This window comes from Maribacter corallii (assembly GCF_047345415.1).
Classification (GTDB): Bacteria; Bacteroidota; Bacteroidia; order Flavobacteriales; family Flavobacteriaceae; genus Maribacter_C.
The window spans coordinates 1-55,800 of the sequence record NZ_JBLFEP010000001.1; the positions used below are offsets into that span (position 1 = coordinate 1).

Consider the following 55,800-nt stretch of genomic DNA (forward strand, 5'->3'; position numbering starts at 1 on the left):
AGGAGCTCGGCTGCGAAGTGGTCAAGCTCTTTCCCGGCGATGTATACGGGCCCAAGTTCGTCAAGGGCGTCAGGGGCCCGCAGCCCTGGACCAGTATCATGCCCACCGGAGGGGTGTCCCCGAAAGAGGAAAATCTCAGGGAATGGTTCGACGCTGGGGTCACCTGTGTCGGCATGGGCTCAAAACTGATCAGTAAAACCATCCTGGAAAACCGGGATTTCCAAGGGTTGGAAAAAAAGGTGAAGGCAACACTCACCATTATCAAAAACATAAGAAGTTAATCCATAATGGACCAAACCAAGACAAGACAGTCAATTTTAAAGAAATTAATTGCCTTGGTACTGGCTTTTGGCCCTGGCATTTTCGCTATCGGTTATACCATTGGCACCGGAAGTGTAACCTCAATGATCGTTGCCGGAAGTACCTACGGCATGCAACTGCTATGGGTACTATTGCTAAGTTGTTTCTTTTCCGGCATCCTCATTTATGTATATGGCAACTACACCTTGATTACTGGCGAAACAGCGCTGTTCGCCTTCAAAAAACATTTGAAATGGGGCAGACTAATGGCCATTTTGATTATCATCGGAATTGCCTTTGGGCAATGGAATTCACTGATGGGCATTATGGGTATCTCGGCCAATATCATATATGAGATATTTGCGATTTACGCGCCGCAAATTATCCCTTACAAATATGAAACGGTCATTGGTATTGCCGTTGTGGTAACCGCTATCTTTTATGTTCTCCTTTTAGTAGGCAAGTACACTTTTTTTGAAAAAATCTTGGTCATTTTCGTAACGATAATGGGGCTTTCGTTCCTAATCTCACTTTTCTTGGTATACCCATTGCCTTCGGAAATAGTACAAGGCCTAGTACCGAGTATTCCTAAAGTAGCAGGGGGCAAAATGCTAGTAGCCGCTTTTGTAGGAACAACCATGGCCGCTGCGACTTTTCTCTCCCGCCCCCTATTTGTTAAAGGCAAAGGCTGGACAATAAAAAACCTGCAGGAACAAAAAAAAGATGCCATAGTGGCCGCTACCCTAGTGTTTTTGATTAGTGCGGCAGTGATGGCCGTTGCATGTGGAGCGCTATTTCATCAGGGCAAACCTGTTACCCAGGTTTTGGACATGGTCAACACCTTGGAACCTGTAGCGGGAAAATTTGCTCTGACCTTATTCTTTTTTGGAACTTTAAGTGCCGGACTTTCTTCGATTTTTCCGATTTTATTGATTGCTCCGATATTGATTTCGGATTTTCAATCAGGGGAGCTGGACACCAGCTCTAGACAATTTAAGGTGATAACCGCATTTGCTTGTTTATTCGCTTTGATCGTTCCCGTTTTTGGTTCAAATCCGGTAGAAATGCAGATTGTTTCCCAAATATTCAACGTTTTCGTACTTCCGCTGGTGGTCATCGGCATACTGTTTTTGATTAACAATAAAAACCTCATGAAAGGATACAAAACCAGTATTTGGATCAATATAGCATTGGTGTTGGCATTCCTGTTTTCATGCGTGATTTCCTTTAACGGGGTGGGAGCGCTCCTAGAGTATCTATAGTTCTACCAGCGGTAGTATGGGGCAACCTCATTGTTAAATCAATCTATCTTCTCTTTTCGTGTTGCCCAAAAATGCCCTATTTTTATGAAAATTTTCTAAATGAGCACCAGAGACCAGTTTTTTTCCCACATCGAAAAAGGGTACACCACCAAGGGTGATTTTATTGTCATGGGCGCCGCCATGCTTGAGGGTGAAGCAGTTACCGATGCCTTGGTAAAAGTACCGCTCAAGACGCTCAATCGCCATGGCCTAATTGCGGGAGCTACAGGAACGGGAAAAACCAAAACTTTGCAGGTACTGGCGGAAAATCTTTCCGATAAGGGTATTCCTGTATTGTTAATGGATTTGAAAGGTGATCTTAGCGGTATTGCCGAACCAAGTCCGGGACATCCGAAAATCGATGAGCGCCATGCCAAAATCGGAATTCCTTTCGAAGCTAAAAGTTTCCCGGTCGAAATACTGTCGTTAAGTGAGCAAGACGGAGTTAAATTAAGAGCAACGGTCTCGGAATTCGGACCTACCCTTCTTTCGAGAATTTTGGATTTGAGTACTACCCAAGAGGGAATTGTCGCTGTAGTGTTCAAATATTGCGATGACAACAAACTGCCCTTATTGGATCTCAAGGATTTCAAGAAAGTACTGCAATATGCCACCGGTGCGGGCAAGAAAGAATTCACCGAAGAATACGGACGAATCTCTACCAGTTCAACCGGAACTATTCTCAGAAAGATCATCGAATTAGAGCAACAAGGCGCAGAACTATTTTTTGGGGAAAAATCTTTTGAAGTCGATGATCTCACTCGAATCGACGAAAACGGAAGGGGATATATCAATATCATTCGTCTGACCGATATTCAAGACCGCCCCAAATTGTTCTCTACCTTTATGTTGAGCCTATTGGCAGAGATTTACTCTACTTTTCCAGAACAAGGTGATAGTGATCGGCCCGAACTCATTCTTTTCATTGATGAGGCCCATCTCATATTTAACGAAGCCTCAAAGGCTTTGTTAGATCAAATTGAAAGTATAGTCAAATTGATACGCTCAAAAGGTATAGGTCTATATTTCGTTACCCAAAACCCTACAGATGTGCCGAATGAGGTACTATCACAATTGGGCTTAAAGGTACAGCATGCGCTACGGGCGTTCACTGCAAGGGATCGAAAAGCCATAAAATTGACCGCCGAAAACTATCCGCTATCCGAATATTATGACACCAAGGATGTCTTGACTTCTTTAGGAATCGGGGAGGCATTGATATCCGCCCTAGATGAAAAGGGCAGGCCCACTCCCCTGGCGGCAACATTGCTCAGGGCTCCGATGAGTCGTATGGACGTACTGACCGAAAGTGAATTGAAGTCGGTCATTACAAGCTCACAGCTTGTCAAAAAATACGGGGAGGTTATCGATAGGGAAAGTGCTTATGAAATCCTTAATGAAAAAATTGAAAAAGCCGAGACCCTGGCCGAAAAGGAAAAATCAAAGACAACCAGCCGAAAATCAACGAGCAGACGCAGCACCCGTCAAAACCCAGTAATAAAAGTATTGACCAGTGCCACTTTCATCAGAGGGGTATTGGGTGTTCTAAAAAAAGTTTTGCGTTGACCTTGGTCAACATCACATTCATCAATCAGATTACCATCATCAATGAAAAAGGTTTTAATTTCAACACTAATGCTCTTTTTTGTGTTCGCAGGATGCAAAAAGGAAATTGACACCACCTATCTCATCACCAAAAACAATGTCGGCAAACTCGAGAAAGGTAGTTTGACTCGGGATTTGGAAGTTATTTATGATCAAGATTCGATCGTTAAGGATACCGTAAAACTCTTTCAGGGTTTTGGGGCCACAAAAATCAAAGTGTATGAAAAAGGGGGAAGTCATCTACTTACGCTTACTCCATCTTCGGATAGTATTCCTACCATCGAAAACATCAATATTCGCGATTCGCGCTTTAAGACCGAAAATGGGATAGGAATAAATAGCACCTTCAAAGACATCAAGGAGAAATACACCATTAAAAAAGTACAGACCTCCCTCAATAATGTCGTCGTATTTGTAAAGAATAGTGACGTGTACTTCACCATCGATAAGAAGGAACTGCCGTCAAGTTTACGGTACGCCGCCAGTGTGAACATCGAAGCTGTTCAGATACCTGATGATGCGAAAATTAAATACATGATGATCGGTTGGGAAACCCCGTAAATTCATGTGCCGTTCGCTTTGAACTTCCGGCGATTCTTAATGACGGTGTCACCATGGGAAGTTGCCCATTCGGTCAATTCCAATAGTTTGGTCAGATACGAGTATCCGAAATCGGTCAACTGATACTCCACACGAATCGGCACCTCAGGATACATCGTTCTTGAGAGGTACCCATCAGATTCCAACATTTTCAAACGCTCACTAAGTACTTTGTTCGAAATTCCGTACACATACTTTTTAAGCTTATTGAACCGCAACACCGGAAAATAGCCTAGATATAGTATAATTAGAATGCTCCATTTGTCAGAAGCTAACGCCATGACATCTCGAATCGGACAATATGTGGCCGTTTTTAAATCGATATGGCCGAACATTTTTTTTAATTTTCTGGCCGCCTTAAGTTTTTGATTCTCAGTAATAGTTTCCATAACGATACTTAATTCGAGTTACGAAACCTCTTTCAAATTAAAGAAAGAAGCCCTAATTTTGGTATTATTTAATGACCAAGTTACTTAAAGTAACTTATAATTCAAAATATGAAAAACATCGCACGTATCTACGGCATCTATTTTAACCTACTTGCCCTTTTTTCAAAACGAAAAGCCGCTGAAAAAGCATTCCAACTCTTTTGCACTATTCGTAAGGGAAGAGTCTCGGAACAACAAGAAGATTACTTAGAAGCTGCTAATTATGAAACACTAGAAATTGCCGACCACATCATTCGAACCTATAAGTGGAATGGGGAAAAAGAAACCGTTCTACTCGTGCATGGTTGGGAAAGCAATTCGTTTCGTTGGCGTAATCTGATTACAAAATTAACGGAAGCCAATTTTAATGTAATCGCCTTTGATGCACCGGCACATGGACATTCTTCGGGTGCACACTTGTATGTCCCCCTTTATTCCGAGGTGCTACAACACCTCATCGAGCGCTATAGGCCTCAAATGGTCATAGGGCATTCGGTCGGTGGCATGACGACCCTTTATAACGAATACCGGCATAACAATTTGTTTATAGAAAAAATGGTCACCATTGCCTCACCTTCGGAGTTTTATGAAATTATGGCCGACTATCAAGATATACTCCAATTCAACGATACCGTTTTGAGCGCTCTGGACGCCTATATCCTTGATCGATTCGGATTTCGCATACGCGATTTCTCTACCTCTGAGTATGTAAGGTCCAATACGAAGAAAGGCCTGTTGTTTCATGACCGGTTGGACAAAGTCACACCCTATCACGCCTCTGAGAAAGTACATGCTAGTTGGGAAGGCAGCCAATTGGTCAGCACAGAGGGGTTAGGTCATTCGATGCACCAAGAAGAAGTAAACAACCAAATCATAGATTTTCTGAATTCGGAGGAAAGGGGTAAATTTACCGCAAAGGGGCATTCAGCGGAAACATCGCTAGCCTCTGATTCACCAACGGTAAAAAACAGTTAATCATGCCAAATGTAAGTCCCTTTCACATCGCCATACCCGTTCATAATTTGGATGAGTGTCGTACCTTTTATCGCGAGGTACTTGAATGTGAAGAAGGACGTAGTAGTGACCATTGGGTAGATTTCAATCTTTTCGGTCATCAATTGGTGATTCATTTTAAACCCAAGAAAGAAGCCGCGGAACTGCATCACAATCCGGTGGACGGTCATGATGTACCCGTACCCCATTATGGGGTGGTACTTCCTTGGGAAACTTTTCAAACCTTTGCCAAGCAACTGCGATCCAAGGGAATTGAATTTATCATCGAGCCTTACGTGCGTTTTAAGGGACAACCAGGTGAACAAGCCACCATGTTCTTTAAAGACCCAGCTGGTAATGCACTCGAATTCAAAGCCTTTCAAGACATGGGGCAGTTATTCGCGAAATAAGCCTACTGCGACCATTCCGTCGGTGTACGATCCCAACGGTGCTTTTTGAGTTCTTGATGCAGTTCGGTCGACAACCCTTGCCCATCGCCCGTAGCTACATTGGCCAAAACATTTCTTTCCTTCCGCATTCCCGGAATTATGGTACTAACGGTGGAGTTCATGGTAATGAAACGCAATGCCATTTCGGCCATGGTCATTCCCTCAGGAATTAGGGGGCGAAGTGCATCGGCATGTTCTACACTTGAGTTCAAGTTCTCGGGAACAAAATAAGTACCTCGCCAGTCCCCTTCCGGAAAGACGGTTTCCTTTGTGATATTTCCTGTCAAGGTACCTTCATCAAAGGGTACCCGGGCAATGACCCCGATATTCAGTTCATCACATAAAGGAAAAAGAACATCTTCAGGGTTTTGGTCAAAAATATTGTAAATGACCTGAACGGCATCCAACATTCCCGTTTTCAGGGCCTCGATTCCATTTTCAGGCTCCCATCGATTGACACTGATGCCCATCGCTGCAATTTTTCCTGAGGATTTAAGCTCTTCTATCGCGCGTTGCCATTCTTCGCGCTGGCTCCAACCATCGTCCCATGTATGAAATTGCATCAAATCGATTTGTTCCAGACCAAGATTTTTTAAGGTCTTCTCGGTATACTCCATAATATGCGCAGCCGGATAGGAATCTTCAAAAGCATACTCGGGCTTTGCAGGCCATTGAAAATTCTTCGGTGGAATTTTGCTGGCAGTATACAGTTTTTTCGACGGATGTCTTCTGACCAATTGTCCGAGGAGTTCCTCACTATGACCTTCGCCATACCCCCAAGCGGTATCAAAAAAGGTCACTCCATGCTCCACAGCGAGGTCTAAACTCTTCGCGGACTGTATATCGCTACTTTCGGTCCATCCGGCCATACCCCACATGCCATATCCTATTTCACTGACTTTCCAGCTAGTTTTCCCAAATTTTCTGTATTCCATTCTAATTCCCTTTTTTAATAAATTTTTCTTTAAGCACTAAAAAAACTCCATATACTAGTCCGAAGAGTAATCCTTTCATTACTTTCTCAATCCATATTTCTTGACCATAACTACCTTCCAGTATTACGGAAATAATCACGAACAGTACCGCACCGACTATAGCTTGAACGACTATCTTTTTCAATTCCATTAGCTCAGTATTGATGAAATGCATCGGAAACGAATTCTAAAACCGAAGGCAAGGCTTCTCGCCAGTACGTCCAACTGTGGCGGCCATCACGCACCCGATATTCATGAGGTATCTCCTTTTTCTTCATAGAAATATGAACGAGACTGTTTCCTTCATAGAGAAAATCATCATCTCCACAATCGATATACCAGCGAACGGATTTCACATCGGCCACCGGTACGGTTTCAAGCAACTCCAACACATTGTGCCGTTCAAAATAGGTTTTCAATTCTGCCTTGGAATACGCTTCCTTGTACCATTTCATCCGATCTTCCAACTCTTTCATGGTCAATGGTCCTATATAGGCACTCAGGGGACATGCCGATGAAAACAATTCAGGATGGTGAAGAGCATACATAAACGAACCTCCCCCGCCCATAGAAAGTCCGGCGACGGCCCGATATCTCTTTTCTGATTTGATACGGTATTTCTTTTCAACATGGGGCATGAGCTCTTCGAAGAAAAAGTCCTCGTACTTCCAATCCCCAGCGTTGAAATACCCCATTCGACCCGTATCTGCATCTGGCATAACTATAATCATTGGCGTAGCCGTACCATCTTTTATGGCAGCATCCGTAATGCGTAACACTTCCCCGAATTGCACCCAACCCGTGTGATCATCGGTTGCACCGTGCAGCAGGTAGAGTACCGGATAGCTGCGTTCTGAGGTTTCATAATCTGGAGGTAAATACACTGCATACTTCCGTTCCATTTTCAAAATTTCACTTTTCATAGAAAGGTTATCAAATACTTTTCCATGTTGTGCTTGCAACCCAACGGAGGCGGCGAACATGATGACGAACATCAAAACAAACTTTTTCATTGATCTCTTCTTTACTCAATTATTGACATTAGTTGATCCGTTCTGGATTCGATGGTCTCCGCCATAAATGGCATCAAGCCAAATTGATCCCTTTTCGCTTCACCCAGAAATAAGCAAAAATGATATTTGGGACCCAACATAACCAGGCAACTAGTCGATACGCAGGAATAAACGACCCAAAAGCTATCGTTAGCAATGGCAACCACAACCTTAGGGTAACCGCGGCAAAACAAGCAGCATAACTATAGATCATATAGGCCTGATGCTTATCGACATCTCCTTTCTTGACCGCGCGATAGGCCATCATAGTAAAGTAGAGCCATACCACTCCCAAACACAAAAACCCAATTTGTGCAATAGGTCCTCCCGTGGCGTAAACCGCAATAAAAACCCCGCACAAACCACTTACGGCGACAGCTCCTACATATATTTTACCTATCAGGCGGTGCCGTTTTAAATTGGTATTCCGAAATCGCTTACTGAACTGAGGCCATCCTACAAACAGGGCAAGGCCCCCAAAAACGACATGGCCATAGAAACCTGTATTCCAAACGATACTGCCCAATAATTCCTCATTCTTGGAAAGTCGAAGACCCACTTCAACATCGTCAAAGGCATAATAGATATACATCAGCGGGTAGAGGCTTACCCCGATAGCCAAAAAAGCAAAAACAAACCAAGCGACCTTATTTGTAGTATTCCCCATGACTTATCGATATCTCCAGCTCGTTACATCCGCCCCTTTAGGAGCGCTCTCCGCAATTCGTTTCATAATCTTGGGCACATACATACTATTGTATCGAAGTCGACTAATGGCATTGGGTTGATCTGGATCACCGTTCCAACAGTGTTCCGCTCTATCACCATATACGACCTCCCCTTCATAATATGGATCGGAGGTGCTCTCTAAAAAGTCTTCCATTAAATAGACGGCGTTATTGAGGTAGTAGTTATCCATATCTCCGCAATAGATATGGATCTTTCCTTTGAGCTGCTCGCCGAGTTTATCCCAATCTCGTTCAAGAATATGTTTCAGGTCATAATTCTCTTTCCAATATTCAGCTACCTGGTGGTCGATATCACCGGTCATTTTATCCCACAATCGTACAGGGTATCCATCTTCCCCCTGCGGAGAGTAGGTCGCTTCCCAGATATCCCACTGCTGGCCCGATCGACTTTTATCGCCCAAGACCAATTCCAAATGATTGCCTTGACGCAAGGTAGACTGTATTTGCCCTAAGTAATCGCGATGCGAAGGGACCTCCAGTTTTTTATGGTCACTATCGTAATAATAGGCATTCTTGTCTTCATAGATATTAGTCAGACAATAGGCCCTAAAATCGATCGGGTCGGGGCACGCTGCGAAACAACCATTGTACTCTTTCGGGTACTTCACTTGAACGGCCAAGGCCTCCCAGCCACCAGTGGAGCCCCCGTACAAAAATCGGGACCATCCTTCACCGATACCCCGGAACTCCTTTTCGATATAGGGAATCAGTTCGTGTGTAATTGCATCGCCATAGGGGCCTTGACTTGCTGAATTCACGGCATATGAATCGTCATAATAGGGCGTAGGGTGTTGAATCTCGATAATCAACATTCGCGGGAAATCGGGTTCGTTCCAGCGTTTATAGAAATCATAGGCTTCTTGCTGTTGAATGACATTATACCCTTCCAAATCAAAGCGCGCGGAATACTCGGGTTTTAGGTCGGGGGCTGGAGGAGTAGTTCGAAATCCACTGAAATCGGATGGGAAATGCCCATGAAACACCATTACCGGATATTTTGCTTCAGGGTGTTCTTTAAAGCCTTTTGGCAACAGCACATGTGCTCCGAGATAGATATCCCGTCCCCAGAACTCGGACAGTTTTTCTGATTTGAGTTTGACATGCTTTATCCACTCAGTATCTTCCGGTTCTTCTATTTGCGGAATAACCTGATCGAGCACCACATGTATTTCTTGACTTCCATTGACGAGATTTTCAATCCCGTTTTCGGTGACTCTAATTTTAAACGGCTTGCTGTAAAGGTTCCCCGGCGACCGGTTCCATTGTTGTCCTTCGCCATTGTCCATGGGTAGTTTGACCGTATGTCCCGTAGCCAGGTCGAAGGTCTCATAAACATGCAATAATGCTTGTACTTGATATTCCCCTGGGGGTACTTCAGAAAGACTCGCGTAGGGGTAGCCGAAGATGGTACTATCGAAGGTTTTGACTTCATTGGCCTTCATGCCATCGACATTCATTCCGTAAATCAATTGGCTCTTTAATCCATCATTGATTTGAAATCGAGGTTCAGCTGACTCGTTGTCGGACAGCATCAAGAGCAATCGTCCATCTTTAGTCTCTGGACTTATCGCTTCGGTAAAAGAGACCTTAATTTGGATTGTACTTGCAGGTGTCGATTTTGATTGACAACCAAAGAGCAATAGCGCAGATAAAAGGAACAGCAGTACATGTTTCATAGTGTTGGCGATTTCCCCCAAAAGATACTGCTTTTAAGTAAATCAAAAGACAAGAAAAGGCAGTTTTAAACGTTAAGAACATAAGTTAACCTACAAAAACCGGCTCTATGAAAAAGCTACTTTTTATCGCCGTACTATTCACGGCTATTATCGGAATGAGCAGTTGCGATTACGATGACAGTAACGATATTGATGTACTTAAGCCCAATGACACTACCGAAACAAGTAGTATAAGTCAACATAAAGAGTTATGAAATCAGGACCGGCTTCTATGCCGTTCTCGTGCGAGCAATGTATTTTTCAGTAACATGGCGATAGTCATAGGACCTACCCCCCCAGGGACCGGCGTAATATAAGAGGCCTTTTTACTGACATTCTCAAAATCTACATCACCTGTAATATAATACCCGCGAGGTCGACTTTCATCGGGGACTCTAGTGATCCCCACATCAATGACCACTGCATCGTCTTTGACCATTTCGGCCTTCAGGAAATTAGGGACACCAAGCGCTGATATGAGAATATCGGCCTGTGAAATGATCTGGGTAATATTCTTGGTATGACTATGGGTCAAGGTCACGGTAGAATTACCTGGCCATCCTTTTCTTCCCATCAAAATACTCATTGGTCGGCCCACAATATGACTGCGGCCGATAACTACGGTATGCTTTCCTTTGGTATCTACCTTGTACCGCTCTAACAACTCTAAAATTCCGAACGGCGTGGCCGGTATGAACGTACTCATATCGAGTGCCATCTTACCAAAATTCGTAGGATGAAAACCGTCCACATCTTTATCGGGGTGCACGGCCATTATCACCTTTTGGGTATCTATTTGATCAGGTAAGGGCAATTGCACGATAAAACCGTCAATGTCACTATCTTGATTCAGCTCTTCGATTTTCTTCAACAATTCTTGCTCTGAAGTCGTACTGGGCATTTGCACCAAGGTAGACTCGAAACCAATACGCTCACAAGATCGAACCTTACTGCCAACATAGGTCAAACTTGCTCCGTCATTTCCTACGATTACGGCGGCGAGGTGAGGAACTTTTTCTCCGCGCTCTTTCATTTTCACGACCTCCGCGGCGATTTCTTCCTTTATGTCATTCGACACTTTTTTCCCATCCAGTATTTGCATCTTTTTTTTGGTTTATGGTTTATGGCTTTTGGTTTCAGATTTCAGGTTTCAGATTTCAGGTTTCAAGTTCATGGTCTCAATTCACTTTTCATTGCTAAGAATCACGACTACCGTTAATTGTTCACTGCTAACTGCTAACTGCTAACTGCATCTATTCTTTTACTTCATTCCTTTCATACCACCCATCATTTGCATCATCTTTTTACCCCTACTACCCTGCATCATTTTCATCATCTTGCTCATCTGATCGAATTGTTTGAGCAATTGATTGACCTCTTTGACATCGCGTCCGCTGCCTTTTGCAATGCGCTTTTTTCTATTTGCATCAAGTTTGGCGGGGGTTGCCCGCTCGTCGGGCGTCATCGAATAAATAATCGCTTCAATATGTTTAAAGGCATCGTCGTCAATATCCATACCCTTTAAGGCCTTGCCTGCACCAGGTATCATACCCATCAAATCTTTGATGTTCCCCATCTTCTTGATCTGTTGTATCTGAGAAAGAAAATCATCAAAGCCAAACTTATTTTTGGCTATCTTTTTTTGAATTTTGCGAGCTTCCTCTTCATCAAACTGGTCTTGCGCTCGTTCAACGAGTGAAATCACATCCCCCATTCCGAGAATCCGATCGGCCATACGGGAAGGGTGAAAAACGTCGATAGCTTCCATTTTCTCACCTGTACCAATGAACTTGATCGGTTTATCAACTACTGATTTGATGGAAATTGCCGCACCACCTCGTGTATCACCATCGAGTTTAGTCAGAATCACCCCATCAAAATTTAAGATGTCATTGAAGGCCTTAGCGGTGTTCACAGCATCTTGACCGGTCATGGAATCAACCACAAAAAGGGTTTCCTGAGGTTCTATGGCTTTGTGGATGTTCGAAATTTCATCCATCATTTTCTCATCAACAGCCAGACGTCCGGCAGTATCGATAATAATCACATTACATCCCAGAGACTTTCCATGGGCGATACCTGCCTTGGCAATAGCAACGGGATCTGAATTTTCACGATCGGAATAAACCTCAACCCCAATCTGCTCGCCTACCACATGCAATTGATCAATCGCTGCAGGGCGGTATACATCACAAGCCACCAATAATGGTTTCTTGCTCTTTTTGGTCAATAAAAATTTGGCCAGCTTTCCAGAAAAAGTGGTCTTACCCGAGCCTTGAAGTCCTGACATAAGAATAACGGAAGGGTTGCCCGAAAGGTTAATGCCTTCGGTCTCCCCGCCCATCAATTCCGTCAATTCGTCTTTAACGATTTTGACCATCAATTGACCGGGCTGCAAAGTCGTCAAAACGTTTTGACCCAATGCTTTCTCTTTGACCCTATTCGTAAACTCCTTGGCTATCTTAAAGTTTACATCGGCATCAAGAAGTGCACGACGTACTTCCTTAGTGGTCTCAGCAACATTTATCTCAGTGATCTGTCCATGTCCTTTTAGAACATGTAGGGCTTTATCGAGCTTCTCGCTTAAATTATCGAACATCTTTTTGCTAGATTTTGAAGAAAAGCAAATTTAAGAAATACCGTTGGAAAGACGCTTTTGTATTGAAGAAAATATGTGGCATTTCACTTTTAGCAAGCTTAGGGAATTTTACATGTGGCCAAAAACAAAAGAGCACCTATATTACAATAGATGCTCTTTCAAAAAGTGTGGGGCAAAAAAGGTAGTACTTTCGAGTACTAAGTATTAGTTACCTAAACTATTCACAGATTTTTTCGATCACTAGGTATTCATCTCCGCGCTTGATCTTGAATCGGTTCGGCGCACATTCTATAACCGTCCACTCACCAATATAATTGGCCAATGTCATGCTCAAATCATTGAAAATCAATACCTCACCATCAATACTCCAATTTCCTTCATCTTCAACCTCACCATTCGCATTATACACATGGATGTTTCTATTTGAAAAATCGATATTCAAATCTTCAAGAAAAGTTGCCTCACTACCCACACTGGCTATGGCCCATCTACATGTTGAAATGGTATCTTCGATGAAGGCAGCATCACAAACTTCAGGTTCTTCTCCGCAAGTGGTCTTCAATACTATTTTATCACCATCACCGGCATAGAGCTTGATACGGTCTCCATCAATTTCATAAACAAACCATTCCAAACTGAATTCTACTAAGAACTCAAACTCCAATTTCAACAACACTCTATAGTCAGAAACTCTTGTGTTCCATTCTCCATTCAAGATATTACCTTCTCTATCCTTAACGACTACCGATCCATCTTCATTGAAAGTCATCAAGTAATTCTCATATTGGTCAGAAGTATATTGATTATCTCGTTTCACTTCTTTGACCAACCAAGGGCACTCGGCCAATAGATTATCCAATCGCTCTTTGGTAAAATCGTCATCATTATGGTCATCGTCATCGTCTTCATCGCAAGCTTCCTTAGCACGCTCGATGGTTTGCCTTAACTCCTCAATACTACCAACGGATACTTTCTCACCATTATAGAATTCAAAGGATACCGGAAACTGAAGACTGATGATATCTTCCTCATCCAAGCCGGCGAAAAACCGTCTCATTTCCTTGTCACTTTGAACTTCCACAGTACCTGTTTGTTGAAGTTCAAGGTCAAACGTAAAGAAGGTCACCGGGTAAATGACATCGATACACTCGATATCGTCATCTGAACCGCCTTCGATACATTTCGAGGCATGCTCACGTAACTCAGCCAAATTCTCGACAGTGATTTCTGAATAATCGGCCATCGTAATGGTTATCGGAAATATGATATCCAAAATATCATCATCCTCGTCAAGAGCGTCAAAAATCTCTTCGATCAAATGCAGATCTTCTTTAGAGTTGATGGTGATATCAAGTCCGTTTACCGAAACGGTATATGGAAAACGAATATCAAAGCAGCTGGCCCCGTCAACGATATTATCGTAGGAACCGTCATTTGACACCATATTTGTCATAAGATTGGCCGCTGCGGAATTTGCGGTCATTGTTTCTTCTTCGCTCGTTTCAATGATTGGGGGATCTTCCGTTTGACACGAGGTAAAACTTAGTGCAACCACAAGTAGGCTTGCGAACATTGCAGATTTAAAATACTTTTTCATAACGATTTGGATTTATTTGTTCGTTCGAGTCTAAAACAATCGATTTTAAAATCACCCTACTATCGATTTTTGTTTTTTTTAAAATATCTTTGAGTTTCAAACGTTTTAATTTGGCCCGTAAGTGCTTATTTATCAACGCTTGGCAAACATTAAGCTGGAATATAATTTCTGGTTAAAAAAAATCCTAAACACCTAAAACCAACCTTTTGAATAGCGAAGCCCAAAACAATGTTTGTGAAGAATCGGTCTTTAGCACCATCTTCAAGACTACTTCAAGAACGGTTTTCAACTATATATATTATAAATTCGGTAATGAAGAAAAAGCCCATGATGCTGTACAAGAGGCATTTGTGAAATTGTGGGAGAATTGTGCCAAGGTACCCCCGAAAAAGGCAAAGTCTTTTGTATATACCGTTGCCAACAATCTTTACCTTAACGTTATCAAGGCTGAAAAGGTGCGTTTGAAATACGCAGATAAAACACTCAAAAGCACAAACGAGACCCCTGAATTTTTGATGGAAGAAGATGAATTCAGAGGCAAATTGGAAAACGCCTTGAACGGTTTACCCGAAAATCAACGAACGACTTTCCTACTCAATAGAATAGATGGGAAAAAGTATAAGGAAATCGCCGAAATGGAAGGAGTCAGTGTGAAAGCTATCGAAAAACGTATGCATTTGGCGCTGAAAAGCTTACGGGAACAAATAGATGGAATCTGAAATTTCAAGACCAAGGGAAGTCTTTCAGTGGACCTTACCTACTCTAGTGTTAAAATGTAAATTCCTAAAAGTAGGGTTTTTAGCCCTTAACGTGTTATATAAGTATAAAGTCTAGAAATCATGCAAGAAAATTACTTGGCAAAATGGTTGAACAATGAGCTCTCCGGAGCAGAATTGGAGGAATTCAAGCAATCTGAAGCATATGACTCCTACAGGAGAATCCTCGAGGCTTCCAATAGGCTGGAAGCCCCTGAATTCAATGCTGATGATACCCTTGAAGCCATTAACAACAGACGTACTTTGCAGGAAAACAAGGTGGTGCAACTCCATCCGTTCAAGAAGTTCTTAAAAGTAGCTGCCGTAGCTGCCTTTTTGGTTGTTGGCGTTTCTTTTTATTTGAGCACCCTAGACGAAAGAGTGTCGACACAGTATGCTGAAAATAAAGAGGTCATGCTGCCGGATAATTCGAAGGTCATCTTAAATGCGGATTCCGAATTATCTTTCAGCGAAAAAGACTGGAACGAAAAGCGTAACGTCGAACTTCATGGTGAGGCCTTTTTCAAGGTGGCCAAAGGCAAACGTTTTACCGTCGCCACGGATGCTGGCACAGTGGCGGTCTTAGGCACAGAATTCAATGTGGAGCAACGTGAGGGCTTTTTTGAAGTGAGCTGTTTCGAAGGTCTAGTAAGTGTGACCTTTCAGGGCGCGGAAACCAAGTTACCCGCCGGTAGTTCCTTTATGGTCATTGACGGGCAAGTTATCGCGTCGAAAGCGTCCGATGGAAATGAGCCATCTTGGATAAATGCTGAAAGTACTTTTAAGAGTATCCCCTTAAAGTACGTACTTCAAGAATTTGAAAGGCAACATAACCTTCAAGTCGAAACCGATCAAATAGACGTCAATCAATTATACACGGGTTCTTTTAGCAATACAGATTTAAATTTAGCGTTGAAGAGTATAAGCATGCCTTCGCAAATAAAGTTTAAATTAGAGGGCGATAAAGTGCTCTTCTATGCCAAAAAAGGGGAATAAACTTGTTGTTCTTTGTAGTCTACTCTTTTTATGCGTGCTCACTCATGCAAGGGCTCAGGAAACTACAAAGGTCACATCTTATTTAATCACATACCTCAAAGAGCTTGAAACTACCTTTGACGTCAAATTCTCTTATGTTGACGACGATGTTCGGACGGTTGAGATTACAACCTTTGAGGCCCCCAACCTTCAGGACATCTTAACTTATATCGAGAATAAGACCCAAATCAAGATTCGAAAAATCAGTGACCGCTACTATGCACTTACCAAAAGTACGACGGTTGATATCTGTGCAGTTGTTCTAGATAATTTCAAACAGAATACCGTGACCGGTGCTACCGTACAAGTACTGGGAACGGACATTGCCATAATTACGGACTTAGATGGGGCCTTCACCCTGCAGAACGTCCCTAGAAATGCAAATTTGCAGATCAAGCACGTCGGTTTTAAAACCTTGTTTGTCGATGTAGAGGAGTTGCTTGACTCAAGCCCATGTAAAACCCTACTGCTCGCACAGTTCTATCAACAATTGGAAGAAGTTGTAGTATATGAGTTTTTGACCAAAGGCCTGGTCAAGCAACTCGATGCAAGTATTGAATTAAATACAGACGAATTCGGCATCTTACCCGGATTGAGCGAACCGGATATCTTGCAGACCGTACAAGCCCTGCCCGGGATAAAAAGTGTTGACGAAACCGTTTCGGACATCAATATCAGAGGGGGAAGCAACGATCAAAACCTCATTCTTTGGGACGGCATTAAAATGTATCAATCCGGACACTTTTTCGGCTTGATTTCCGCTTTTAACCCATATTTGACCGGAAAGGTAACCCTTATCAAAAATGGCACCAGCTCCGTGTACGGGGATGGTGTGAGTGGTGTTATCGATATGCGCACCAAAGACAAAATCGAAACCGACTTTTATGGCGGCGCAGGATTCAACCTCATTAGTGGTGACTTTTACGGGCAACTATCCCTTAACGATAAACTAGCCGTTCAATTTTCGGCACGGCGCTCCATGACCGATTTCTTGAACACTCCAACTTTCGATACTTTTTTCAATAGAGCCTTTCAGAGCAATAAAGTGGTAGGGGAAACCACGGAAATCATGAATATCGAACGGGATGACCGTTTCTATTTTTACGATTTAACAGCAAAGGTACTTTACGACCTCAATGAAGACCATAAGTTCAGGATGAGTTTCATCAACATCAACAACCTCTTGGATTATGAGGAACGTCAACCTGAACAGGATATTTGGACCACAAGTTCGTTAGACCAGACCAACCTTTCCTTTGGAGGCACCTTGGACAGTAAATGGACAACTAGAATGTCAACTAACTTGAATGCCTACTACACCCGATATAACCTTAACGCGCTCAACGTATCTTCAAGAGGCCCGCAAGAAATAGAACAGAACAATGAGGTCATTGAAACGTCGGTCAAGTTGGGCCTGAACTATACATTGAATGACCATCTGCAATGGCTTAGTGGATATCAACTCAATCAGACCGGTATCACGAACATTACCTTGGTCAACCAACCCGCTTTTACAAGCGACATTATAGGTATTGTAAACACCAACGCATTGTTTTCTGAATTGGAATTCAAATCACCAAACAACAAACTGTTTGTCAGGGGTGGCTTACGGCTCAACCACTTAGAGAACCCGGGTGATTTCGAAGAATTCATTCTTGAACCCCGCTTCAGTTTAAATTACGCGATTACACCAAAGCTAAAAGCGATCGTTCTCGGAGAGTTCAAAAGTCAAGCGACCAATCAAATCGTAGACTTAGAACAAAACTTTCTGGGCATCGAAAAACGAAGGTGGACCGTTTCCGATGGAGAGAATTTACCCATCACCCGAAGTAAACAGGGTTCATTTGGGTTGAATTACGATACTCGAAATCTCTATATCGGGCTCGAAGGTTTTTATAAGGAGGTCAACGATATCAGTACGGCCACCCAAGGATTTCAGAACCAAAATCAATTCAACGGGGAAATCGGCACATACGATGTGAAGGGGGTGGAGTTTTTGGTGAACGGGAAAACCGATACGTATAGTATTTGGGCCAGTTATACCTACAATATGAACACTTATACATTCGAGACCATCGATCCCCCGAATTTTCCGAACAACCTAGACATACGTCATGCTGCTACCTTGGCCGGTACGGTAACAATGAACTCATTTCGATTTGGATTGGGGTTTAACTATCGATCGGGCAGGCCTTTTACCGAACCTATAGTCAACACTCCTGTCAACAACGGTATATTTCCCGCGGAAATTAGCTACAACAGCCCCAACAGTAGCAGATTACCGGAATACATCCGGGCCGACGCTTCGGTCATCTACGATTTTGACATCGGACAATCGGCCAAAGCTTCTATCGGTGCATCCGTACTTAATGTTACCAACCGGAAAAATGTGTTGAACATTTTCTATCGCCTAGATGAGAACGACCTTTTAGAAACGGTTGAAAGCACTTCGTTGGGTATCACCCCTAATTTCAGCTTTCGACTGAAGTTTTAGGTATTTTTTATTCGATTAATTACCAAAACATGGGGAAAGGTGATTGCCGCTAAAAAGGAAAAGAAAAAAGAAAGCGAGGTCTCGAAATTTGAACGAAACACGAAAAGCAAAAATAAAATACCTATTATAGAAATCACCCAATAAGGGAGCGAGGCCTTCACATAACCTAAAACGGTCTTTTTTGAGAAATCCCCATAGAGATAATAAATCTGGTCTACCAAGGAAGGTATGGAGTGCCATATGACGAAGTATATTGCAAATGACCATAACAACGAGGCGGTGCTAAATAGAATAAAGAAAACCACAATGTGAAAAGTCTCTCGGATGAAACTAGTTCTTAAATCCTTATCACGTACCATTAAAAAAACATAAAGAACGCTCATCGAGATACCGGAACCAAGACTTGCGTAGTAATAATCGCGTTCATCAATCTTGATTTTGGTAATGGTATGGATGATTTCCGTGACCGTTTCTGCATGTAGGTAAAATAGAAGGCAAAGGATGAAAAATCCGTAGGTAAAGAACAAAATATTTCCCCAAAAAGTCGGTTCTTTTATTCGTACGCCAAAGTGTTGTTCACCAAAATGATAGGCACTGAATATCACGAAAGATATCAAGGCTATCGCAGGAACATAGTAAAACAGTAGTGCGCTTCCCAAAACAAAAAGTATGTAGTAGGTCAATGTCCGCACGTAAGATATTTTAGTTGAGCGACTCGAATTCGAATGCTGGATCAACTTAAGATCGTTGGCCCCATGAATTATTCCTAAGGATAAAATCAGAACATAGGCGAATATGTTTTCTATAAATTCTTCGAACTGTACCGCCAACCAGAGCGAAAAAAAGGTAGTAACTACCATAAAATTGCTCATATCGATGATTATCTGACCCTTATTTTTCATTTTGTTTAAAATTTTAACAAAAACATTAAACAATTAATGTTTAACATTTATTAAATTTACTTAAACAAAACTAATTAAATCGTAATTGCTATGACTAATTTATTAAGTACACTTCCTTTAGCCACGAAAATGATGCCTGACGATTATGTCGGTTTTACCTTTTTCGTGGGCTGTATGGCCATGATGGCCGCTTCCGCTTTTTTCTTTTTGTCAATGAACAGTTTTGACAAAAAATGGAGAACCTCCATTCTTGTATCGGGTCTTATCACCTTTATCGCCGCAGTGCACTATTGGTACATGCGTGATTACTGGGCAACGGTCGGAGAATCGCCCACCTTCTTTAGATATGTTGATTGGGTACTCACGGTTCCGCTGATGTGTGTCGAATTCTTCCTTATTTTAAAGGTAGCAGGGGCCAAGAAGTCGCTTATGTGGCGTCTTATCATTCTTTCCGTTATCATGTTGGTGACCGGCTATATCGGCGAAACGCTAAACCGGGACAATGCTGCACTTTGGGGCGCAATCTCTGGAGCGGCCTATTTCGTAATCGTCTACGATATTTGGCTTGGGCAGGCGAAGAAGTTGGCCGTAGAAGCCGGCGGCGCGGTATTATCCGCTCACAAAATGCTCTGCTGGTTTGTTTTAGTTGGTTGGGCAATCTACCCTATCGGTTACATGGCTGGAACACCTGGTTGGTACGAAGGGATATTCGGCGGACTCAATCTAGATGTTGTTTACAATATCGGGGATGCAATCAATAAAATCGGTTTCGGATTGGTTGTCTACAATTTAGCCGTGATAGCGACTAGCAAAAAAGAAATGGCGTAGCAACCGCTATTCGATTAGTTTGCTCACACTAGTTGCTATGGAAAAGACCGTTTAGGCGGTCTTTTCCCTTTTCTAACATTTACACAGCCTCAAAAGGCATCCTAAGGCAATCCTTAAATCAGTCTTTGAAGGAATCTATTGAAAGGCTCCTATTCACTTGACGAAAGCTCCTTAAAGGAACCCCGACTCACATTCCACTTTGCTCATCAAGTTCTAGGGGGATCGAACACACAGGAAATCTCGTAATCAAAATTCAGCATACGCTGAATGATGTCAAAAAGCTCGGGAAAATCCTGATGAAAGATCGAAGGCGTCTCAAAATAATTCTCCACCGCCACGGAGAAGAATTCATCCAGGTTCGTCAAACCATATTGACGAAAATATTGGGTTGACAACAGTTTTTGTCGAAAGGATCGCTTTTCGAAAAGTCCTCTTATCTTTCGCATCCCCACACGAAATCTCCTGGCCTCCCAAGAACGCTTCTTTCGCATTTCGTAACTCAGCGCATGGGCGAATTCATGTACTGCCAAATTTTTGTTATCATCGGGCACGTCGAAACCCTCACGGATTTTATCCGCCGAAAGCACCAAGGTTTTGAACTTTGGATTATATTCTCCCAAATGATAGCGCCTATTCACCCTGGAGTAATAGCTAGATGGATAAACAATGACCCTGAAAAGCGAACGATGCATTTTGTAGTTCCTTAGACCCAATAACATGAAAGCCGCTGTTGCACTTAAAATCAACCGTAGTTCATCGGTGTGATGAATTTTACCATAAAAAACAAAGCTCTTCTTGCTGCGAAACCATACGATTCGTTCATCGCATTTCCTCCGGTACGCTTCTGGCAACCTGCCATACATGACAAAGGTCTTTTTTAGAATGGCCTGCTCCTCGGCATTTAATCCTTTTAGGGGAACCAAGGGATTGTATTGGCTAATGCCAATTTCTATTGCCGTACGGTAAATGACATAACCAATGAGGAGTACCGCAATGGCAATTTCGACATATTCTAAGACGGGCATAGCATATAAACTCTATTCCTTGTATTAAATTGTTGCGAAAGCGGTAATAGAAGACAGTATTGAGACGCCGATTCACATTCGTTCCGGCACTTGAATACCTAAAAGACGAAAACCGGTTTGAATAACCTCACCTACTTTTTTCGACAATTGTATTCGCAATGCCTTTTTTTCTTCATCGGCTTCCCCCAAAATGGAAACCTGTTGATAGAATGAATTAAACTCCTTCACCAAATCATAGATGTAATTGGCAATCAAGGCCGGACTGTAGTTCTGGGCGGCCAATTGAATGGTCTCGGGAAAGAGTAGAATTTGTTTGACCAATTCTCTTTCCTTTGTATGCAACTTGGCTGACGTATGGATATCTGTTGAGGAGTCGATGCCCAAATCGCTCGCCTTACGCAAAATCGATTGTATGCGGGCATAGGTATATTGAATGAACGGACCTGTATTTCCTTGAAAATCAACCGATTCCTCAGGATTGAACAATATTCGCTTCTTGGGATCCACCTTTAGAATGTAATACTTTAACGCCCCTAGACCGATGGTTTTGTATAGTTCTGTTTTTTCTTCCTCTGAATACCCTTCAAGTTTACCTAACTCTTCAGAAATATCCTTGGCAGTTTGCGTCATATCGCTCATCAGGTCGTCCGCATCGACCACGGTACCCTCTCGACTCTTCATTTTTCCACTGGGCAAGTCGACCATACCGTAGCTCAGATGATGCAATTGTTTCGCCCAAGAGAACCCTAATTTCTTCAATATCAGAAACAACACTTTGAAGTGATAGTCTTGTTCATTGCCGACCGTATAGACCATACCATTGATATCGGGATAATCTTTTACACGCTGAATGGCCGTACCGATATCTTGGGTCATATATACCGCAGTACCATCAGAACGAAGTACTATTTTTTCATCAAGGCCTTCATCCGTCAAATCGATCCAAACACTACCGTCTTCCTTCTTGAAAAAGACCCCTTTTTCGAGTCCATCGGCGACCACATCCTTGCCTAACAAGTACGTATCACTTTCGTAGTATAGTTGGTCGAAATCAACACCCAGATTGCCATAGGTTTCGTCAAAACCTTTGTAAACCCAGCCGTTCATTTTTTTCCAAAGGCCCACGATTTCAGAATCGCCGGCCTCCCATTTTTGAAGCATTTGTTGTGCCTCGATTAACGAGGGTGCTTCTTTCTCCGCCTTTTTCTTTTCTACTCCACTCGCAATTAGGTCATTCACTTCGCCCATGTACTGTTCATTGAACTTGACATAGTAATTGCCGACCAACTTATCCCCTTTTAATCCTGTAGACTCAGGGGTTTCCCCTTCCCCGAAGCGCTGCCAAGCCAACATACTCTTACAGATATGGATTCCGCGATCATTGATGATTTGCGTCTTGTACACTTTTTTACCCGAAGCTTTGAGTATTTCAGCAACGGAATACCCTAAGAGGTTATTTCGGATATGACCTAGGTGAAGTGGCTTATTGGTGTTGGGCGAAGAGTACTCGACCATCACCGCATCTTTTGAACCGGGTTGATAACCATAATCGGCTGTAGTTCTTATGCCGTTAAAAAAATCGCGATAAACCGAATCGTGAATACTTATGTTCAAAAACCCTTTAACCACGTTGAAACCAGCGACCGCATCGACATGCTCTTCTAGAAAAGCCCCGATCTTTTCTCCGATCTGAACGGGATTTCCCTTAATCAATCGCAACATGGGAAAAACGACCACAGTGACATCACCTTCAAAATCCTTACGGGTCGGTTGAAACTCAACGTTTGGCAATTCTATGGAAAACAAAGAGGAAACCGCTTCTTTTACTTTGGGTTCCAGTACATCTTGAATATTCATGGGTTCGGGCTATTTCAAGATGCAAAACTAATCAATTTTTAGGGCTTCACATATAATCGGAGCAAGTACTGTTCGTATTCAAGTGCAAAGCGCACCGAGGGCAATGCAGGGTATACTGAGTGATTTCGTTTCCCTGCTTCCTGCACGATTAAATAAATATTCAATCGGGTCATTCCCAATGGAAGTATTGGTTAACTTTAAAGAAAAATGCTAGAAAAGACACCTCATTATGCTCCTTAACGTTTCTTACAACAATAAAGACATCACTCGAAAAGTAGATGCAGAAGTTGGCAAACCGTTTACATTGAAAGAACGATGGGCCATGAACGGCATTGGATCTCCTAAACTTATCATTACAGCCACCAGTATCGAAATTCACAATCTCTTGATCCTGGATAACAATCGCAATACCTGTAATATCGAGATGCGACCTAAGGGCATCATCGTTCGATTTCGATCGCTATTGGAGACTTTCGCCTTAGTCATACCCTACTACAAACTTACCATTTACAAGGGTGATCTGGCCCGCTACTCGATTTACCGCGACAACCATTTCATAAAAGTGGAGGCAGACACCAAAGCGGTTCAAAAATTCTTCAGAAAAGTACTTGATTACAAGGCGGACAACGCACCAACTTCGATTGAAGATCTATGAAAATACTACTTACAGGAGCCAACGGATATATCGGCATGCGGTTAGTACCACATTTGCTCGATCTTGGGCATGAGGTCGTATGTGCCGTTCGCGATGCGGAGCGCTTATCGGTTTCAACCGAAATACGGTCGAAAATAGAAGTGGTCGAAATCGATTTTCTTCATGAGGTCGATCCAGAAAAAATAGCGCGAGATATTGAAGTAGCCTATTTCTTGATTCACTCCATGAGCTCCTCGACCACCGATTTTGATAAACAAGAAGCCATTACCGCAAGAAACTTTAACGCGTACATGGCCGAAACATCAGTGAAACAGGTCATCTACCTCAGCGGCATTGTGAATGAAGATAACCTATCAAAACACTTGTGGTCACGCAAAAATGTCGAGAACATACTTTATGAAGGTCCGTTTGAGTTGACCGTACTCAGGGCCGGTATCATTGTAGGTTCGGGTAGTTCATCCTTCGAGATCATTCGGGACCTTTGTGAAAAATTACCCCTTATGATCACACCAGAATGGGTGTTGACCAAAACCCAACCTATCGCTATACGCGATGTTATTTATTTTTTGACAGGTGTTATTGGCACTATAGAAACCTATGGCCAATCTTTTGATATCGCCGGACCTAATATACTCACATATAAACAGATGTTAAAGGAATACGCCAAGGCCAGGGGCTTTAAAAATTGGATCTTTACCGTTCCGATAATGACGCCGAAACTATCCAGCTACTGGTTATATTTTGTTACCTCTACTTCCTATAAATTGGCCTTGAACCTTGTTGACAGTATGAAGGTCGAAGTAATCGCAAAAGACAATCGATTGGAAAAAATCCTCGGTATCCAAACACATACTTATACGGAAGCCATCGATATGGCATTTCGAAAAATAGCGCAGAACCTTGTGGTAAGCAGTTGGAAGGATAGCATGGTCAGCGGTCGGTTTACCAAAGACCTGCAAAAATACATTCAAGTACCCAAGTATGGCATTTTGAAAGATGAGCAACGGAAAAAGGTAGACGATCCATCGGCCGTGTTGGAGAATATTTGGAAAATCGGCGGGGAGACAGGTTGGTACTACGGTAATTGGCTCTGGAAAATCAGGGGCTTTTTGGACAAGCTTTGGGGTGGAGTGGGTCTTCGACGCGGGAGAACGCATCCGGATAAGCTCTTTCCGGGCGATGCGCTCGATTTTTGGAGAGTGCTCTTGGCCGATAAGGAAGAGAGACGACTGTTGCTCTTCGCGGAAATGAAACTACCGGGAGAGGCTTGGCTTGAGTTTAAAATTGATGAGGCCAACGTACTTCACCAAACAGCAACCTTCAGGCCTCGTGGCCTAAGGGGACGCTTATATTGGTATAGTATTGTGCCATTCCATTACTTTATTTTTGGTGGAATGATCCGGAATATCGCGAAAACCTAGTTTCTTAGTTTGGCTGGGGACTATATTTTTTCCTTTACCAGCTTGGCAAAATTATAAGCCGCATCGACCAAATTTTCATAACTGTTGGCCATCGCCTCCTCCAAGCTCGAAACACCTTTAATAATGGAGGTCATATAGTCTAAACCGAAGGCTTTCTGTTCTTTATGCGAAATAGTCACGGAACCACATAAGGCAGCCACGGGCACGTCATATGTTTTCGCTGATGAGAGCACACCTGCAATAGTTTTGCCTGACAGTGTCTGGAGGTCCAGTTGCCCTTCTCCGGTAATTATCCAATCCGCATCTTGGATCGAAGCGTCAAAATCCGCTATATTCTTTACCAAATCGATACCGGACACCAAGGTTGCGTTCAGAAAAACGCAAGCTCCGGCCCCCATACCTCCCGCAGCCCCTGCTCCTTTTAGCTGCTGAACATCAACCCCAAAAGTCTCTTCTAGCACTTTCGCATAATTCTGGAGTCCCTTGTCCAATAGCTTGATTTCTTCATTCGAGGCGCCTTTTTGACTACCATAAACTTGAGCGGCACCATCTGGCCCATAAAGGGGATTGGTTACATCACAAGCCACTTTGACCTCAACCTTATTGAGTTTGGGGTGAAGTTTGGTACTATCGATTTTTTGAATCCGGGAGAGATTACTCCCAATGGGTTGCAGCTCATGGCCAGAAGCATCCAAAAAACGAAAACCTAATGCTTTCGCCATTCCCATACCACCATCATTAGTGGCACTACCGCCAATACCCAATATCAATTCGTTAGCTCCGCTTTCAATAGCGTCGACAATCAATTCACCAAAACCAAAAGAGGTGGTATGCATGCAATTGCGTTCTTCCTCCTTTAGTAGTTTGAGTCCGGATACTTCTGCCATTTCCAGAAAAGCGACTCCCTTGGGTCTTGAGAAGACATAGCCCGTTTGGAGTAGCTCGAAAAGAGGGCCATGGGCGGTTAATAGAATTTTCTCCCCTTGCGTATAGTGCTTAACAATGTCAATGGTGCCATCACCCCCATCGGCCAGAGGTTTTTTGACGATCTCCGCTTCGGGTATCGCCATCCGCAATCCCTTTTCTACAGCTTCGCAGTACTCGAATCCTGTTAGGGAGCCTTTGAATTTGTCCGGAGCGATGACGATTTTCATACCATGCTGTATTTAAGATTTAGGCAAAAACACTTCGGCCATCATACATCTGGCGCTTCCGCCACCACAGGTCTCTATGGTGTCTAAAGGACTATGGATGATATCACAATGCTTTTGTATGAAGGTTATCTGCTCTTTTCGAAGGCTCTGGTAGGCCGCGGTACTCATTACCATAAAGCGCTTATCGTTCGCTCCAATGACCTGAAGCATATTTCCCGCAAACGAATGCATCTGTTCTTCGGTTATCGGCATTACTTCCTTTCCGTCTTTTTTGAGATGGGTCAAGACGTTTTTTCGTTCCTTTTTATCGTCAATCGTATCGAGACAGATTACGGCGAAGGTCTCTGCCATAGCCATCATCACATTCGTATGGTAGATTGGTTTACGCTCGCCTTCAACCGTTTGGTTTGCCGTAAAAATTACGGGAAAACAATCGAAGTCTTCACAAAACTCAATAAACAGCTCTTCATGGGCACGTTCGGAAAGCGCACAATACGCTTTTTGATGTACCCGATCCTTTAAGATACTTCCGGTACCCTCCAGAAACACTCCTGATTCTTCTGCTGCGGTGTAGTCAATAATGTCATTGATTTTGAAGCCACTTTCCTCAAGAACATCAAAAATATCTTCACGACGTTCCTTTCGGCGGTTTTCGGCAAACATAGGATACACCACTACGGTTCCGCTATCATGAGAGGACACCCAATTGTTAGGAAAAATAGAATCTGGCGTATCCGTTTCCTTTCTATCATCGATTACGATTACATTGACCCCGTGCGTTCGAAGGGTTTCTACAAAATCATCGAATTCTTTTTGCGCCTTTTTGTTGATTTCGGCATTCTTGATTTGAAGATCTTCTTGAAAGTAGTTATTGACCGCTGTCTGTTCGTTTTTTCGAAAAGCGACGGGTCGGATCATTAAAATAGTATTGGTTATTTGCATTTATATAGGTATTACTCTCTTATCAATGGTAAGGTGCTACATCTTAATAGCCCTTCTTGTTTTGAAATCTCGGCATATGGAATTTCCTCTACGATGAATCCTTGCGCTCTAAGCCAGTTGTTCAATCTGGTAAAATTCCGTTCAGATACGACGACCTCTGGAGAAATGGAGAAGACGTTACTGAACATTCGATACATTTCATCAGCTGTAATTTCAAAAATGTTCTCCTTTCCAAAAAAATCGACCAACCATTGGTACTCCTCTTCAACTAAAAATCCGTTTTGATGAAGGATGGCCTTGCCTTTTCCCAAAGGCTGGAAACAACAATCGAGGTGTAGAGCATTTTGCTTTGCATCTGTTGATTTTCTAAGCTCGAACGACTTGATGATCTTATTGGGGAACTGTTGGCCAATGAAGTCGACCGCGGCTTTATTTGTCCGGGCCGTTATCCAATCCGGGTAATCTTCCGCTGTATAGGTTCCTATAAAAATATGGTCGTTCCAAGGCATCACGTCGCCACCCTCTACATGAACCGCTTCAGGTGGTCTAATAACATCCTCGTCCGGAATTCTATCGAGGACATGTAAAATGGCTTCGATTTCTTTCTCGCGATCCGGAAGGATATTGGCTAGGATAAGCTTTTGCCCTATCACAAAAGCGATATCCCTAGAGAAAATTTGATTACAGTCTTCCAAAACTTCAGGTCGAAAGACCTTTACACCATACTTTTCAAACACATTCGCAAACGCTTCCATTTCTTTGACCATATCTTCCTCTTTAGGATAGGTACCTGCCAAAATATGTTCCAACGACTTCGGGTCATAGGCTTCCTCAGGTTTTGGAATGGGACCGCAACTCTTGGCCGTACCCAAAACCACTGCTTTCAGCCTTGAAATTTCATCATTTACATTTAAGTGTAACATAGTTCTTGTTCGCTAAAATTATAATTCAAATTTGACATAAAAAAAGCCCTTTTAAAAAATAAAAGAGCTTTATTGTTTTTATTGAGGTAGCAATCTACCTTAAGGCAAGGTCGACAAAAGGACGGTAGTTCTCACCCGTATATACTTGTCTCGGTCTACCGATAGGTTCATTGTTCAATCGCATTTCACGCCACTGTGCAATCCACCCGGGTAGTCTACCAAGGGCGAACATTACCGTAAACATTTCAGTAGGTATACCCAATGCCCTATAAATTACTCCTGAATAGAAATCAACATTCGGATATAACTTTCGATCCACGAAATAGGGGTCTTCCAAGGCTTCTTTTTCGAGGCCTTTTGCCACGTCTAGTATTGGATCTTCGATACCCAAATCCCCTAAAATCTCATCGGCCGCCTTTTTAATGATCTTTGCCCTAGGGTCAAAGTTTTTATACACACGGTGACCGAAGCCCATTAAACGAAAAGGGTCGCTTTTATCTTTTGCTTTGGCCATATACTTTTTGGTATCGCCACCATCTGCCACTATGGCCTCCAACATCTCAAGAACCGCCTGGTTGGCCCCTCCGTGAAGCGGTCCCCACAAAGCGGAGATTCCCGATGACAAGGAAGCAAACAATCCGGCATGTGATGATCCGACTATTCGCACCGTCGAAGTAGAGCAATTTTGCTCATGATCGGCATGTAGAATAAGTAACTTATCCAAGGCATCGATAACAATCTTGTTTTTCACATATTCCTTGGTGGGCTTTTTGAACATCATTTTATGAATATTCTCTACATAGCCCAATTCATCATCACCATAATCTAATGGTAATCCTTTTTTCTTGCGCATGGTCCATGCCACTAAAACAGGAAATTTGGCCAAGATGCGAACGATGGCTCCGTACATGGCATCTTTAGAGGTGACATTGACGGAAACAGGATTAAAAGCCACCAAAGCACTAGTCAACGAAGAGAGTACGCCCATAGGGTGCGCAGACTTTGGAAAAGCATCCAAAATCTTTTTCATTTCCTCATCAACATGAGACTCGTTCTTAATGTCTAAGTGGAAAGCAGTCAGTTGCTCAGTATTTGGAAGTTCTCCAAAAATCAATAGGTAGGCTACTTCCAAAAAATCGGCTTTTTCCGCTAGTTCTTCAATAGAATATCCGCGGTATCTCAGAATTCCTTTTTCACCGTCCAAAAATGTAATCTCACTTTTACAAGAGCCTGTATTTTTGTACCCCGGATCAATCGTAGTCAAGCCACCTGTCGCCGCACGCAGTGTTTTGATGTCGATTGCCTTTTCATTTTCAGTTCCTGTAATGACAGGAAACTCATACTTTTCACCGTTGTATTCTAATGTGGCTTTGTCTGACATAAGCTTTATTTAAGTGTATTTTTAGTGGATTGCGAATTTACGGAAAAGAACCCATTTTAACAATCATGAAACCCCCTTTAGTTTATTCTTAACAGGGCTTTCCGTAGCATATCGAAAGTTGGAAAAACTAGAGCAAATAGAGCATTTTGTAGTAGTCATCTATTGATTTTTCCCAAGTGAATCGCATTTTCTTTGCGTTTGCCTTGATTTTTTTCCATTTGGCCTTATCGTTCTCCCAGATACTCAAAGCTTCGCTAAAGCTTTTGATCATATTCCTGATTTTCGCGTCGTAGGTCTTTCCGTCGAATGCGAAACCTGTTTTCATGTGCTCTACAGTGTCCTTAAGGCCACCTGTATGATGTACCAAGCAGGGATTTCCGTTGCGCATGGCGAGCATTTGGCTGATGCCACACGGTTCAAATAGACTCGGCATGAAGTATAGGTCGGTTTCCAAGTAAATAGAATCGATAAGATCTTCCGATTGTCCATTGGTAAAAATGAAATTTTTGTGCTTATAACTCATTGACCTGAACAGTTCTTCATAATCGGGGTCTCCAGTGCCCAAAAGCATAAAGATTCCATCGATTTTTTCCAAGCGTTTCAACATTTTATCAAAGGCTTCCGGAGAACGTTTAAAAAAGTAAAACTTTTGCTCGGTCAATCTTGCAACACTTGACACAATGAATTTTGGTCGCTCATCTACATATTGCATGATCTTCTCTCCAGTATGCGCCAAGAAATCGGCTTTGTATTTTTTCGACTCATCTTGCAACCATCTGAACAGTGCCTTAACAGTATTCCTATAAATAAAGCCCTTTTCGGCTTCTCGAATATTGCCGTAGTTGGAAGCGTTTAAAATACCGTATAGCCGTCCTTCGTTATCCGCTTTTTGTAAGTCTTTTTCCAAACTCTCGCCTCCCACGAATTCAGGTCTTCTACTTGGCAACATTACATCTTCCTTGTAAGAAGGCGATACGGTATGAACGGCATCGGCCAAGCGAATACCCACTGCCATCAGATTAATACAATCCGTGTAACGAGAATCGGCAAGGTCTTTGTAATTCAATTCGACCTCCGGAAACCAATTGCTTACCGAGGCGTAGTTATCATGAAACGGACGAATACCTTGAATCGCTAGATTATGAATACTATAGATATAGCGCATCTTTTTCAAGTCTCTATACGCGGGATGATACGTTTTCAAAAACAACAGGGGACTGGTATGCCAGTCATGGGTATGAACGATGTCAAGCTCACCAAAAGCTCCCATTTTAATGGCTTCGGCCACCGCAGTACAGAAAATAAAATATTTTATCGAATCATTAAAAAAAGGCTCTGTCGGGTCATCGTGATATATATGTGCTATGCCTCCTTCTTGTATTTCAGGATGATGAATGACATAATGCCTAATGTTGTCAAATTCTTTTTTGGGGGCAACTTCATATAATTCAGCCTTATAGACCGTACCTCTAAGCCTAAAATCGATATTCGTGATGAAGCGACCATTCTGATGCAGCCTAGAATATGAAGGTACGACTACGTGGACGAAATCGCCTCTTCTGGAAATTTCTCGGGGTACATCCCTAACTACATCTCCCATCCCTCCTGCTTTACAGTCGGGGATCGCGTCGTTTTCTGCTGAAACAAAAAGGAAATTATTCATAGTATTCTATCTGGTAAATGTTTGGTTCAAAAGATAGGTATTCTTTACGATGACTCCAAAAAAAAAGCCCTTCCTGAACGGGAAAGGCTTTTGAACATCTTGAGATTTTTATCGTTTAATTTTGAAGGCTTTTTCTTGCGGATAAAAAGCCGTATCACCAAGCTCTTCTTCGATTCGCAATAACTGGTTGTACTTTGCCATACGGTCTGATCGCGAAGCGGAACCGGTTTTTATTTGACCTGTATTCAACGCTACGGCCAAATCAGCAATCGTATTATCCTCAGTTTCACCTGAACGGTGTGACATTACGGAGGTATACCCTGCATTTTTAGCCATGTTCACGGCAGCAATCGTCTCGCTCAACGTACCTATTTGGTTGACCTTGATCAATATCGAATTGGCGATACCGTTTTCAATACCTTTAGAGAGTCGCTCTACGTTGGTCACGAAAAGGTCATCACCGACCAACTGTACTTTGTCACCTATTTTATCGGTTAGCGATTTCCATCCGTCCCAATCATTCTCGTCCATACCGTCCTCAATTGAAATAATCGGGTACTTTGACGATAGATCAGCTAAATATTGCGCTTGTTCCTCCGAGGTGCGGACCACGCCCTTGTCACCTTCGAATTTCGTGTAATCATATTTGCCGTCTACGTAGAATTCGGCAGAAGCACAATCGAGAGCAATCATCACATCGTCTCCTAAGGTATACCCGGCCTTGTCAACCGCCTTGGCAATGGTATCCAAAGCATCTTCGGTGCCTCCTTCTAAATTAGGAGCAAACCCACCTTCATCACCTACTGCGGTGCTTAAACCTCGATCATGTAGTACTTTCTTCAAATTGTGGAAAATCTCGGTACCCATTTGCATGGAATGTGAAAAGCTCTTCGCTTTCACAGGCATTACCATAAATTCTTGAAAGGCAATTGGGGCATCGGAATGCGAGCCACCATTGATGATGTTCATCATGGGTACAGGAAGGGTATTTGCGCTGACACCACCGACATAGCGGAATAAAGACAAGCCCAATTCTTGAGCAGCCGCTTTGGCAACCGCTAATGAAACCCCTAGAATAGCATTTGCGCCCAACTTTGACTTATTGGGCGTACCATCTAGATCGATCATCGTCTTATCTAAAAGGTTTTGTTCAAAAACCGACATGCCCAATATCTCCTCTGCGATGACCGTATTGACATTATCAACCGCTTTAGTGACACCTTTGCCCATAAATGCATCTCCTCCATCACGTAATTCCACTGCTTCGTGCTCGCCGGTCGAAGCTCCGGAAGGAACCGCGGCCCGCCCGACAACACCGTTTTCGGTAATTACGTCTACTTCTACTGTCGGATTTCCTCTCGAATCCAATATCTGTCTTGCATGTACACCTAGGATGATACTCATTTTCTATTCTGTTTTAAGGTTGATTTTTAAAAATGCAAATATACGAAACAGCACCTTGAATGTGCTGTTTCGAAGTTCGATATTACGTGGAATATAACATTAAGTTAATCTAGACGGCCTGTGCCGAACTCTGTTTGACCAGTTCAAAAAACTGATCGAATAGATACTCTGCATCATGTGGCCCCGGACTTGCCTCTGGATGGTACTGCACGGAAAAAACGTTTTTGCCTTTCATGCGAATTCCGGCAACAGTGTCGTCATTCAAATGTATGTGCGTAATCTCCAAGTCATTGTTCGCCTCCGTTTCTTCACGATTTACGGCAAAACCGTGGTTTTGGGAGGTGATTTCCCCTTTACCGGTAATCAAATTCAAGACGGGATGATTGATACCTCGGTGCCCATTATGCATCTTGTAGGTAGAAACACCGTTCGCCAGTGCTATTACCTGATGGCCTAGGCAGATTCCGAAAAGAGGGGCGTCACTAGCAATAATATCTTTAGCGGTCTGAATGGACTGCGTCAACGGTTCCGGATCACCAGGTCCGTTGGAAATAAAGTAGGCATCAGGATTCCATGCCTTCATCTCCTCAAAAGTAGTATCGTAAGGGAAGACCTTTATATACGCATCCCGTTTGGCCAAGTTTCTAAGGATGTTCTTCTTAATACCTATATCGAGCGCAGCAATTTTATAAGTAGCTTTTTCTTCCCCAAAGTAATAGGGTTCTTTAGTCGATACTTTGGAAGAGAGTTCAAGCCCTTTCATACTCGGGAAATCAGCTAGTTTCTTTTTTAGTTCGGGCAAATTATCCACTTCTGTAGAAATAACCGCATTCATAGCACCATTGTCTCGTATATAGCTGACAAGCGCACGCGTATCGACATCGGAAATGGCCAATAGGTTGTTTCTATCCAAAAAATCCTGAAGACTTGCATCGGCGGCATCCCTTGAGAATTCATAGCTGAAGTTCTTACAGATCAATCCGGCGATCTTGACCGAGTCCGACTCGACCTCGTCAGCATTGGTTCCGTAATTGCCGATGTGGGCATTTGTGGTCACCATCAATTGTCCGAAATAAGAAGGGTCCGTAAAAATCTCTTGATATCCGGTCATACCTGTATTAAAACATACTTCGCCAAAAGCGCTACCTTCTTTATCACCTACCACCTTACCATGGAAGATAGTACCGTCTGCCAATAACAGAAATGCACTCTTTCTAAACTGATATTTCATTTGCAATTATTTTAGGGTTTGACAAAAAAACAAAAAAAAGGGTAAACTTTAAAGTTTACCCTTTCTCTATTATTAAAATATACTAACAATTCTATTCTTCTGAATCATCTGCCTTAACTTCCGTATCTTGAGATTCAGTTTTCGCTTCTGCAACAGCTACTGGTGGAGTATCCGCTTTGACACCTTTACCTCTTCTACTTCTTCGCGTAGTTTTCTTTTTAGGCTTGTCGGCATTGTAAATCTCGTTGAAATCAACCAACTCGATCATCGCCATGTCCGCGTTATCACCCAATCTATTTCCTAGTTTGATGATTCGGGTGTACCCGCCTGGACGGTCACCTACTTTTTCGGAAACCACACTGAACAATTCGGTCACCGCATACTTGTCACGCAAGTTTTTGAAAGCGATTCGTCTGTTATGGGTTCCTTTTTCAGTAGTCACATTATTCTCAGCTTTCGCTTTGGTAATCAACGGCTCTACAAACCGTTTTAACGCTTTGGCCTTTGCAACCGTAGTATTTATTCGTTTGTGTTCAATCAGCGAGCAAGCCATATTGGCCAACATCGCTTTTCTATGCGCTGTCTTTCTTCCTAAGTGGTTAACTTTTTTACCGTGTCTCATTATTTCTGGTTTATCATCTTGCTACCAAATCCGCAATTGCGGAGAGCAAAATATGATGCTTAATCTTTATCTAATTTGTATTTTGAAAGGTCCATTCCAAAGCTCAAACCTTTATTGATGACCAATTCTTCCAATTCGGTCAATGATTTTTTACCAAAGTTTCTGAACTTCATCAAGTCATTCTTGTTGAAAGAGACCAAATCACCTAATGTATCCACTTCCGCTGCTTTTAAACAGTTCAAAGCACGTACGGAAAGATCCATATCGACCAACTTTGTCTTTAACAATTGGCGCATGTGCAATGATTCTTCATCATAGGTCTCGGTCTGTGCGATTTCATCAGCCTCTAGGGTAATGCGCTCATCGGAGAACAACATGAAGTGGTGGATCAGAACTTTTGCTCCTTCGGTCAATGCATCTTTTGGATGTATGGAACCATCAGTGACGATTTCGAACACCAATTTTTCATAATCGGTCTTCTGCTCTACACGAAAGTTCTCAATACTATACTTCACATTCTTAATCGGTGTAAAGATAGAATCGATAGCGATGGTGCCCATTGGCATTCCTGACTTCTTATTCTCTTCAGCAGGAACATAGCCACGACCTTTGTCGATAACCAATTCCATGTTGATGTTGACCTTTGACTCCATGTTACAAATCACCAAGTCAGGATTCAACACTTGATATCCTGAGATGAATTTTTGGAAGTCTCCCGCCGTTAATTGATCTTTTCCACCCAAGGAAATCGAAACGGTTTCTGCTTCCGAATCTTCGATTTGTTTCTTGAAACGTACCTGTTTCAGATTCAATATGATTTCGGTTACATCTTCAACAACACCAGGAATTACAGAAAACTCGTGTTCTACTTTGTCTATACGTACCGAGGTGATTGCATGACCTTCCAAGGAAGAAAGCAATACCCGTCGCAATGCGTTCCCAACAGTTAATCCATAACCAGGTTCCAAAGGGCGGAATTCAAACTTCCCTTCGAAATCTGAGGAATCGATCATTATTACTTTATCGGGTTTCTGAAAATTAAATAATGCCATAATTGGATTGGTGTTGTTTATTTAGAGTATAACTCGACTATTAATTGTTCTTTGATATTCTCTGGAATCTGTGTTCTTTCCGGTATAGTCACATACGTACCTTCCAACTTTTCAGAATTCCAAGTAATCCATTCATATACACTGCTGTTCGCAGAAAGTGCATCTTGAATAGCTTGCAAAGATTTTGATTTTTCACGAACACCGACAACATCACCGGCCTTCAATGAATATGAGGGAATATTTACCAATTCGCCGTTCACTGTAATGTGTCTGTGAGAAACTAATTGTCTCGCGCCGCTTCTTGTGCGGGAAACTCCCATTCGATACACTACGTTATCTAAACGTGATTCACAAAGCTGCAAAAGAACCTCTCCGGTCACCCCTTCTTTTCTCTTTGCCGTTTGGAATAAATTGCGGAACTGCTTTTCCAAAATACCATAGGTATACTTGGCTTTCTGCTTTTCCATCAACTGAACCGAATATTCAGATTTTTTACCACGACGTCTTGCGTTGCCATGTTGTCCCGGAGGATAATTTTTCTTTTCAAAAGACTTGTCGTCTCCGAAAATCGCCTCTCCGAATTTACGGGCGATTTTACTTTTAGGTCCTGTGTATCTTGCCATTTTCTAAGTATTTGAAACTTATCCGTCCCTTAAGCGAACGTGGTTATGAATTAAGGCTTTCTCCTTCGATAACCGTGAATAGGTTTCTGTGAAATATATTAAAGTGAAATTAAACTCGTCTTCTTTTTGGAGGTCTACAACCGTTGTGCGGCATAGGGGTTACATCAATAATCTCGGTAACTTCAATACCGGAATTATGAATCGCACGAATTGCAGACTCCCTACCGTTTCCAGGTCCCTTAACATAAACCTTCACCTTTCTTAGTCCAGCATCGTGAGCTACTTTCGAACAATCTTCAGCAGCAACCTGAGCTGCATAGGGCGTGTTCTTTTTAGAACCTCTGAACCCCATTTTTCCTGCAGAAGACCATGAGATAACGTCTCCTTTTTTGTTCGTCAAGGATATGATAATATTGTTAAAAGATGCGGTTACATGCGCTTCACCTACCGATTCGATGATAACCTTACGCTTTTTAGTTGTTTTTGTACTTGCCTTTGCCATATTCTTTTAGTTTCTAGTTGTTAGTTCTTGGTTATTGGAATCCTAGACTTTTACATTTCAAACAGATTCTTCTAACACCCTGTTTTGACACAGGTTCTAAATACTAATGACTATCTATTTATTATTTAGTCGCTTTTTTCTTGTTCGCAACCGTCTTTCTTTTCCCTTTTCTGGTTCTAGAGTTGTTCTTTGTACGTTGTCCTCTTAATGGGAGACCGGATCTATGGCGAATTCCTCTATAACACCCGATATCCATCAAACGTTTGATATTCAATTGGGTCTCAGAACGTAATTCACCTTCGATAGTATATGAAGCTACGGCCTCACGAATACGTCCGATTTCATCATCGTTCCAATCCGAGACTTTTGTATCCTCGCTAACTTTGGCAGCGGCTAGTATTTCTTTCGATCTACTTCTACCGATTCCGAAAATATAGGTAAGTGCGATAACGCCTCTCTTCTGTTTTGGTATATCTATACCTGCGATTCTTGCCATAATTATCCTTGTCTTTGTTTAAATCTAGGATTCTTTTTGTTGATTACGTACAACCTGCCTTTTCTGCGTACTATCTTGCAGTCGGCACTCCTCTTTTTTACTGATGCTCTTACTTTCATCTTACTACTATCTTAATATCTATAAGTAATTCTCGCTTTGGTAAGGTCATAAGGACTCATTTCGAGCTTTACCTTATCCCCTGGAAGCAATTTAATATAGTGCATACGCATCTTTCCAGAGATATGTGCGGTCACTACATGACCATTTTCCAACTCTACTCGAAACATTGCATTTGACAATGCTTCGATTATCGATCCGTCTTGCTCTATTGCTGCTTGTTTAGCCATACTATGCTACTTTTCTATTTTTACCCGTTTTCATCAGCCCATCGTAATGTCTGTTCAACAAATAAGAATTCACCTGTTGTACCGTATCGATGGCTACACCGACCATAATCAAAAGTGATGTACCTCCATAAAATAAGGCCCAACCTGATTGAACACCCATCAATTTTACCACAAACGCAGGAAAGACCGCCAAAAAGGCCAAAAATATAGAGCCTGGCAATGTTATCAAAGACATGATCTTGTCCAAGAAATCACCCGTTTCCTTACCAGGGCGTATTCCCGGAATAAAACCACCGCTTCTTTTCAAATCGTCGGCCATCTTATTCGTCGGCACCGTTATGGCCGTATAAAAGAAGGTAAATATGATAATCAACAAGGCAAACAAGATATTGTAGGCCCATCCGAAAATATCAGCAAACTGAACTTGTATCCACTGTCCAACGGCCGTGTCATCAAATGCGCTACCGATTAATCCCGGTACGAACATAATGGCTTGGGCAAAGATAATTGGCATTACACCTGAAGCATTCAACTTCAAAGGAATATATTGCCGAGACCCCATTACATTTTTTTCATAACCTCCTGAAGCCGTTCTTCTAGCGTATTGTACCGGTATTTGGCGCGTAGCCATCACCAGTAAGACACAAGCCAAGATGACTAAAAACCAGATGATAATCTCAACAAGAACCAACATTGGCCCTCCTATTCCAGTCCATCTAGAGACTGCCTCTTGAACAAACGCCTGTGGCATAGTTGCGATAATACCGATCATGATCAAAAGTGAAATTCCGTTACCGATACCTTTGTCGGTAATCTTTTCACCCAACCACATTGCGAATACACAACCCGTCACCAAAATAATTACGGCTGGGACCATAAAATCCAATCCTTTACCTAAAAGGAAAGCACTATCACGAACACCGAATGCCTCTAAACCGTACAAATAGGCCGGGGCCTGTACGATACATATACCAATAGTCAACCAACGGGTTATTTGATTTTTGGTCTTTCTTCCGCTCTCCCCTTCTTTATCCAATTTCTGTAGGTAGGGTATAGCGATACTCATCAATTGCACTACAATAGATGCCGAAATATAAGGCATAATACCCAACGCAAATATCGAAGCATTGGCAAAAGCCCCACCCGTGAAAGCATTCAACAAGCTAAAGATACCCTGTTCGGTACCTTCTGTCAACGCTCCTAATTGTGATGTATCGATACCTGGAAGCACAATTTGACAACCAAAACGGTATACCAAAAGAAGACCTAAGGTTATCATGATGCGATTTCTCAGCTCTTCTATTTTCCAAATATTGGATAATGTCTCGACAAATTTCTTCATAGTATCGTATATGCTTATAAACTTATTGCCTCACCTCCGGCAGCTTCTATAGCTGCTTTTGCAGTAGCAGTAAATTTATGTACGGAAACTTTCAAGGAAGCCTTTAGCTCACCGCCTCCTAAAATCTTCACCAAATCATTTTTACGTGCCAAACGATTTTGAACCAATGTTTCAAAGGTAATTGTATCCTTTACAACTTTCTTATCTACCAATTCTTGCAACTTCGATAAGTTGATTCCTTGGTATTCCTTCCGGTTGATATTGGTAAAACCAAATTTAGGCACACGTCTTTGAAGCGGCATCTGTCCACCTTCAAAACCTATTTTCTTCGAATATCCAGATCTAGATTTGGCCCCTTTGTGACCTCTTGCAGCTGTTCCGCCTTTACCTGATCCTTGACCTCGACCCAATCTCTTGCCAGCTCTATTTACTGATCCTTCAGTCGGTTTTAAATTACTTAAGTTCATCGCCTCTATTGTTATGCTTCCGTAGAAACCAAGTGTTTAACTTTGTTTATCATGCCCAAAATATTAGGCGTATCCTCATGCTCTACAACTTGGCCAATTCGTTTCAAACCAAGTGCTTCAAGGGTTCTCTTCTGGTTTTGTGGCTTTTTAATCCCACTCTTCACCATTTTTACTTTAATCTTTGCCATTTTTCTTCAGTAATTAGTAGTCTATAGTTCGTATCGTACCGGTATTTCAGAACTCTGAATCTCCCCTATGTACTTTTACGTTCTACTTTTACTAGTTTTTATCCTTTAAAGACCTTTTCCAAGGAAACTCCTCTTTGTTTTGCAACAGTACTTGCTCCCCGCAACTGCAAAAGTGCGTCGAAGGTAGCCTTAACTACATTGTGCGGATTGGAAGATCCTTGTGATTTTGAAAGTACATCATGTACACCAACCGCTTCCAATACTGCACGAACAGCTCCACCCGCAATCACCCCGGTACCATGGGATGCTGGCTGGATATATACTCGAGCACCTCCATACTTCCCTTTTTGTTCGTGAGGCAAAGTAGCTTTGTTCAATGGTATGCGTATAAGGTTCTTCTTTGCATCTTCAATCGCCTTGGCAATTGCTGTAGCTACTTCCTTTGACTTTCCAAGACCATGACCGACAACACCATTTTCATCACCCACAACCACGATTGCTGAAAACCCAAAGGCTCGTCCACCTTTAGTTACTTTGGTAACCCTTTGAACACCTACTAATCGATCTTTCAAATCTAGACCACCTGGCTTTACAGTTTCTACGTTTTTATATTTTTGGTACATGTGCTTTTATTAGAATGTTAATCCTGCTTCTCTCGCTCCTTCGGCCAAGGCTTTCACCCGTCCGTGATATAAATTACCTCCTCTATCAAAGGCAACCTTATCAATACCGGCTTTTTTGGACTTCTCGGCAATCGCCTTTCCTACCAAGGTTGCGATTTCAGACTTACTTCCTTTAGACTTTGCCAACTCTTTATCTCTTGAAGAGGCAGCAGCCAAGGTTGTACCTGAATTGTCATCGATCACCTGGGCATAAATTTCTTTATTGCTTCTGAAAACGGACAAACGAGGTCTTTCAGCAGTGCCGTTGGATACCTTTCGTATCCTCCTTCTGATTCTATATTTTCTTTGTGTCTTTGATAATTTCATCGTACTATTTTATTAAGCTGATTTACCGGCCTTTCTTCGCAATTGCTCGCCAACAAACTTGATTCCTTTACCTTTATATGGCTCTGGCTTACGGAAACCTCTAATTTTCGCAGCTATCTGACCTACTAGTTGTTTGTCGAAAGAGGTCAATTTGATTATAGGGTTCTTTCCTTTTTCAGAAATCGTTTCAACCTTTATCTCAGGTGCCAGATCAATCACGATATTATGTGAAAATCCAAGGGCCAAGTCAAGCTTCTGTCCTTGGTTGCTGGCTCTGTAACCAACACCTACCAACTCGAGCTCCTTGGTCCATCCTTTTGAAACTCCTTCGACCATATTCAAGATCAAAGATCTATACAGCCCGTGTTTTGACTTGTGTTCTTTAGAATCCGATGGCCGCGCAACCGAAACTTCACCATCTTCGAGTTTGACCTCTACTCCTGAGAACTCTTGAGTCAATTCGCCAAGTTTCCCTTTCACCGTTACTACATTGTCGGTCAAATCGACGGTTACTCCCTCAGGAATCGCTATTGGGTTATTACCTATTCTAGACATTTCTTTCCTTCTTTATTCGATTAATATACGTAGCAAAGTACTTCACCACCTACATTTTCATTTTTCGCCTGCTTACTGGTCATTACACCGTGAGAGGTAGACACAATAGCAATACCAAGACCGTTCAATACCCTAGGCAGGGTATCCGCTCCCGTATATTTTCGAAGACCTGGCTTACTGACGCGCTGTAATTTCTTGATTACCGGGTCTTTGGTCATCTTATCATACTTCAAGGCAATCTTGATGTTACCCTGTACCTTATTCTCTTCGAACTTGTAGCTCAAAATGTATCCTTGATCGAATAAGATCTTTGTAATTTCCTTTTTCACTTTGGACGAAGGAATGTCAACAACCCTATGTCCTGCACGACTTGCATTTCTCAATCGTGTCAAATAATCCGCAATAGTATCTGTAACCATCTTTTTTTATTTTGGTAACGGTTTTTAGCTATATCACTAAACCTGAAACCAGTTAATCAATATTACCAGCTTGCTTTTTTAACACCTGGTATCAATCCTTGATTGGCCATTTCCCTGAATGTTACCCTTGAAATTCCAAAAACCCTCATATATCCTTTTGGTCTTCCCGTCAGTTTGCAACGATTATGCATACGAACCGGAGAGGCATTTTTTGGCAATTTCTGTAGCGCTTCATAGTCTCCTGCTTCTTTCAAAGCTTTTCTCTTTTCCGCATACTTAGCTACAGTTCTTGCCCTTTTTCTTTCACGGGCCTTCATTGATTCTTTAGCCATATTATTTCTTTTTAAAAGGTAATCCTAGTTCTGTTAATAATGATTTTGCTTCCTTATCCGTTTCGGCGGTGGTCACAAAAGTAATATCCATACCGTTGATTCTATTGATCTTGTCAATATTGATCTCTGGAAATATGATCTGTTCGGTAATTCCTAGACTGTAATTACCGCGTCCGTCAAAACCTGTGGCCTTGATTCCTTGGAAATCCCGAACACGTGGAAGCGCACTGGTTACCAAACGATCTAAAAACTCATACATGTTCTCTCCTCGAAGTGTCACCTTCGCCCCAATGGGCATACCCTTTCGGAGTTTAAATGCAGCTACATCCTTCTTGGAAATCGTCGATACTGCTTTCTGACCAGTGATCATTGTCATCTCATCAACAGCATGATCAATAAGCTTTTTATCGGCAACAGCAGCTCCTACACCTCTACTGACGACTATCTTCACCAGTTTAGGAACCTGCATCACATTATTGTAACTGAATTCTTCTTTCAACGCATTTACGATGCGCTCTTGATATTCTTTCTTTAATCTTGAAATGTAAGCCATAACTAAATTACTTCATTTGATTTCTTGGCAAACCTAACTTTCTTACCATCTCTGATCTCGTATCCCACCCTAGTGGTCTCACCGGATTTCGTATCGATCAAAGAAAGGTTTGATATATGGATAGGTGCTTCCTTTTTGACAATTCCTCCCTGCGGGTTTTTTGCACTGGGTTTCTCGTGCTTTGAAACCATATTTGTACCTTCTACGATCGCCCTGTTTTTGACAACATCGACACGAAGCACTTTACCTTCAGTACCTTTGTGGTCTCCTGCGATCACTCGCACCGTATCCCCGGTTTTAATTTTCAACTTTTTCATCTTACATACTTATTATAGCACCTCAGGAGCCAATGAAACTATTTTCATAAACTGCTTGTCACGAAGCTCTCTAGCCACAGGACCGAAAACCCTCGTTCCACGCATCTCTCCTGTCGGGTTCAACAAGACACAAGCATTATCATCGAAACGAATATAAGAGCCATCAGGTCTTCTTACTTCTTTTTTGGTCCTCACCACAACAGCCGTAGATACCGCACCTTTTTTAATTCCTCCGTTAGGAGTTGCCTCTTTGACCGTAACGACAATTTTATCCCCAATGGAAGCATATCTTCTTTTGGTACCTCCAAGTACACGAATGGTCAAAACCTCTTTCGCTCCTGTATTGTCCGCTACTTTTAATCTTGATTCTTGCTGTAACATAATTATTTAGCTCTTTCTAAGATTTCTACTAACCTCCAACATTTGGTTTTACTCAAAGGCCGGGTCTCCATAATCTTTACGGTGTCACCTTCTTTACAATCGTTCTTTTCGTCGTGCGCTACGTACTTCTTCGTTTTCAAAACGAACTTACCATACATAGGGTGCTTTACTCTTTTTACCTCGGCAACAACAATGGACTTCTCCATTTTGTTACTGGTAACAACACCGATTCTCTCTTTTCTTAAGTTTCTTTTTTCTTCCATAAAGCAGAACCAATTATTGGTTTTCCCTATTAGTTAATTCCGTTGCCAGTCTTGCCACCGTTCTTCTCACTTTCCTGATTTGAAGCGGATTCTCCAAAGGAGTAACAAAATGTGCCATTTTTAAGTCAGCATGCTGCTTTTTGAACTCACCCAACTTGGCTTTGAGTTCTTCTACCGACAATTCTTTGATTTCCTGTTTTTTCATGATCACCTTAAATTATGCTTAAGCAGTATAGTCTCTAGCAACGATAAATTTTGTTTTTACCGGAAGCTTCTGAGCCGCCAAGCGCAACGCTTCTTTTGCAATCTCCATAGGAACACCGGCTACTTCGAACATAATCCTTCCCGGCAGAACACGAGCCACCCAGTATTCAGGTGCACCCTTACCCTTACCCATACGTACCTCAAGAGGTTTTTTGGTAATAGGCTTGTCCGGAAATATTTTGATCCATAACTGACCTTCCCTTTTCATGTATCTCGTCGCTGCTATACGAGCTGCTTCAATCTGACGAGCTGTAATGAAATTCGTATCCAAAGATTTCAATCCAAACATCCCGTTTGAAAGTAAATGCCCTCTTCCGGATATACCTTTCATCCGGCCTTTTTGCATCTTACGAAACTTTGTTCTTTTCGGTTGTAACATTTCTTACTACTTTAAAAAATTACTTTCTACGGCGTTGTTTTCCTCCTCGGTCAGATTTACCTCCCTTATCACCACCACCTTTGGTCATACCCACTAGTGGAGAGAGCTCTCTTTTACCATAAACTTCACCTTTCATAATCCACACTTTGATACCCAATTTACCATAAGTGGTCTGCGCTTCATGCAATGCATAATCGATATCGGCACGAAAAGTGGATAAAGGAATACGTCCTTCTTTATAAGACTCGGAACGTGCCATCTCAGCACCATTCAATCGCCCGGAAATCTGAATTTTAATACCTTCAGCATTCATGCGCATTGCTGCAGCAATCGCCATTTTTATTGCTCTTCTGAAAGAAATTCTACTTTCTATCTGACGGGCAACACTGGCTGCTACCAAGTTCGCATCTACCTCAGGGCGTTTTATTTCGTAAATGTTTATCTGAACTTCCTTACCGGTAATCTTCTTAAGCTCTTCTTTAAGCTTATCGACCTCTTGTCCTCCCTTACCGATGATGATTCCTGGTCGGGCAGTCGTCACGGTAACCGTAATCAACTTCAAGGTACGTTCGATAATTACCCTAGACACACTTGCCTTTGATAGTCGGGCATGGATGTACTTACGAATTTTACTATCTTCAGCTAGTTTATCACCATAATCGTTTCCACCATACCAGTTCGATTCCCATCCTCTGATAATTCCAAGACGATTTCCAATCGGATTTGTTTTTTGTCCCATTCTAGCTTTCTATATTATTGTTAGACCCCAAAACCAAAGTAACATGGTTTGAACGCTTTCTAATTCTATGTGCTCTTCCTTGTGGTGCAGGTCGCAATCTTTTCAACATCATGCCGCTATCCACTCGAATCTCCTTAACAAAAAGGTCTGCATCCTCTACATCAAGCTCCTCGTTCTTCGCCTGCCAATTCGCCAGTGCCGAAAGCAACAACTTCTCTAATCTTCGAGAAGCCTCTTTTTGATTGAATCTCAAAATCGCCAACGCCTTTTCAGCTTCCACTCCTCTAATCAAATCTGCGACCAAGCGCATTTTTCTTGGGGAAGTTGGGCAATTGTTCAATTTAGCGAACGCCATCTGTTTCTTTTCGGCCTTTATTCTTTCGGCCATCTGTTTTTTTCGAACTCCCATAGCTTACTTTTTACCCTTGTTCTTCGCTCCCGCATGACCCCTAAAAGATCGTGTCGGAGAAAATTCACCTAATTTGTGTCCCACCATATTCTCTGTTACGAATACCGGAACAAATTGTCTTCCATTATGCACCGCTATGGTAAGACCTACGAAATCAGGTGTTATCATAGAAGCTCTTGACCATGTCTTTATGACCGACTTCTTTCCAGAAGATACAGTTTGCTGGATTTTCTTCTCCAAGCTATAGTGAACGTAAGGTCCTTTTTTTAGTGAACGTGCCATTTTTCTTTTCTTTTATTTCTTTCTACGTTCCAAGATGTACTTATTGGTACTCTTTGTCTTCTGTCTTGTACGATATCCTTTAGCAGGTATACCGTTTTTCGATCTTGGATGACCACCAGAAGCCCTTCCTTCACCACCACCCATTGGGTGATCAACAGGGTTCATTGCTACCGGTCTTGTTCTTGGTCTCCTTCCTAACCATCTGCTTCTACCTGCTTTACCGGAAACCAACAATTGATGATCAGAGTTCGATATCGCACCAATGGTCGCCATACAACCCGATAAGATCAACCGAGTCTCACCTGAAGGCATTTTTACGGTCACAAACTTCCCGTCTTTTGCCATTAATTGAGCAAATGTTCCTGCACTACGCGCCATAACAGCACCTTGACCAGGTCTTAATTCGATACAGGATACGATAGTTCCTAAAGGAATTTCACTCAAAGGAAGCGCATTACCAATCTCAGGCGCAACACCCCTACCTGCAGAAATCTTCTGATCTACCTGCAAACCATTTTGAGCGATAATATATCGTTTTTCTCCATCGGCATACTCCAATAGGGCGATAAAAGCCGTTCTATTGGGATCGTATTGAATTGATTTCACGGTAGCGGCAACATCTTGCTTATCCCTTTTGAAATCGATAATTCGATACCTTCTTTTATGACCTCCACCCCTGTGGCGCATGGTCATTTTTCCATGACTATTTCTACCTCCGGACTTTTTTAACGGAGCGAGCAAGCTCTTCTCCGGCTTATCAGTTGTAATGGCGTCAAACCCATTTACAACTCTAAAACGCTGCCCTGGAGTGATTGGTTTTAATTTTCTAACTGACATTTCGTGTCTTTATAGATTACTGTAAAAATCAATGATATCGCCTTCCGCAACATCAACTATCGCTTTTTTGATAGCATTGGTCTTACCGTGCTGAATTCCGGTTTTGGTATACCTCGATTTTCTGGCGGGACCATAATTCATTGTACGAACCTTTCGAACAGATACCCCATAAGTTGCCTCTACAGCATCTTTGATCTGAATCTTGTTGGCCCTTGGGTCAACTATGAAACCATAACGGTTGTTCAACTCGCTGTCCGCGGTCATCTTCTCCGTTATGATTGGCTTTATCAACACACTCATGGTTTTCTTATTTATTTAAGTTCGCTTCGATTCCTTCTAACGCACCTTCAAGCAATACAATATTATTGGCATTCAATATTTTGTAAGTGCTTAATTCTGAGTTAGTTATAACTTCAGAGCGCTTCAAATTACGCGAAGACAAATATACACCATTATTTGAATCGCCCAACACAAATAAAGACTTTTTGTCTTCGAGCCCTAAAGACCTCAAAACCGCAACAAAATCTTTTGTTTTAGGCGCTTCGAAATTAAAGTCCTCAACAACGAGAATTGCCTTCTCTTTAGACTTGATACTTAATGCTGATTTACGGGCCAAACGCTTTACGTTTTTGTTCAATTTTTGGCTGTAATCCTTGGGTCTTGGTCCAAAAATGCGTCCACCGCCTCTAAAAATAGGTGACTTGATACTACCGGCTCTCGCGGTACCCGTACCTTTTTGCTTTTTTATCTTTCTTGTACTACCTGCAATTTCGCCTCTTTCTTTGGCCTTGTGCGTTCCTTGACGCTGATGCGCCAAATATTGCTTCACATCCAAATATACCGCGTGATTGTTCGGCTCTATTCCGAAAACAGCATCAGAAAGGTCTGCCTTTCTACCTGTTTCTTTTCCTTTGATATCTAAAACTGCTACTTTCATTACTTCTGAATAGTTACGTAAGCATTCTTATGACCAGGCACACAACCCTTCACTACCAAAAGGTTCTTTTCTGGAACTATTTTCAACACTCTGAGATTCTGAACGGTCACGCGCTCACCACCCATTCTACCTGCCATTTTCATTCCTTTGAAAACACGTGCAGGATAAGACGCCGCTCCAATAGAACCTGGCGCTCTCAATCTGTTGTGCTGACCGTGTGTCGCTTGACCAACACCGCCGAAGCCATGTCTTTTTACAACCCCTTGGAAGCCTTTACCTTTTGAGGTGCCGGCAACATCAACAAATTCCCCTTCCATAAACACGTCAACACCAACGGTGTCTCCTAGTTTATACTCACCTTCAAAATCTTGGAATTCAACGACTTTTTTCTTGGGAGATGTACCTGCCTTCTTGAAGTGACCCGCTTGGGCTTTGTTAGCACGCTTCTCTGCCTTGTCATCGAAACCAAGCTGAAGGGCATTATACCCGTCGACCTCTTCGGTTCTGACTTGGGTAACTACACATGGGCCAGCTTCTATAACGGTACATGGAATGTTTTTTCCATTCTCGTCGAAAATACTGGTCATGCCTACTTTTTTTCCTATTAACCCAGACATTTGATTTTAGATTTTGGAATTTGGACTTTCTTTTAGAAAACCCATCTCCCGTTTATATTAATTATGTATTACTCTTAACTATGTTACAAAAAAACAGGGCCAAACGAATTACGACCCTGAATCTCGTTTTTCCGTTTTTCCTTCGCTCGCAGCTCAGGACATGTTTTTAATTCAAAATTCTGAATCCAGAATTTTGGATTACACCTTGATCTCTACCTCAACACCACTTGGCAACTCCAACTTCATCAGCGCATCAATCGTTTTTGATGACGAGCTGTAGATATCCAATAGTCTCTTATACGAACTTAACTGGAACTGCTCTCTTGATTTTTTGTTGACATGCGGCGAACGTAGCACCGTAAATATCTTCTTGTGAGTTGGCAACGGAATTGGCCCAGTTACCACAGCACCAGTCGTTTTCACCGTTTTTACGATTTTTTCGGCCGATTTATCAACCAAATTATGATCGTAAGATTTTAGCTTTATTCTGATTTTCTGACTCATCTTCTAAAATTTAAGCGGTTACGCCTTTTGCTGCTTTAATTACTTCTTCTGCAATATTCGATGGTGTTTCTGCATAGTGCGAAAACTCCATGGTAGAGGTAGCTCGACCTGATGACAATGTTCTTAATGAAGTTACATAACCGAACATTTCCGATAGCGGCACGGTACCTTTGACCACTTTCGACCCAGCCCTATCGCTCATATCACTAATAGTACCACGTCTTCTGTTCAAATCACCAACAATATCTCCCATATTTTCTTCAGGGGTCAGCACCTCAATCTTCATTATAGGCTCCATCAAAACGGCACGTGCGGCCTTAGCAGCAGCTTTGTACCCCATTTTCGCGGCCAACTCAAAGGATAGCGAATCCGAATCCACAGCGTGAAACGAACCATCCTTAAGCGTCACCTTCATACTATCCATTTCAAATCCGGCCAAAGGACCGTTTTTCATAGCTTCCTTGAAACCTTTCTCAACAGACGGAATGAATTCCCTAGGAATGTTACCCCCTTTGATTACGTTTACAAACTCAAGCCCAGACTCGCCTTCGGCCGCTGGCTCCATAGTAAACACGATATCCGCAAATTTACCTCGACCACCGGACTGTTTTTTATAGATCTCCCTATGGTCCGCAGTTTGTGTAATCGCCTCTTTATACTCTACTTGAGGTTGCCCTTGATTGACCTCGACCTTGAATTCGCGTCGTAATCGATCAACGATAATATCTAAGTGCAACTCACCCATACCGGAAATAATCGTCTGACCGGAAGCCTCATCCGTCTTCACCTGGAATGTAGGATCTTCTTCAGCCAGTTTTGCCAAAGACATACCCAATTTATCCACATCCGCTTTTGTCTTAGGCTCCACGGCAATACCAATTACAGGATCCGGAAAGTCCATACTCTCAAGAACGATAGGATGTTTTTCAGAGGACATGGTATCCCCAGTCTTAATATCCTTAAAACCAACAGCCGCTCCAATATCACCAGCCTCAATATAATCGATAGCATTTTGCTTATTAGAGTGCATCTGATAAATACGTGAAATACGCTCTTTCTTACCTGATCGGTTATTCAATATATAAGACCCTGCATCAAGACGACCTGAATAGGTTCTAAAGAATGCCAAACGCCCAACAAAAGGATCTGTAGCTATTTTAAAAGCCAATGCCGAAAAAGGCTCTTTTACGTCAGGTTTTCTGCTAATCTCCTCTCCAGTATCAGGATCAGTACCTACAATGGCATCCTTATCGATCGGAGATGGCAAATATCTACATACGGCATCTAATAAAAATTGAACACCTTTATTCTTAAAGGAAGATCCACAGATCATAGGTATGATCGCCCTATCCATTACCGCTGCACGAAGCGCGGCATGAACCTCTTCTTCCGTAATAGAATCTTCATCTTCGAAGAATTTCTCCATCAATTCCTCATCGTATTCGGCAACGGCCTCGATCAAAGCAGCTCTATACTCCTTAACCTCGTCCTTCATTTCTTCAGGAATTGCGATGACATCGAAAGTTGACCCGAAGTTATCTTCATGCCAGACGATAGCTCGGTTCTTTGCCAAATCGACAATACCCTTAAAATCAGCCTCATCACCGATTGGCAAAACAATTGGCACCGCATTGGAACCCAACATTTCCTTGACCTGATTACAGACCATAAGGAAATTTGAACCCTGACGGTCCATTTTATTCACAAAACCGATACGGGGCACCTTATAGTTATCAGCCAACCTCCAGTTGGTCTCCGACTGAGGCTCAACACCATCAACGGCACTGAACAAGAAGACCAATCCATCGAGTACACGCAATGAACGGTTCACCTCCACGGTAAAATCCACGTGACCAGGGGTGTCGATTATATTAAAGTGATATCCTTTTGCATCGTCAGTTGGCTTCCCATTCTCTGTTGGGAATTGCCACTCACAAGTAGTAGCGGCAGAGGTAATCGTAATTCCTCGCTCTTGCTCTTGCTCCATCCAATCCATTGTGGCTGCACCATCGTGCACTTCACCGATTTTATGACTGACACCGGTATAAAAAAGGATACGCTCGGTAGTAGTGGTTTTTCCAGCGTCAATATGCGCCGCAATACCTATATTTCTTGTATATTTTAAATCTCTTGCCATTTTCGATTAAAATCTAAAGTGTGAGAATGCTTTATTTGCTTCAGCCATTTTATGGGTATCCACTCTTTTCTTAACAGCAGCACCTTCTTCTTTGGCAGCAGCCAAAACTTCGGCAGCTAATTTTTGGGACATCCCTTTTTCATTTCGCTTGCGCGCATAGCTGATCAACCATTTCATGGCCGTTGAAATCTTACGGTCTGGTCGAATTTGCATTGGAATTTGAAAAGTGGCTCCACCGACTCTTCTACTTCTTACCTCAACATGGGGCATTACATTGGAAAGCGCATCTTTCCAAAGTTCAAGTGACGTTTTTTCTTCGTCTGTCTTTTTCTCCTCTACGATATCCATAGCATCGTAAAACACTTTGAAAGCAACCGATTTCTTTCCATCCCACATCATCATGTTGACGAACCTCGTAACCAATTGATCGTTAAATCGTGGATCCGGTAAAAGCGGTCTTTTTTTTGCCTGTTTTTTTCTCATTTCTTAAATAGTTTAAGGTTTTAGGCTTTAGATTTCAATGGCCCTGAAATTACACCACATTTCAACCCCTAACGCGCAACCTTATTTATCATTACTTCTTTGGGCGTTTTGCACCGTACTTAGATCTCCGTTGGGTTCGGCCTGCAACACCTGCGGTGTCCAAAGCACCCCGAACAATATGATACCTAACTCCTGGCAAATCTTTCACCCTTCCACCTCTTACTAATACTATCGAGTGCTCTTGGAGGTTATGTCCTTCTCCGGGAATGTAAGCATTCACTTCCTTACCATTGGTCAACCTTACCCTAGCCACTTTGCGCATAGCTGAATTAGGTTTCTTAGGTGTAGTCGTGTAAACACGGGTACATACCCCTCTTCTTTGAGGACACGAATCCAAAGCAGCCGATTTACTCTTCTTAGTAATTGTGACTCTTCCTTTTCGTACTAATTGTGAAATTGTTGGCATACTATATTATATATGTATAAAATATTACCCCCTGTTTAAGGGCTGGCAAATGTAATACTATTTCATAATAATTCAAATCGTATGACATTAAATTTTCACTATTGTTCATGAAAGTTCTGCTGACGCACCTAAAATAAACCTCTTAGGCCTTACATATTGTCGGCAAGACACTTTGAGAAAGACAACATCACAGGCAACACACCCTGCCTGCCAATCTATAATTTCAGAACGACACATCATTCCCTAAGGAACAGAACACTCGCGAGCGTACATTTCAACCAGGATGGTCGAATCAAGACCCGTCATACAATTCACCCCTATAAAACGGAATACAATTTCAAGTGAGGATTGAGCTGAAAATCGGTAATGATGATTTTAGTAGTAGCTTAGAGAAAACACTTCCCTAAAAAAGCCCTTATCCAAAATAGCCTTAACAAGAACACTAAAACCTTAGTTTCAAATATCGTTTGGAAGTGAAAATCCCATTTTCGGACAAAGCGCCAGAAAACTGTTAAAAAAACAGGAGCAATTAACGAATCCTGAAAATTAGCCCTTGTTATATATCATTACGGTAACGCGAGTAATTGTTTTATATGTAACCTTCAAAAAAGAAAACCAACCTTAAAGTTTTATTAATATTAGTTTGGATTATTAACATGAAATTATGATTTTTGCGCTTAGCTAATTCAAATAATTAAAAAATGAGAACAAAACTAAATGGAATCTTAACGCTATTGTTGGCGTTTGTTGTGCATTTATCATTTGCACAGGACAAGACGATTACCGGTACGGTTACGGACCAAGACGGCCTACCCCTTCCCGGTGTTAATATCGTAGTCGAAGGTACTACTAATGGTACTCAAACCGATTTTGACGGAAATTACTCCATAAACGGGAGTGAAGGTCAATCTCTTCTTTTCAGCTATATCGGCCAAAGAGATGTAAGAGAAACAATCGGGGCTGGTAATACCATTAACGTACAAATGCAGGAAGATGCACAAGCTCTTGAGGAGGTTGTTGTTACTGCCCAAGGTATCAAAAGAGAGAAGAAAGCGTTAGGTTTCGCAGTTTCCTCGGTTGGTGAAGATGAACTTCAAGGAAGAACAGAAGGTGATGTTGCCCGTGTTCTTTCAGGAAAAGCTTCTGGTGTGCAGATTACTGCTGCAGGTGGAGCTTCCGGTTCCGGTACCAGTGTTACCATTAGAGGTCTAAGTTCCTTTAGCGGTAGTAACCAAGCTTTGTTCATCGTTGATGGTATCCCCTTTAGTAACGATACGAACGCGGGAGTAAATGGAGAAGACGGAAACTTTGTAAACGGAGCCACAGCAGGTTCTCGTTTCTTAGACCTTGACCCGAATAACATCGCTAGTGTTGAAGTTCTTAAAGGTTTGGCAGCGGCCACCCTATATGGTACTCAAGGTAAGAATGGTGTAATCTTGGTTACTACGAAAGCAGGTGCCGCCACTTCAGGTCCGAAGAAAACCGAAATCACAGTGACACAGTCGTATTTCGCTAATGAGTATGCTTCACTTCCTGATTACCAAGATCAATACGGTAACGGTTTCGACCAGTCTTTCGGATGGTTCTTCAGTAACTGGGGACCAAGTTTCGACAGAGATGGTGTTTCCGGTTGGGGAAGACAGCCTGCCATCGATGACAATGGCACTTTATTGCACCCTTATGCTAATTCCGCGTTCTTGAATCCTGATGGACCAAATACCGGTACTAGCCCATTGGCACTGCAATTCGCCAATCAACGTTATGAATGGAGACCCTATGATTCTGTAGAAGAGTTCTTAAGTCCGGGTCACGTGTCCAATACGAACATTAACATTTCAGGTGCTACTGAAGATGGTAAAACCACTTTCAATGCGAATGTTGGTTACTTGAATGATGTTGGGTTTACCCCAGGCAACTCCTTAAACAGAGCCAATGTCTCTTTAGGTGGACGTTCACAGTTGACCAATAAGTTTACGGTCACTGGTACAATGAACTACGCCAGAACTGATTACCGCACACCTCCAATCGCATCGAGTAGGGGTAATGGTACGGATGGTCTTTCTGTTTATGGTAACATTCTCTTTACGCCTCGTAGTGTTGATTTGATGGGCCTTCCCTTCGAAGATCCAATAACTGGTGGTAGTATCTACTATCGTAATGGTAACGATATCATCAACCCGCGATGGACTGCTAAGAATGTAACGTATCAACAGCTAACAAACAGATTCAACTGGAATTTGGCCTTGGCTTATGAAATCAATGAAAATCTTAGCTTGAACTGGCGAAGTGGATTGGATTTCTACAATGAACGTAATGTCAATGGATCGAACAAAGGAGGTATTCGCTTTGCTGATGCAGTGTTTGGGTTCTATGATACTTATGATAACAACAATACTATTTGGGATCACTTCTTATCACTCAACGGTAACTACGACATCTCTGAAAAATTAGGATTGTCTTTTGTAGCCGGTGCCACATCACGTCAGGATTTATTTGACCAACAAGGTGTTGCCAGTTCAGGACAAATCGTTTTTGGTATTAAGAGACACTTTAACTATGAAAACCAATCTTCGATACAGTTCACAAGAAAAAGGAATATCGTTGGTCTTCTAGGACAAGCAACATTAGATTATGACGATTATCTTTTCTTGAATGTTTCGGCCCGTACGGATTGGGTATCAAACTTGGCAACTGAAAACAATAGTAAGACGTATCCGGGGGTTAGTTTGTCTTTCCTTCCAACCAATGCTTTTAACGCTATTAAGTCGGAAAACGGATTGAACTTCTTAAAGCTCCGTGCTAGTTATGGTACTTCTGCTACCTTCCCTGTTGGATATCCAACGATTAACGTAGTTGAACAAAATATCATTCGATTTACGGATGGTTTTAGTGGAAATCCGGTAACTACGAATCAGATAGATAGAGCAAAGGCTAATCCAGATTTGAAACCAGAACTTTTGGAAGAATTGGAATTCGGTTTTGAATCGAAGTTCTTGAAGAATCGTGTTTCCCTTGATTTCACTTATTTCAAGAGAACGACCAATGACCTGATCGTTGATGAGCCATTACCTCCATCAACTGGTTTCACCAGAACACAGAGTAATATTGGTGAGATTCAAAATACGGGTTATGAAGCTGATTTAGGAATCGATTTCTTTAAGGGGGAAAACTTCTCTTGGAATTCAAGAGTCAATTTCTTTGCTAATGAGGAAATTGTTACGGAGCAAGAGCAAGATTTCATTGCCTATGCCGGTTCTTTATCACCTGCCGTTAACGGAGCACTCTTCAGAGGTTCGAATGCCGCAATCGAAGGGGAATCCCTTGGTTCAATCGTAGGTACTGCCATTCAACGTGATGACAATGGAAACTTCGTTGTTAATGCAGCCGGTAACTATGTAGTTGCCAGTCAAGATGCGGACGGTAATGTTCCCATCGTTGGTGATGCGATTCCTGATTATACGATGAACTTCATCAATACCTTGAGGTATAAAAACTGGACGCTAGGCTTCCAAATCAACCATACAAAAGGTGGTGACATGCTTTCAAGTACCGTCGCAACCTTATTAGGTCGTGGTTTGATCGTAGAAACACAGGATCGTGAGAATACCTATATTCTTCCAGGTGTAACTGCTGATGGCAACCCAAATACGACACAGCTTAACAACTCAACTTATTTCTTTACCAATCTCTTATTTGGACCAACAGAAACTCGAATTTATGATGCATCCGTTGTTCGTTTACAGGAACTTTCATTAGGGTACTCTTTCCCTGCCAAAGCGTTAGAGAAAACACCTTTTGGATCGCTTACTATTACCGCACAAGGTTTTAACCTTTGGTATGATGCGTACAATACACCTGATGGAGCGAACTTCGACCCTAACGTAGCTGGTGTTGGTATTGGTAACGGTCGAGGTTTCGACTTTATCAATGGACCTAGTTCTAGAAGATATGGATTTAGCATCAGAGCTTCGTTCTAATAATAATTGTTAATGATTTAGATAACTATGAGAAATTATATAAAACTTTTTTCGATTTTCCTTTTCGCAGGCTTGGCGTTTACTGCCTGTGAAACTACGGATTTGGACTTGCAGATAAGTCCCAATGACCTGGCAGCCGATCAGGCTGACCCTAACCTGCTGTTAAATTCCATTCAATTGGCCTATGGTTCTAACCAGCAGATTTTACACGATAACGCAGATGACTTGACGCGTATCGGATACTTTAATAACCGTGATTACTTTGCAGGTTTACCAGGTAATACCTTGA

At 42.2% G+C, this 55,800-nt stretch carries 66 protein-coding genes (1 of these 66 only partly in view); 15 read left to right on the forward strand and 51 right to left on the reverse strand.

Annotated elements, in window-relative coordinates; all coding sequences use genetic code 11:
- The 4 genes from ACKWCA_RS00005 to ACKWCA_RS00020 all read left to right on the forward strand — a co-directional run.
- The coding region (locus ACKWCA_RS00005; protein WP_462045127.1) for a beta/alpha barrel domain-containing protein at positions 1-281 on the forward strand (281 nt) is incomplete at its 5' end.
- A gap of 6 nt (positions 282-287) precedes the next feature.
- Positions 288-1,562 (forward strand): Nramp family divalent metal transporter, encoded by a 1,275-nt coding sequence (locus tag ACKWCA_RS00010; RefSeq protein WP_413976085.1) that lies wholly within the window; start codon positions 288-290, stop codon positions 1,560-1,562.
- A 99-nt stretch (positions 1,563-1,661) separates the two neighbouring features.
- Positions 1,662-3,167, forward strand: a complete 1,506-nt coding sequence (locus ACKWCA_RS00015; protein ID WP_413976086.1) for a helicase HerA-like domain-containing protein — start codon at positions 1,662-1,664, stop codon at positions 3,165-3,167.
- Positions 3,168-3,209: 42 nt separating this feature from the next.
- Positions 3,210-3,767 carry a hypothetical protein gene (locus tag ACKWCA_RS00020; RefSeq protein WP_413976087.1) on the forward strand — a complete coding sequence of 186 codons (558 nt, stop codon included), beginning with the start codon at positions 3,210-3,212 and terminating at the stop codon, positions 3,765-3,767.
- A 2-nt stretch (positions 3,768-3,769) separates the two neighbouring features.
- Here the strand turns inward: ACKWCA_RS00020 and ACKWCA_RS00025 are convergent, their stop codons facing one another.
- Positions 3,770-4,195, reverse strand: coding sequence for a winged helix-turn-helix transcriptional regulator (locus tag ACKWCA_RS00025; RefSeq protein WP_413976088.1), 426 nt, complete (start codon positions 4,193-4,195; stop codon positions 3,770-3,772).
- Positions 4,196-4,303: 108 nt separating this feature from the next.
- Between ACKWCA_RS00025 and ACKWCA_RS00030 the strand changes: the two genes are divergently transcribed.
- Positions 4,304-5,209: an alpha/beta fold hydrolase gene (locus ACKWCA_RS00030; RefSeq protein ID WP_413976089.1), complete on the forward strand. Its 906-nt coding sequence runs from the start codon at positions 4,304-4,306 to the stop codon at positions 5,207-5,209.
- Positions 5,210-5,211: 2 nt separating this feature from the next.
- Positions 5,212-5,637, forward strand: coding sequence for a VOC family protein (locus tag ACKWCA_RS00035; protein ID WP_413976090.1), 426 nt, complete (start codon positions 5,212-5,214; stop codon positions 5,635-5,637).
- A 2-nt stretch (positions 5,638-5,639) separates the two neighbouring features.
- Here ACKWCA_RS00035 and ACKWCA_RS00040 read toward each other — a convergent pair whose 3' ends face one another.
- From ACKWCA_RS00040 to ACKWCA_RS00060, 5 genes are all read right to left on the reverse strand, one after another.
- Positions 5,640-6,611 (reverse strand): aldo/keto reductase, encoded by a 972-nt coding sequence (locus tag ACKWCA_RS00040; RefSeq protein WP_413976091.1) that lies wholly within the window; start codon positions 6,609-6,611, stop codon positions 5,640-5,642.
- Position 6,612: 1 nt separating this feature from the next.
- Positions 6,613-6,801: a hypothetical protein gene (locus ACKWCA_RS00045; protein WP_413976092.1), complete on the reverse strand. Its 189-nt coding sequence runs from the start codon at positions 6,799-6,801 to the stop codon at positions 6,613-6,615.
- Positions 6,802-6,805: 4 nt separating this feature from the next.
- The gene (locus tag ACKWCA_RS00050) at positions 6,806-7,663 is read right to left on the reverse strand and encodes an alpha/beta hydrolase (protein ID WP_413976093.1); all 858 of its coding nucleotides are present in this window, start codon (positions 7,661-7,663) and stop codon (positions 6,806-6,808) included.
- A 73-nt stretch (positions 7,664-7,736) separates the two neighbouring features.
- A complete protein-coding gene (locus ACKWCA_RS00055) occupies positions 7,737-8,369 on the reverse strand; it encodes a DUF2306 domain-containing protein (protein WP_413976094.1) in 633 nt (210 codons plus the stop codon).
- A 3-nt stretch (positions 8,370-8,372) separates the two neighbouring features.
- Entirely contained in the window at positions 8,373-10,127 is a 1,755-nt protein-coding gene (locus ACKWCA_RS00060; protein WP_413976095.1) for an alpha/beta hydrolase-fold protein, read from the reverse strand.
- Positions 10,128-10,234: 107 nt separating this feature from the next.
- Here ACKWCA_RS00060 and ACKWCA_RS00065 point away from each other — a divergent pair, with 107 nt between their 5' ends.
- Entirely contained in the window at positions 10,235-10,381 is a 147-nt protein-coding gene (locus ACKWCA_RS00065; protein ID WP_413976096.1) for a hypothetical protein, read from the forward strand.
- A 2-nt stretch (positions 10,382-10,383) separates the two neighbouring features.
- Here the strand turns inward: ACKWCA_RS00065 and ACKWCA_RS00070 are convergent, their stop codons facing one another.
- The 3 genes from ACKWCA_RS00070 to ACKWCA_RS00080 all read right to left on the reverse strand — a co-directional run bounded on the left by ACKWCA_RS00070 (position 10,384) and on the right by ACKWCA_RS00080 (position 14,362).
- A complete protein-coding gene (locus tag ACKWCA_RS00070) occupies positions 10,384-11,268 on the reverse strand; it encodes a bifunctional 5,10-methylenetetrahydrofolate dehydrogenase/5,10-methenyltetrahydrofolate cyclohydrolase (protein ID WP_413976097.1) in 885 nt (294 codons plus the stop codon).
- A gap of 159 nt (positions 11,269-11,427) precedes the next feature.
- Complete coding sequence (gene ffh / locus ACKWCA_RS00075) at positions 11,428-12,765, reverse strand: signal recognition particle protein (protein ID WP_413976098.1); 1,338 nt, start codon at positions 12,763-12,765, stop codon at positions 11,428-11,430.
- A gap of 217 nt (positions 12,766-12,982) precedes the next feature.
- The gene (locus ACKWCA_RS00080) at positions 12,983-14,362 is read right to left on the reverse strand and encodes a hypothetical protein (RefSeq protein ID WP_413976099.1); all 1,380 of its coding nucleotides are present in this window, start codon (positions 14,360-14,362) and stop codon (positions 12,983-12,985) included.
- A 206-nt stretch (positions 14,363-14,568) separates the two neighbouring features.
- Here ACKWCA_RS00080 and ACKWCA_RS00085 point away from each other — a divergent pair, with 206 nt between their 5' ends.
- The 3 genes from ACKWCA_RS00085 to ACKWCA_RS00095 all read left to right on the forward strand — a co-directional run bounded on the left by ACKWCA_RS00085 (position 14,569) and on the right by ACKWCA_RS00095 (position 18,646).
- Positions 14,569-15,081 carry an RNA polymerase sigma factor gene (locus tag ACKWCA_RS00085; protein WP_413976100.1) on the forward strand — a complete coding sequence of 171 codons (513 nt, stop codon included), beginning with the start codon at positions 14,569-14,571 and terminating at the stop codon, positions 15,079-15,081.
- A 120-nt stretch (positions 15,082-15,201) separates the two neighbouring features.
- Positions 15,202-16,113, forward strand: coding sequence for a FecR family protein (locus ACKWCA_RS00090; protein ID WP_413976101.1), 912 nt, complete (start codon positions 15,202-15,204; stop codon positions 16,111-16,113).
- Positions 16,094-18,646 (forward strand): TonB-dependent receptor, encoded by a 2,553-nt coding sequence (locus tag ACKWCA_RS00095; protein ID WP_413976102.1) that lies wholly within the window; start codon positions 16,094-16,096, stop codon positions 18,644-18,646. Before ACKWCA_RS00090 ends, ACKWCA_RS00095 begins: the two co-directional genes overlap by 20 nt.
- Here ACKWCA_RS00095 and ACKWCA_RS00100 read toward each other — a convergent pair.
- Positions 18,643-19,548, reverse strand: a complete 906-nt coding sequence (locus ACKWCA_RS00100) for a Brp/Blh family beta-carotene 15,15'-dioxygenase (protein WP_413976103.1) — start codon at positions 19,546-19,548, stop codon at positions 18,643-18,645. The two genes, ACKWCA_RS00095 and ACKWCA_RS00100, sit on opposite strands and share 4 nt — an antisense overlap.
- A gap of 90 nt (positions 19,549-19,638) precedes the next feature.
- Between ACKWCA_RS00100 and ACKWCA_RS00105 the strand changes: the two genes are divergently transcribed.
- Entirely contained in the window at positions 19,639-20,376 is a 738-nt protein-coding gene (locus tag ACKWCA_RS00105; RefSeq protein WP_413976104.1) for a bacteriorhodopsin-like, read from the forward strand.
- A gap of 206 nt (positions 20,377-20,582) precedes the next feature.
- Here the strand turns inward: ACKWCA_RS00105 and ACKWCA_RS00110 are convergent, their stop codons facing one another.
- Together ACKWCA_RS00110 and argS are read right to left on the reverse strand one after the other, a co-directional pair.
- Positions 20,583-21,401 carry a zinc-dependent peptidase gene (locus tag ACKWCA_RS00110; protein ID WP_413976105.1) on the reverse strand — a complete coding sequence of 273 codons (819 nt, stop codon included), beginning with the start codon at positions 21,399-21,401 and terminating at the stop codon, positions 20,583-20,585.
- A gap of 72 nt (positions 21,402-21,473) precedes the next feature.
- A complete protein-coding gene (argS, locus tag ACKWCA_RS00115; RefSeq protein WP_413976106.1) occupies positions 21,474-23,258 on the reverse strand; it encodes an arginine--tRNA ligase in 1,785 nt (594 codons plus the stop codon).
- Between the two features lie 229 nt (positions 23,259-23,487).
- Between argS and ACKWCA_RS00120 the strand changes: the two genes are divergently transcribed.
- Positions 23,488-23,913 carry a hypothetical protein gene (locus tag ACKWCA_RS00120; RefSeq protein WP_413976107.1) on the forward strand — a complete coding sequence of 142 codons (426 nt, stop codon included), beginning with the start codon at positions 23,488-23,490 and terminating at the stop codon, positions 23,911-23,913.
- Positions 23,910-25,334 carry an SDR family oxidoreductase gene (locus ACKWCA_RS00125; protein ID WP_413976108.1) on the forward strand — a complete coding sequence of 475 codons (1,425 nt, stop codon included), beginning with the start codon at positions 23,910-23,912 and terminating at the stop codon, positions 25,332-25,334. Before ACKWCA_RS00120 ends, ACKWCA_RS00125 begins: the two co-directional genes overlap by 4 nt.
- 20 nt (positions 25,335-25,354) lie before the next feature.
- Here the strand turns inward: ACKWCA_RS00125 and ACKWCA_RS00130 are convergent, their stop codons facing one another.
- The 39 genes from ACKWCA_RS00130 to rpsL all read right to left on the reverse strand — a co-directional run bounded on the left by ACKWCA_RS00130 (position 25,355) and on the right by rpsL (position 51,534).
- Positions 25,355-26,488, reverse strand: a complete 1,134-nt coding sequence (locus ACKWCA_RS00130; protein ID WP_413976109.1) for a glycerate kinase — start codon at positions 26,486-26,488, stop codon at positions 25,355-25,357.
- A gap of 12 nt (positions 26,489-26,500) precedes the next feature.
- The gene (gene ctlX, locus ACKWCA_RS00135; protein ID WP_413976110.1) at positions 26,501-27,430 is read right to left on the reverse strand and encodes a citrulline utilization hydrolase CtlX; all 930 of its coding nucleotides are present in this window, start codon (positions 27,428-27,430) and stop codon (positions 26,501-26,503) included.
- An 11-nt stretch (positions 27,431-27,441) separates the two neighbouring features.
- Entirely contained in the window at positions 27,442-28,353 is a 912-nt protein-coding gene (locus ACKWCA_RS00140; protein WP_413976111.1) for a dimethylarginine dimethylaminohydrolase family protein, read from the reverse strand.
- Positions 28,354-28,447: 94 nt separating this feature from the next.
- On the reverse strand, positions 28,448-29,734 hold the full coding sequence (locus ACKWCA_RS00145) for a citrate synthase (protein WP_413976112.1): 1,287 nt from the start codon (positions 29,732-29,734) through the stop codon (positions 28,448-28,450).
- A gap of 127 nt (positions 29,735-29,861) precedes the next feature.
- A complete protein-coding gene (locus ACKWCA_RS00150) occupies positions 29,862-31,397 on the reverse strand; it encodes a glycogen synthase (protein ID WP_413976113.1) in 1,536 nt (511 codons plus the stop codon).
- A gap of 108 nt (positions 31,398-31,505) precedes the next feature.
- Positions 31,506-32,801 carry a phosphopyruvate hydratase gene (gene eno / locus ACKWCA_RS00155; RefSeq protein WP_413976114.1) on the reverse strand — a complete coding sequence of 432 codons (1,296 nt, stop codon included), beginning with the start codon at positions 32,799-32,801 and terminating at the stop codon, positions 31,506-31,508.
- A 109-nt stretch (positions 32,802-32,910) separates the two neighbouring features.
- A complete protein-coding gene (gene carA / locus ACKWCA_RS00160) occupies positions 32,911-34,032 on the reverse strand; it encodes a glutamine-hydrolyzing carbamoyl-phosphate synthase small subunit (protein WP_413976115.1) in 1,122 nt (373 codons plus the stop codon).
- A 91-nt stretch (positions 34,033-34,123) separates the two neighbouring features.
- Positions 34,124-34,654: a 50S ribosomal protein L17 gene (gene rplQ, locus ACKWCA_RS00165; RefSeq protein WP_413976116.1), complete on the reverse strand. Its 531-nt coding sequence runs from the start codon at positions 34,652-34,654 to the stop codon at positions 34,124-34,126.
- 59 nt (positions 34,655-34,713) lie between these two features.
- Entirely contained in the window at positions 34,714-35,706 is a 993-nt protein-coding gene (locus ACKWCA_RS00170) for a DNA-directed RNA polymerase subunit alpha (protein WP_413976117.1), read from the reverse strand.
- Between the two features lie 17 nt (positions 35,707-35,723).
- Positions 35,724-36,329, reverse strand: coding sequence for a 30S ribosomal protein S4 (rpsD, locus tag ACKWCA_RS00175; RefSeq protein ID WP_413976118.1), 606 nt, complete (start codon positions 36,327-36,329; stop codon positions 35,724-35,726).
- 109 nt (positions 36,330-36,438) lie between these two features.
- Positions 36,439-36,831 (reverse strand): 30S ribosomal protein S11, encoded by a 393-nt coding sequence (gene rpsK / locus ACKWCA_RS00180; protein ID WP_413976119.1) that lies wholly within the window; start codon positions 36,829-36,831, stop codon positions 36,439-36,441.
- Between the two features lie 121 nt (positions 36,832-36,952).
- Positions 36,953-37,327 carry a 30S ribosomal protein S13 gene (rpsM, locus tag ACKWCA_RS00185; RefSeq protein ID WP_413976120.1) on the reverse strand — a complete coding sequence of 125 codons (375 nt, stop codon included), beginning with the start codon at positions 37,325-37,327 and terminating at the stop codon, positions 36,953-36,955.
- A gap of 2 nt (positions 37,328-37,329) precedes the next feature.
- The gene (gene ykgO / locus ACKWCA_RS00190; RefSeq protein WP_013305171.1) at positions 37,330-37,446 is read right to left on the reverse strand and encodes a type B 50S ribosomal protein L36; all 117 of its coding nucleotides are present in this window, start codon (positions 37,444-37,446) and stop codon (positions 37,330-37,332) included.
- Positions 37,447-37,458: 12 nt separating this feature from the next.
- A complete protein-coding gene (gene infA / locus ACKWCA_RS00195) occupies positions 37,459-37,674 on the reverse strand; it encodes a translation initiation factor IF-1 (protein ID WP_013305172.1) in 216 nt (71 codons plus the stop codon).
- Between the two features lies 1 nt (position 37,675).
- Positions 37,676-39,016: a preprotein translocase subunit SecY gene (gene secY / locus ACKWCA_RS00200; RefSeq protein WP_413976121.1), complete on the reverse strand. Its 1,341-nt coding sequence runs from the start codon at positions 39,014-39,016 to the stop codon at positions 37,676-37,678.
- 14 nt (positions 39,017-39,030) lie between these two features.
- Complete coding sequence (gene rplO, locus ACKWCA_RS00205; protein ID WP_413976122.1) at positions 39,031-39,483, reverse strand: 50S ribosomal protein L15; 453 nt, start codon at positions 39,481-39,483, stop codon at positions 39,031-39,033.
- 11 nt (positions 39,484-39,494) lie between these two features.
- Complete coding sequence (gene rpmD, locus ACKWCA_RS00210) at positions 39,495-39,671, reverse strand: 50S ribosomal protein L30 (RefSeq protein WP_413976123.1); 177 nt, start codon at positions 39,669-39,671, stop codon at positions 39,495-39,497.
- A 98-nt stretch (positions 39,672-39,769) separates the two neighbouring features.
- A complete protein-coding gene (gene rpsE / locus ACKWCA_RS00215) occupies positions 39,770-40,294 on the reverse strand; it encodes a 30S ribosomal protein S5 (protein ID WP_413976124.1) in 525 nt (174 codons plus the stop codon).
- A 9-nt stretch (positions 40,295-40,303) separates the two neighbouring features.
- Entirely contained in the window at positions 40,304-40,660 is a 357-nt protein-coding gene (gene rplR, locus ACKWCA_RS00220) for a 50S ribosomal protein L18 (protein ID WP_413976125.1), read from the reverse strand.
- Between the two features lie 12 nt (positions 40,661-40,672).
- Positions 40,673-41,215: a 50S ribosomal protein L6 gene (gene rplF / locus ACKWCA_RS00225; RefSeq protein WP_413976126.1), complete on the reverse strand. Its 543-nt coding sequence runs from the start codon at positions 41,213-41,215 to the stop codon at positions 40,673-40,675.
- Positions 41,216-41,235: 20 nt separating this feature from the next.
- Positions 41,236-41,634 carry a 30S ribosomal protein S8 gene (gene rpsH, locus ACKWCA_RS00230; RefSeq protein ID WP_413976127.1) on the reverse strand — a complete coding sequence of 133 codons (399 nt, stop codon included), beginning with the start codon at positions 41,632-41,634 and terminating at the stop codon, positions 41,236-41,238.
- Between the two features lie 62 nt (positions 41,635-41,696).
- Positions 41,697-41,966: a 30S ribosomal protein S14 gene (gene rpsN / locus ACKWCA_RS00235; RefSeq protein WP_413976128.1), complete on the reverse strand. Its 270-nt coding sequence runs from the start codon at positions 41,964-41,966 to the stop codon at positions 41,697-41,699.
- Position 41,967: 1 nt separating this feature from the next.
- Positions 41,968-42,519 (reverse strand): 50S ribosomal protein L5, encoded by a 552-nt coding sequence (gene rplE / locus ACKWCA_RS00240; RefSeq protein ID WP_413976129.1) that lies wholly within the window; start codon positions 42,517-42,519, stop codon positions 41,968-41,970.
- A gap of 2 nt (positions 42,520-42,521) precedes the next feature.
- Positions 42,522-42,836, reverse strand: a complete 315-nt coding sequence (gene rplX / locus ACKWCA_RS00245) for a 50S ribosomal protein L24 (RefSeq protein ID WP_413976130.1) — start codon at positions 42,834-42,836, stop codon at positions 42,522-42,524.
- A 12-nt stretch (positions 42,837-42,848) separates the two neighbouring features.
- Positions 42,849-43,217, reverse strand: coding sequence for a 50S ribosomal protein L14 (rplN, locus tag ACKWCA_RS00250; protein ID WP_013993867.1), 369 nt, complete (start codon positions 43,215-43,217; stop codon positions 42,849-42,851).
- 2 nt (positions 43,218-43,219) lie between these two features.
- Positions 43,220-43,480, reverse strand: a complete 261-nt coding sequence (gene rpsQ, locus ACKWCA_RS00255) for a 30S ribosomal protein S17 (protein WP_055397057.1) — start codon at positions 43,478-43,480, stop codon at positions 43,220-43,222.
- 13 nt (positions 43,481-43,493) lie between these two features.
- Complete coding sequence (gene rpmC, locus ACKWCA_RS00260; RefSeq protein WP_413976131.1) at positions 43,494-43,685, reverse strand: 50S ribosomal protein L29; 192 nt, start codon at positions 43,683-43,685, stop codon at positions 43,494-43,496.
- Positions 43,686-43,703: 18 nt separating this feature from the next.
- Entirely contained in the window at positions 43,704-44,123 is a 420-nt protein-coding gene (gene rplP, locus ACKWCA_RS00265) for a 50S ribosomal protein L16 (RefSeq protein ID WP_413976132.1), read from the reverse strand.
- A gap of 19 nt (positions 44,124-44,142) precedes the next feature.
- On the reverse strand, positions 44,143-44,862 hold the full coding sequence (gene rpsC / locus ACKWCA_RS00270) for a 30S ribosomal protein S3 (protein ID WP_413976133.1): 720 nt from the start codon (positions 44,860-44,862) through the stop codon (positions 44,143-44,145).
- 1 nt (position 44,863) lies between these two features.
- Positions 44,864-45,271, reverse strand: a complete 408-nt coding sequence (gene rplV / locus ACKWCA_RS00275; RefSeq protein WP_413976134.1) for a 50S ribosomal protein L22 — start codon at positions 45,269-45,271, stop codon at positions 44,864-44,866.
- A 3-nt stretch (positions 45,272-45,274) separates the two neighbouring features.
- Positions 45,275-45,553, reverse strand: coding sequence for a 30S ribosomal protein S19 (gene rpsS / locus ACKWCA_RS00280; RefSeq protein WP_413976135.1), 279 nt, complete (start codon positions 45,551-45,553; stop codon positions 45,275-45,277).
- Positions 45,554-45,565: 12 nt separating this feature from the next.
- Complete coding sequence (gene rplB / locus ACKWCA_RS00285) at positions 45,566-46,390, reverse strand: 50S ribosomal protein L2 (RefSeq protein WP_413976136.1); 825 nt, start codon at positions 46,388-46,390, stop codon at positions 45,566-45,568.
- A 9-nt stretch (positions 46,391-46,399) separates the two neighbouring features.
- A complete protein-coding gene (gene rplW / locus ACKWCA_RS00290; RefSeq protein WP_413976137.1) occupies positions 46,400-46,690 on the reverse strand; it encodes a 50S ribosomal protein L23 in 291 nt (96 codons plus the stop codon).
- A gap of 7 nt (positions 46,691-46,697) precedes the next feature.
- A complete protein-coding gene (rplD, locus tag ACKWCA_RS00295; RefSeq protein WP_413976138.1) occupies positions 46,698-47,327 on the reverse strand; it encodes a 50S ribosomal protein L4 in 630 nt (209 codons plus the stop codon).
- Positions 47,327-47,944 (reverse strand): 50S ribosomal protein L3, encoded by a 618-nt coding sequence (gene rplC, locus ACKWCA_RS00300; RefSeq protein WP_413976139.1) that lies wholly within the window; start codon positions 47,942-47,944, stop codon positions 47,327-47,329. The genes rplD and rplC overlap by 1 nt, the downstream gene beginning before the upstream one ends.
- 198 nt (positions 47,945-48,142) lie before the next feature.
- Positions 48,143-48,448 carry a 30S ribosomal protein S10 gene (gene rpsJ, locus ACKWCA_RS00305; RefSeq protein ID WP_007094989.1) on the reverse strand — a complete coding sequence of 102 codons (306 nt, stop codon included), beginning with the start codon at positions 48,446-48,448 and terminating at the stop codon, positions 48,143-48,145.
- A gap of 10 nt (positions 48,449-48,458) precedes the next feature.
- Positions 48,459-50,585 carry an elongation factor G gene (gene fusA / locus ACKWCA_RS00310; protein WP_413976140.1) on the reverse strand — a complete coding sequence of 709 codons (2,127 nt, stop codon included), beginning with the start codon at positions 50,583-50,585 and terminating at the stop codon, positions 48,459-48,461.
- 6 nt (positions 50,586-50,591) lie between these two features.
- Positions 50,592-51,068 carry a 30S ribosomal protein S7 gene (rpsG, locus tag ACKWCA_RS00315; protein WP_413976141.1) on the reverse strand — a complete coding sequence of 159 codons (477 nt, stop codon included), beginning with the start codon at positions 51,066-51,068 and terminating at the stop codon, positions 50,592-50,594.
- A 91-nt stretch (positions 51,069-51,159) separates the two neighbouring features.
- Complete coding sequence (gene rpsL / locus ACKWCA_RS00320) at positions 51,160-51,534, reverse strand: 30S ribosomal protein S12 (RefSeq protein ID WP_031445118.1); 375 nt, start codon at positions 51,532-51,534, stop codon at positions 51,160-51,162.
- 701 nt (positions 51,535-52,235) lie between these two features.
- Between rpsL and ACKWCA_RS00325 the strand changes: the two genes are divergently transcribed.
- Positions 52,236-55,511 (forward strand): SusC/RagA family TonB-linked outer membrane protein, encoded by a 3,276-nt coding sequence (locus tag ACKWCA_RS00325; protein ID WP_413976142.1) that lies wholly within the window; start codon positions 52,236-52,238, stop codon positions 55,509-55,511.
- Between the two features lie 27 nt (positions 55,512-55,538).
- Positions 55,539-55,800, forward strand: partial view of a SusD/RagB family nutrient-binding outer membrane lipoprotein gene (locus ACKWCA_RS00330; protein WP_413976143.1) — the 5' portion only. It continues 1,409 nt past the right edge of the window; 262 of the gene's 1,671 nt are visible here — the first part of the coding sequence; it begins with the start codon at positions 55,539-55,541; its stop codon lies off the right edge, out of view.

What these genes read in the sequence shown, in the direction of transcription:
- rpsN (WP_413976128.1), bottom strand. Translation starts at nt 41,966, where the DNA reads ATGGCTAAAGAATCAATGAAGGCCCGTGAAAGAAAAAGGGCAAGAACT.
- ACKWCA_RS00120 (WP_413976107.1), top strand. Translation starts at nt 23,488, where the DNA reads ATGCTCCTTAACGTTTCTTACAACAATAAAGACATCACTCGAAAAGTA.
- ACKWCA_RS00015 (WP_413976086.1), top strand. Translation starts at nt 1,662, where the DNA reads ATGAGCACCAGAGACCAGTTTTTTTCCCACATCGAAAAAGGGTACACC.
- rplN (WP_013993867.1), bottom strand. Translation starts at nt 43,217, where the DNA reads ATGTTACAGCAAGAATCAAGATTAAAAGTAGCGGACAATACAGGAGCG.
- ACKWCA_RS00125 (WP_413976108.1), top strand. Translation starts at nt 23,910, where the DNA reads ATGAAAATACTACTTACAGGAGCCAACGGATATATCGGCATGCGGTTA.
- ffh (WP_413976098.1), bottom strand. Translation starts at nt 12,765, where the DNA reads ATGTTCGATAATTTAAGCGAGAAGCTCGATAAAGCCCTACATGTTCTA.
- rpsK (WP_413976119.1), bottom strand. Translation starts at nt 36,831, where the DNA reads ATGGCAAAGGCAAGTACAAAAACAACTAAAAAGCGTAAGGTTATCATC.
- rplD (WP_413976138.1), bottom strand. Translation starts at nt 47,327, where the DNA reads ATGAAAGTAGCAGTTTTAGATATCAAAGGAAAAGAAACAGGTAGAAAG.
- rplP (WP_413976132.1), bottom strand. Translation starts at nt 44,123, where the DNA reads ATGTTACAACCGAAAAGAACAAAGTTTCGTAAGATGCAAAAAGGCCGG.
- ACKWCA_RS00080 (WP_413976099.1), bottom strand. Translation starts at nt 14,362, where the DNA reads ATGAAAAAGTATTTTAAATCTGCAATGTTCGCAAGCCTACTTGTGGTT.
- rplX (WP_413976130.1), bottom strand. Translation starts at nt 42,836, where the DNA reads ATGAAAAAGTTGAAAATTAAAACCGGGGATACGGTGCGAGTGATCGCA.
- rpmC (WP_413976131.1), bottom strand. Translation starts at nt 43,685, where the DNA reads ATGAAAAAACAGGAAATCAAAGAATTGTCGGTAGAAGAACTCAAAGCC.
- ACKWCA_RS00030 (WP_413976089.1), top strand. Translation starts at nt 4,304, where the DNA reads ATGAAAAACATCGCACGTATCTACGGCATCTATTTTAACCTACTTGCC.
- rpmD (WP_413976123.1), bottom strand. Translation starts at nt 39,671, where the DNA reads ATGGCAAAGATTAAAGTAAAAATGGTGAAGAGTGGGATTAAAAAGCCA.
- ACKWCA_RS00100 (WP_413976103.1), bottom strand. Translation starts at nt 19,548, where the DNA reads ATGAAAAATAAGGGTCAGATAATCATCGATATGAGCAATTTTATGGTA.
- ACKWCA_RS00170 (WP_413976117.1), bottom strand. Translation starts at nt 35,706, where the DNA reads ATGGCATTATTTAATTTTCAGAAACCCGATAAAGTAATAATGATCGAT.
- ACKWCA_RS00055 (WP_413976094.1), bottom strand. Translation starts at nt 8,369, where the DNA reads ATGGGGAATACTACAAATAAGGTCGCTTGGTTTGTTTTTGCTTTTTTG.
- ACKWCA_RS00110 (WP_413976105.1), bottom strand. Translation starts at nt 21,401, where the DNA reads ATGCCCGTCTTAGAATATGTCGAAATTGCCATTGCGGTACTCCTCATT.
- ACKWCA_RS00065 (WP_413976096.1), top strand. Translation starts at nt 10,235, where the DNA reads ATGAAAAAGCTACTTTTTATCGCCGTACTATTCACGGCTATTATCGGA.
- argS (WP_413976106.1), bottom strand. Translation starts at nt 23,258, where the DNA reads ATGAATATTCAAGATGTACTGGAACCCAAAGTAAAAGAAGCGGTTTCC.
- ACKWCA_RS00090 (WP_413976101.1), top strand. Translation starts at nt 15,202, where the DNA reads ATGCAAGAAAATTACTTGGCAAAATGGTTGAACAATGAGCTCTCCGGA.
- rpsS (WP_413976135.1), bottom strand. Translation starts at nt 45,553, where the DNA reads ATGGCACGTTCACTAAAAAAAGGACCTTACGTTCACTATAGCTTGGAG.
- ACKWCA_RS00105 (WP_413976104.1), top strand. Translation starts at nt 19,639, where the DNA reads ATGACTAATTTATTAAGTACACTTCCTTTAGCCACGAAAATGATGCCT.
- ctlX (WP_413976110.1), bottom strand. Translation starts at nt 27,430, where the DNA reads ATGCAAATAACCAATACTATTTTAATGATCCGACCCGTCGCTTTTCGA.
- ACKWCA_RS00010 (WP_413976085.1), top strand. Translation starts at nt 288, where the DNA reads ATGGACCAAACCAAGACAAGACAGTCAATTTTAAAGAAATTAATTGCC.
- ACKWCA_RS00025 (WP_413976088.1), bottom strand. Translation starts at nt 4,195, where the DNA reads ATGGAAACTATTACTGAGAATCAAAAACTTAAGGCGGCCAGAAAATTA.
- rpsJ (WP_007094989.1), bottom strand. Translation starts at nt 48,448, where the DNA reads ATGAGTCAGAAAATCAGAATAAAGCTAAAATCTTACGATCATAATTTG.
- ACKWCA_RS00060 (WP_413976095.1), bottom strand. Translation starts at nt 10,127, where the DNA reads ATGAAACATGTACTGCTGTTCCTTTTATCTGCGCTATTGCTCTTTGGT.
- ACKWCA_RS00325 (WP_413976142.1), top strand. Translation starts at nt 52,236, where the DNA reads ATGAGAACAAAACTAAATGGAATCTTAACGCTATTGTTGGCGTTTGTT.
- rpsQ (WP_055397057.1), bottom strand. Translation starts at nt 43,480, where the DNA reads ATGGAAGAAAAAAGAAACTTAAGAAAAGAGAGAATCGGTGTTGTTACC.
- rpsL (WP_031445118.1), bottom strand. Translation starts at nt 51,534, where the DNA reads ATGCCAACAATTTCACAATTAGTACGAAAAGGAAGAGTCACAATTACT.
- rpsH (WP_413976127.1), bottom strand. Translation starts at nt 41,634, where the DNA reads ATGGTTACAGATACTATTGCGGATTATTTGACACGATTGAGAAATGCA.
- ACKWCA_RS00070 (WP_413976097.1), bottom strand. Translation starts at nt 11,268, where the DNA reads ATGCAAATACTGGATGGGAAAAAAGTGTCGAATGACATAAAGGAAGAA.
- ACKWCA_RS00130 (WP_413976109.1), bottom strand. Translation starts at nt 26,488, where the DNA reads ATGAAAATCGTCATCGCTCCGGACAAATTCAAAGGCTCCCTAACAGGA.
- rpsE (WP_413976124.1), bottom strand. Translation starts at nt 40,294, where the DNA reads ATGTACCAAAAATATAAAAACGTAGAAACTGTAAAGCCAGGTGGTCTA.
- ACKWCA_RS00095 (WP_413976102.1), top strand. Translation starts at nt 16,094, where the DNA reads ATGCCAAAAAAGGGGAATAAACTTGTTGTTCTTTGTAGTCTACTCTTT.
- ACKWCA_RS00150 (WP_413976113.1), bottom strand. Translation starts at nt 31,397, where the DNA reads ATGAATAATTTCCTTTTTGTTTCAGCAGAAAACGACGCGATCCCCGAC.
- ACKWCA_RS00020 (WP_413976087.1), top strand. Translation starts at nt 3,210, where the DNA reads ATGAAAAAGGTTTTAATTTCAACACTAATGCTCTTTTTTGTGTTCGCA.
- infA (WP_013305172.1), bottom strand. Translation starts at nt 37,674, where the DNA reads ATGGCTAAACAAGCAGCAATAGAGCAAGACGGATCGATAATCGAAGCA.
- rplV (WP_413976134.1), bottom strand. Translation starts at nt 45,271, where the DNA reads ATGGGAGTTCGAAAAAAACAGATGGCCGAAAGAATAAAGGCCGAAAAG.
- rplR (WP_413976125.1), bottom strand. Translation starts at nt 40,660, where the DNA reads ATGAAATTATCAAAGACACAAAGAAAATATAGAATCAGAAGGAGGATA.
- ACKWCA_RS00140 (WP_413976111.1), bottom strand. Translation starts at nt 28,353, where the DNA reads ATGTTACACTTAAATGTAAATGATGAAATTTCAAGGCTGAAAGCAGTG.
- fusA (WP_413976140.1), bottom strand. Translation starts at nt 50,585, where the DNA reads ATGGCAAGAGATTTAAAATATACAAGAAATATAGGTATTGCGGCGCAT.
- rplB (WP_413976136.1), bottom strand. Translation starts at nt 46,390, where the DNA reads ATGTCAGTTAGAAAATTAAAACCAATCACTCCAGGGCAGCGTTTTAGA.
- ACKWCA_RS00035 (WP_413976090.1), top strand. Translation starts at nt 5,212, where the DNA reads ATGCCAAATGTAAGTCCCTTTCACATCGCCATACCCGTTCATAATTTG.
- ACKWCA_RS00040 (WP_413976091.1), bottom strand. Translation starts at nt 6,611, where the DNA reads ATGGAATACAGAAAATTTGGGAAAACTAGCTGGAAAGTCAGTGAAATA.
- carA (WP_413976115.1), bottom strand. Translation starts at nt 34,032, where the DNA reads ATGAAATATCAGTTTAGAAAGAGTGCATTTCTGTTATTGGCAGACGGT.
- ACKWCA_RS00050 (WP_413976093.1), bottom strand. Translation starts at nt 7,663, where the DNA reads ATGAAAAAGTTTGTTTTGATGTTCGTCATCATGTTCGCCGCCTCCGTT.
- rplQ (WP_413976116.1), bottom strand. Translation starts at nt 34,654, where the DNA reads ATGAGACACGGTAAAAAAGTTAACCACTTAGGAAGAAAGACAGCGCAT.
- ACKWCA_RS00045 (WP_413976092.1), bottom strand. Translation starts at nt 6,801, where the DNA reads ATGGAATTGAAAAAGATAGTCGTTCAAGCTATAGTCGGTGCGGTACTG.
- rplW (WP_413976137.1), bottom strand. Translation starts at nt 46,690, where the DNA reads ATGAGTGTGTTGATAAAGCCAATCATAACGGAGAAGATGACCGCGGAC.
- ykgO (WP_013305171.1), bottom strand. Translation starts at nt 37,446, where the DNA reads ATGAAAGTAAGAGCATCAGTAAAAAAGAGGAGTGCCGACTGCAAGATA.
- rplF (WP_413976126.1), bottom strand. Translation starts at nt 41,215, where the DNA reads ATGTCTAGAATAGGTAATAACCCAATAGCGATTCCTGAGGGAGTAACC.
- rplC (WP_413976139.1), bottom strand. Translation starts at nt 47,944, where the DNA reads ATGTCTGGGTTAATAGGAAAAAAAGTAGGCATGACCAGTATTTTCGAC.
- rplE (WP_413976129.1), bottom strand. Translation starts at nt 42,519, where the DNA reads ATGGCTTACATTTCAAGATTAAAGAAAGAATATCAAGAGCGCATCGTA.
- rplO (WP_413976122.1), bottom strand. Translation starts at nt 39,483, where the DNA reads ATGAACTTAAGTAATTTAAAACCGACTGAAGGATCAGTAAATAGAGCT.
- rpsC (WP_413976133.1), bottom strand. Translation starts at nt 44,862, where the DNA reads ATGGGACAAAAAACAAATCCGATTGGAAATCGTCTTGGAATTATCAGA.
- eno (WP_413976114.1), bottom strand. Translation starts at nt 32,801, where the DNA reads ATGAGTATCATCCTAGGTGTACATGCAAGACAGATATTGGATTCGAGA.
- secY (WP_413976121.1), bottom strand. Translation starts at nt 39,016, where the DNA reads ATGAAGAAATTTGTCGAGACATTATCCAATATTTGGAAAATAGAAGAG.
- rpsD (WP_413976118.1), bottom strand. Translation starts at nt 36,329, where the DNA reads ATGGCAAGATACACAGGACCTAAAAGTAAAATCGCCCGTAAATTCGGA.
- rpsG (WP_413976141.1), bottom strand. Translation starts at nt 51,068, where the DNA reads ATGAGAAAAAAACAGGCAAAAAAAAGACCGCTTTTACCGGATCCACGA.
- ACKWCA_RS00145 (WP_413976112.1), bottom strand. Translation starts at nt 29,734, where the DNA reads ATGTCAGACAAAGCCACATTAGAATACAACGGTGAAAAGTATGAGTTT.
- rpsM (WP_413976120.1), bottom strand. Translation starts at nt 37,327, where the DNA reads ATGGCAAGAATCGCAGGTATAGATATACCAAAACAGAAGAGAGGCGTT.